This is a genomic window from Endozoicomonas numazuensis (assembly GCF_000722635.1).
GTDB lineage: Bacteria > Pseudomonadota > Gammaproteobacteria > Pseudomonadales > Endozoicomonadaceae > Endozoicomonas_A > Endozoicomonas_A numazuensis.
Window position 1 is genome coordinate 59,280 of record NZ_JOKH01000007.1, and the last position, 57,671, is coordinate 116,950.

A 57,671-nucleotide genomic window follows, 5' to 3' on the forward strand; every position below is an offset into this window, starting at 1 on the left:
GTGTAAGAAACCCTTCACCAGAAATCATACTCCCCAGAAGCAACTCGCAGAACGTTGGTGCCGCAATTGATGATAGCGCGCCTGTGAGAAATGTCGTATATAAAGAAAGCTCCCGGAGGATAACTTTCTGTTCTGAAGTGAGCATGGCAACCGTTCCGTTGTGATAATCAGAACGGTTGCTTAACTTTATTCGAGTTCGAAAAATATAAAACGTTAGTGCTTATGATTCTCTAAACCCGAGTATCTGTAAAGAATTATATTCTTCAACCCTAAATAGACACTTTGACCTGTATCAGCCTGACGTCAGGTTAAGGTATACCCAAATCTGACAATGCCATTGACTTAATCATAATTAATCACTATTTTTCATAGTTATTAATAACTGATTAAGAGAGATTATCATGGCTCAAACAGACACAAAGGTACTTACTGCCCATGTACCATTACCTTTGGCTGAAAAAGTGGAACAGCTTGCACAGAAACTTGAGCGGTCAAGAGGGTGGATTATCAAACAGGCTCTATCCGCTTGGATTGACCAGGAAGAGGAACGGGACAGACTAACCAGAGAAGCACTGGCAGATGTAGACGCAAATGCTGTGATCGATCATCAGGCCGTGCAAGAGTGGGCGGAAAGTCTTGGAACTGAAAACCCACTGCCTGTGCCCGTTAATGGAAATTAAGTGGACGAGTAAAGCCCTCTCTGATTTGTCGCGGCTGTATTATTTTTTAGCTCTTGTAAATAAGCAGGCAGCAGCCAAAACAGTACAGTCTTTGACATCCAGCCCTGCCAGCCTGTTGGTAAACCCAAGGCTTGGTGAAAGACTTGATGCTTTTGACCCCAGAGAAGTCAGAAGGGTACTGATAGGGCAATATGAAATGCGCTATGAAATCCAGAACTCAACCATTTATATTTTGAGGCTCTGGCACACACGCGAGGATCGCTAGAAGCGGCGCTCTCCCCCAATCGTCAGATGGCGATGATTTCCCTGCTGCATCAACGGGTTCTTGATGGTTGTCAGTTCATTATTGCCACCCATTCTCCTATCCTGTTGTCCTATCCCAATGCAGTAATCTACGAAGTCCGTGATAACGGGCTAGAGCCAGTAGAGTATGAAGATACCGATACTTATGCCGTGACGAGACGCTTTCTGAATAATTACTCCGCCATGCTGGAGATATTAATGGAAGAATAAAAAAGCCACCCCGAAGGTGGCTTTTTTAGTGCTCTGATCTCTTCTGGATAGTGATCAGAAGTGACACACTTTGTTATCAGTCTTCGTAGCTCTGGAGTACCAGGCAGGCGTTGGTTCCACCAAAGCCGAAACTGTTGGACATAATACGGTTCAGCTTCTGTTCGCGAGCTTCACCGACCAGAACCGGAAGGTTCTTGGCTTCATCATCCAGAGTTTCTACGTTGGCTGATGCAGTGATGAAGTTATGCTTCATCATCAGCAGGCAGTAGATGGCTTCCTGTACACCAGCAGCACCCAGAGAGTGTCCGGACAGGGACTTGGTTGAACTAATAGTAGGCATTTCATCGCCAAACACTTCTTTCAGTGCTTTCAGTTCAGCAACATCACCAACCGGTGTGGACGTGCCGTGGGTGTTGATGTAATCAACCGGCCCGTCAACGGTTTCCAGAGCCAGACGCATGCAGCGGGATGCACCTTCACCGGAAGGGGCAACCATGTCATAGCCGTCAGACGTTGCACCATAACCTACGACTTCTGCGTAAATTTTGGCACCTCGGGCTTTGGCGTGTTCCAGTTCTTCCAGAACCACCATTCCGCCACCACCGGCAATGACAAAACCGTCACGGTCAGCATCGTAAGCACGAGATGCTTTGTCTGGACTTTCGTTATACTTGGTGCTCAGAGCGCCCATGGCATCGAAAAGACCAGTTTGTGACCAGTGTTCTTCTTCACCACCACCGGCAAAGACTACGTCCTGCTTGCCCAGTTGAATCTGTTCAACAGCGTTACCAATGCAGTGTGCACTGGTTGCACAGGCAGAAGTGATGGAGTAATTCACACCCTTGATTTTGAATGGGGTAGCCAGACATGCAGATACGGTGCTGCCCATAGTACGGGTCACACGGTAAGGGCCTACACGCTTGACGCCTTTCTCACGCATGATGTCAGCAGCTTCAACGATGTTCTCAGAAGAGGCTCCACCGGAAGCGGCAATCAGGCCGGTTCTCGGGTTGGAAACCTGGTCTTCAGTCAGACCTGAATCTTCAATAGCCTGCTTCATGGCGATGTAGGCATAGGAGGCAGCCAGACCCATAAAACGCAGAGTTTTACGGTCAATGTGTTCGCTCAGATCGATGTCGACAGAGCCGGAAACCTGGCTGCGAAAACCTTTTTCAGCGTAGCTTTCGTTGAAGCTAATGCCGGATTTTCCCTGTTTGAGGCTGTCGGTTACGTCATCCTGGGTGTTACCCAGGCAGGAAGTAATGCCGATCCCTGTAACTACAACACGTTTCATTTGTCTAAACCTGAATTATCCGAATGAATCAGAATGAGTCGGTGCTCTGGAAAAGGCCAACCCGGAGCCCTTCTGCTGTATAAATCTCGCGTCCATCGACGCTGACAGTGCCATCAGCAATTCCCAGCGCCAGTTTGCGACTGATTATACGCTTGATGTTGATTTGATAAGTGACTTTCTTGTTGGTTGGCAGAATCTGGCCGGTAAATTTGACTTCACCAGAACCCAGAGCTCTACCACGACCTGGATTGCCCATCCAGCCTAGATAAAAGCCGACCAGTTGCCACATAGCATCCAGACCCAGGCAGCCTGGCATAACCGGATCACCCGGGAAGTGGCACTCGAAAAACCACAGGTCTGGCGTGATATCCAGCTCGGCAACGATCTCACCCTTGCCGTATTTACCACCTTCTTCAGAGATACGGGCGATACGGTCTATCATCAGCATGTTGGGTGCTGGCAGTTGAGCATTGCCTGGGCCGAAAAGCTCACCCTGAGAACAGCGGAGCAGGTCGTCTTTATCGAAGGATTGTTGCTTCATTCGTTCATTATTCCTGGAAAATGCCATGGCCGCCTGTAAGGCATGGGTGACATGGGTATGTCGACTCCCTGTCAGGCTGACCACTGATCACGGGAATTCATTACTATCGTTCCGGCGTGCACTATACCATCGCTCTCAGAGTCGCATCAGGGTATTCCGTTGAAATTAACAAAAAAACAACAGATGTGGCGGCTCCCGTGACATTTGATTAAGCAGTAATCAGGGTGGCCGCTTTTCATGCTCTGAAAAACGTGGCCCTCTTCATGCACTAACCGGTTCAGGTATTGTATTATCTATCTGAAAGATCTTTCATCTCCCTAAGTGTTGAAAGATGTCGCTCTGCTCAGGTGTGATAACCAGAAAGATTGATCTGCTCGTGATCAGGAAAGATTGATGCCTGGTTACTGGCTATGAGCACTGCATGTTGAATAGGGAACCGGTGTTATGGAAGCGAACAGTCTCGTAACGAGTTAGCTGGATTGCACCCTGAATACCGGATCAAGAGAAATACAGCCGGAACTATGATGATGACGCCGAACAACGGTAGCAAGCAGTATACCATAGCCATCCTGGGTGGAGGCAGCTTTGGTACGGCTCTGTCCGATATATCAGCCCAGAACGGTCATCAGGTTAAACTCTGGATGCGCAGTGAAGAGCAGGTAAAAGGGATTAATCAGGATCATATTAATCACCGCTATCTACCGGACTATACCATTCACCCTTCAGTTCAGGCTTCTACTGATATACAGGCCACTCTTTCAGAGGCTGATCTGGTTCTTATTGCTATTCCCAGTCAATCTTTTCGTTCAGTGGTTCAGCTGGCAGGAAATGCGCTGGAAGGTAAAATGGTGATCAGTACCACCAAGGGTATTGAGCCAGAAACGTTTGATCTGATGAGTGAGATTCTGTTCGAAGAACTCGCCTCAATCAGAGTGGGAGTACTCAGCGGACCTAACCTGGCCAAAGAGATTGTTGCCAAGGCAGTTACAGCAACCGTCATTGCCAGTGAGGATGCTGAGTTATGTGAGATTGTGCAGAAGGTCCTGCATTCTGATTATTTTCGGGTTTATTCGAATCATGATGTTTACGGTGTTGAACTGGCAGGTGCACTTAAAAATATCTATGCCATTGTCTCAGGTATAGGCGCTGCCATGGGGATGGGCGAAAATACCAAGAGTATGCTGATTACCCGCAGTCTGGCTGAAATGAGCCGTTTTGCCGTGAAGCTGGGTGCAGACCCCATGACTTTCCTGGGACTGGCTGGAGTAGGGGATCTGGTAGCTACCTGTACTTCCAGTCTGAGTCGTAACTTTCGGGTCGGGTATGCTCTGGGTCAGGGTAAAAGCCTGACTGAAGCTGAAGCTGAACTGGGGCAGGTGGCTGAAGGTGTAAACACTTTGCGACAGGTCAGGCAGAAAGCAGTTGAGTTGGATGTTTATATGCCGATTGTTGAAGCGCTGCATAAAGTTATTTTTGAAGACTTTGATGTGAGCCAGCTGGTTAAAGGCATGATGCTTCGTGAGCAAAAAACCGACGTCGAATTCATGGTCAGGTAAAACAGGGGGCTAACAGTTTTTAGTCATCCGGTGGGTTGTGCTTCCACGAAACTGAAAGCTGTCAGTAAAAACGGTTAACTATCAACAAAAACGGAGTTGATTATTTATGGATGAGAAAGTGATCGATAATCTAAAGTCAGAGTCTCGCTGGCTGAGACTGCTGTTTATGGTGTTGTTCTACATGGTGGCTAATATTGCCGGGGTATTGATTCTGATTGTCTCGGTTGTTCAGGTGGTTCATGGTTTTTTTAAGTCAGAACCCAACTCACGCCTGTTGGAGTTCAGTGCCAGCCTCAATCAATATTTTTATCAAATCATCCAGTTTATGACCTATAACCTGGACACCAAACCCTATCCATTCAGTGATTGGCCTGGTGACAAAGAATCGAACAACGATCAGGATCAGGAAGATTCCAATTAGAGTTTGAAAGATCTATTAGACGTTGTAAGCAGTCTTAAAAAGTAGTGGCTTTTGGGTTTTCTGTGTGAATAGTTATCTGTTTAAGAAAATCGAAGTCAGGTCACTTCTTTTTGCGCTTTTCTTAAAGCATAAGCAAGCAGGAACTGAATGATGAAACTGATCATAATGCGTCATGGACAAGCCAGTTGGTCAGCTCCTTCTGATCAGGAAAGGCCGCTGACCGAAGTGGGTCAGCAGGAAGTGCTCAGTACCGCTTCGAAAATGACAACGTTAGGGATTAACAGAGTGTTTGCCAGCCCTTTTCTCAGGGCACAGCAATCAGGCAGAATTCTCGCTGAAACACTCGATTGTACGCTTGAAACGCTGGATTGTATTACTCCCGACGACGATCCCATGGCTGTCATTGCCGAGCTACCAGCACAGGGTGTGATAGCGCTGGCCAGTCATATGCCTCTGGTGGGTGCATTGACAGGATTGCTGTGTGAGGGCTCGGTCAGTCAGGGGCCTGGTTTTATGACAGCTCATGCCGCTGTACTGGACATGGAGTTGCCAGGACCCGGGCTCGCCCGGTTAGTAGAAATGATTCAGCCCTGAAAATGGCTGCCGCTCTTTGCCGTTTCGTTGAAAAACGGCAAAGCATTCCCCCCCCTTCAGGAAATAAATGTGACCTTGCCGTGAACTTTCCTGACCTTGATCTAACCTAAGCCTGCCTGAAAAAGAACCGTTTGTTGTTAAACCGTTGGGTTGACTGAGCGTCCTGCTCAATCATTTTTTTGATCGATCAAATCAGGAATTTTGCTGTGTCCGGATTCAGTTGGTTCAGAGGGATGGTGGTATGTGCCATCGCAACCCTTTTCTGTACCTATCAGTTCATGCTGCAGGGAGCACTGTCTTTCATGGTGCCTGAACTGATGCACAGTTTGTCACTGAACCTGACGGAGGTAGGGTTTCTATCCAGTGGCTTTCTCTATGTTTATATCCTCTTTCAGGTGCCGGGAGGAATGGCAGCCGATTGTTTCTGCCTGCGGAAACTACTGGTTTTCAGTTGCTTGCTGATGGCGCTTGCCGTCTACTGGTTTTCTATTGCAGAAACCTTCACTGAAGCTTTGCTGGCCAGAGGTTTGATGGGTATAGCCACTTCTCCGGCCATTGTTATCTGTATGACGCTTGTCGCACGCTGGTTTCCAGAACGCTGGTTTTCTGTCATGAGTGGGCTGGTGGAGTCTTCTGCATTGATTGGTGGTGCGATGGGCCCGATCCTCATCCCTATACTGATGCATCATTCTGACTGGCGCGGCAGTATGGAAGACCTGGCTTACTTTGGTATCTGGTTAAGTGTACTGGTGCTGTTACTGGTTCGTGATGCCCCAAAAGAACCCGCTAATCCTGAAACATTACAATCTGCCAGGGAGTATGACTGGCCATCACTGATTTTTAATTCAGGCTTCTGGTTATGCTGTCTCTACGGATTTGGTGTTTTTGTTGTAATCAATAGCTTCGCTGGGCTCTGGTGTGTTCCCTTTCTACATGAACGTTTTCCTGGTGAGTCCCTTCGAGTCAGGGAGGCTGTGTCCCTGATTTATATTGGGGCAGCTATTGGAGCACCCTTGCTGGGGCTGCTGTCTTCACTGACAGGTATGACCCGTGGGGTTATGCTGTGCAGTTGTATGATGCTTATTCTTGTGACGATCTATGCTTTTTTCTCTGGCTGTACTCTGGATGGCATGTGTTATTGCTGCTTTGGGATTGGTTTCTTCGCGGGCGGTTACATGCTGGTTTTCGGTCAGGTTAGAAAGCAGGTGCCGGAATCGATGCAGGGAGTGGCAATGGCTACAGCTAATGGTTTTATGTTACTGGGTGGGCCTCTGGTTCAGCCTCTGATTGGCTTTATTCTGGGGAATCAGTCTGAGCAAGGGTTGGAAACGTTATCGCTTGAGCATTACCAGATGGCCTTTATGGTCATTGTGGGTTGTCAGCTACTGGCGTTGTTCTGCATTTTAAGAGTCAGGTGTACTGCTTCTTACTCGTCATAATGGTTTTGATAGGATATTTCATATTGTGGATCACTGAAATTTTTGGCTCATGACTCTTTAGAAGGTATGCTGGGCGGCATTTTTAATCCCGTGCTAGGGAGTCAGCCCGTTCTTGGTCTGTTTCCCTTCCTGTGGCAGCTAGTGGAAAAGGATAGGTTAACCCGATAATGCCGTTACTGAGATTTGACAATATCAACCTTGCCTATGGTGATCAGCCTCTGATGGATGGGGCTGAGTTCCAGATACGCAAAGGTGAGCGGGTCTGTTTGTTGGGACGAAATGGTGCCGGTAAATCCACCATGATGAAGCTGGTCTCCGGGAGTATCGATGCCGATGATGGCAGTATCTGGCGTAAACCGGGTATGCGTATTGGTATTCTGAATCAGGACCTCCCAGAGCAGGATGAGAAAAAAGTTTATGATGTCGTTGCCTCCGGACTTGAAGAAGTCGGGGAGTGGATCAGTCAGTTTCATGAGCTTGTCCAGAATATTCAGACTGATGAAGATATGAAAGCTCTGGAAAAAGTTCAGCAAAGACTGGAAGCGGCAGACGGCTGGAGTCTTCAGCAGAAGGTCGACACGGTTATCAAGAAACTGGGTCTGCCTGAAGAGAAGAAAATGAAGGAGCTGTCGGGTGGTTGGCGCAGAAGGGTAGAGCTGGCAAGAGCGCTGGTTTGTGAGCCCGATCTGTTGTTGCTGGATGAGCCTACTAACCACCTTGATATCGTCGCTATCGACTGGCTTGAAAAACAGCTTCTTGATTTCCAGGGCGCTCTGCTATTCATCACTCACGATCGCTCTTTCCTGCAGTCTCTGGCTACCCGAATTGTAGAGCTTGATCGAGGTGTTCTGACCAGCTGGGATTGTGATTACAAAACGTATCTGGAGAGAAAAGCCCACGCGCTTGAAGTTGAAGCGGAGCAGAATGCTCTGTTTGATAAGAAGCTGGCGCAGGAAGAAACCTGGATTCGTCAAGGTATCAAGGCACGCAGAACCAGAAACGAAGGGCGTGTCCGAGCTCTTAAAGCCCTCCGTAATGAAAGAATGGAGCGCCGGAATGTTCAGGGCAAAGCGAGCTTTTCTCTGGAGCAAGGCAGCAGTTCTGGCAAGCTGGTGATGGAAGTTAAAGGCGTTTCTCAATCCTGGGATGCCCATCCCATTATTAAAGATTTTAACCTCCGGGTGATCCGGGGAGATAAAATTGGTCTGATTGGTGCCAATGGTGCAGGTAAATCAACGCTACTGAGTATTATTCTGGGTAAGCTGACACCTGACACCGGTACAGTGAAAGAAGGCACCAAGCTGGAGGTGGCTTACTTTGATCAGTTGAGAAATCAGCTGGATCTTGAAAAAAGCGTGATCGACAACGTGTCTGAAGGCCGTGAAAGCATAGTGATCAATGGTGCTAGCAGGCATGTAATCAGTTATCTGGGTGATTTCCTGTTCCCTGCTAATCGTTGTCGTGTTCCTGTTAAAGCGCTGTCCGGTGGTGAGCGTAATCGTTTGTTGTTGGCAAGGCTGTTCAGTAAGCCAGCCAATCTGCTGGTGATGGATGAACCGACCAACGATCTGGATGTAGAGACTCTGGAGCTTCTTGAATCGCTGCTCGTGGACTTCAATGGTACCGTGCTACTGGTGAGTCACGATCGTGAATTCCTTGATAATGTCGTGTCCAGTACTCTGGTTTTTCAGCCCGGAGGGAAAATTAAAGAGTATGTAGGTGGCTTTGATGACTGGTTGAGGCAGGGCGGTGAAGTGAATGATCTGGTAGCTGAACCCCAGACCCACAAGCCAGAAAAGAAAGCAGAGCCTGAAATAGAAGCTCAGCCACAAACTGACTCGAAAAAGAAGAAGCTTAGCTACAAGCTACAGAGGGAACTTGATGCTCTGCCTGGTGAGTTGGAGAAACTTGAGGAAGAGTTGGTAAAACTTGAAGCAAATATTGCTGACCCTGCTTTCTATCAGGGAGAGCAGGAAGTTGTTCAGGCCACTCTAGCCCGGTTGGATGCAGTTAATCAGGACATCGAAGTGAAGATGGAGCGTTGGGAAGAGCTCGAAAATATGTAAGTCAGTAAAACGTTACAAAAGCTGGGTAAACTGAAAGCCAGTGAAGAGTAGGGAGTTAACAGTCGTCAATACTGTTTTCTCCCCTTTCTTCACTGGCTTTTGATTTTTTTATTTCTAACTTTTACCGACTCTTACGGCGAGTACATCACAGCAGGCGCCATGTAGAATGCTGGTGGAGGTTGAACCCAGAATAAGAGCCAGACCATGTCTTCCATGGCTGCCTACCACAATCAGATCAACATCAGACTCTTCAGCAATACGATGAACTTCCCGCTCAGGACGACCATAAACAACGTGTTGCTCGCCTTTATCCAGATGAATACTGTCCGCGAGGCGAGAAATTCGTTCTCGGGCCTGTTGAGTAATTTCATCCTGAAGGGTGGTAAGGTCTAGCGGAATATCACTGCCATAGGCCACACTCAGTGGCTCTACGACATGCACCAGGGTCAGTCTGGCCTGATAAGTTTCTGCAAGCGACTTGGCCTTATCCAGCACATCGTCTGCTTCATCAGACAGGTCAATAGCAACGAGAATATGGTTATATTGACTCATAGACTGTCTCTCTCTTCCCGGGTGTTTTATGTGAAATTGGAGCTCTATCCAGTTAATTAGCCATTCTGTTGATCCGAACCAGCGAGCTGTATTTCCGGTTCATGGCTATGGAGCCTGTCGGACTTAAGCTTTCGAGCATGAAATTCAGTAGAGCGAGCCAGCTTTTTCGTTGGATTTGTGCGAATAGTTGACCTATTTAAGCAAATTCAACGGAAAAGATGGCCGCTCTTTCTGGATTTCAGGCCGAAAATTGTCTTAAGTCCGACAGACTCCTATGCACAACCTTTCATCAAAAAGGTGATGAGTCACTATCTTAGGCGCTCATTGTTTTTAGTGCCCAAAGTTGTTTCATCACCTATGCCCACTTTACATTGTCAGTGAGTAATTGCGACTGATTGCACGCATCATAGACTAAACGCTTATATTGTATGGTGGTCAGTTGTATTGTCCAAGAATATTTGTGGTGGGTATTTCGAGTTAATCCGTATTTTTGCGGATTTATAGGTGTCCATTTTCTTGACTTTGACAGAGAATTCAATGAAGGTAGGCACAAAAATTCAAACGGTTGTATGAAAGTCTGGCAGGCACCGTCTGAAATGCGTTGAGAAACACTATAATTTCAGACGCCAGATACCAAGCAACCCTTTTCAATCCGTCCGGAGAGAGATAAATGATATATCAGGGGAAGGCGTTCAAGGTCCTGACACTTGAAAACGGTATCGCTGAGTTAAGGTTTGACCTGGATGGTGAGTCGGTAAACAAGTTCAACCGACTGGCCATTGAGGATCTGGATAATGCAGTACAGGCGATCAAGGCTGAAGGCTCCATCAAGGGTGTCGTTCTTACCAGTGGTAAGGAAGGTGTCTTCATTGTGGGAGCAGATATCATGGAATTCACCTCAACCTTCCGTCAGGAAGAAGGTGAATTGATAGAAATGGTTATGGGCGTTAATCGGGTGTTCAGCAGTTTTGAAGATCTGGAAATGCCAACCGTTGCCGCTATCAACGGCAGTGCACTGGGTGGAGGCTTCGAGATTTGTCTCTGTGCTGATTACCGTGTGTTGTCGAGCAAGGGTGGCGTCGGTCTGCCAGAAGTTAAGCTCGGTATTTACCCGGGTTGGGGTGGTACTGTGCGTTTGCCTCGTCTGATCGGTGCAGACAATGCCGTAGAGTGGATTGCTGCAGGTCGTGAACAAAAGCCAGAAGCTGCTTTGAAAGTAGGGGCAGTCGATGCGGTAGTTGATACCGAAAAGCTGGTGGATTCCGCAGTTGCCATTATTAAGCGCTGCCTGGCAGGTGAGCTGGACTTTAATGCCCGCAAAGAAGAAAAGCGTTCACCTCTGAAGCTCCCTCTGCTTGAATCTCTGATGGTTTTTGAAACCACCATGGCGGTCGTTAAGCAACAGGCTGGTCCACATATGCCAGCGCCGGTTGCTTCAGTAAAAGCCATTAAGAAACACGCTGATCTGCCAAGAGATGAAGCTCTGAAGGTAGAAGCAGAAGGCTTTATCAAGCTGGCCAAATCCCCCGAGTCTGATGTTCTCGTAGGTCTCTTCCTGAACGATCAGATGCTCAAGAAGAAAACCAAGGCACTAACCAAAAAGGCTGGAAAAGTCGAGAAAGCTGCTGTACTGGGCGCCGGCATCATGGGTGGAGGTATTGCATACCAGTCTGCTTATAAAGGTACTCCAATCCTGATGAAAGACATCGCTCAGGATGGTTTGAACCTGGGTTTGACTGAAGCCAGCAAGCTACTGTCAAAGCGTGTTGCCCGTGGTCGTATGGATCCTCTGAAAATGGGTGAGGTTCTTAATCATATCGTGCCAACTCTGTCGTACAGTGAGTTTGGTGATATTGATGTGGTTGTTGAGGCCGTTGTTGAGAACGTCAATGTCAAGAAAGCTGTATTGGCTGAAGCCGAAGGCCAGGTCAGTGAAAACGCAGTACTGGCTTCCAATACTTCAACTATTTCTATAACAGAATTGGCTAAAGGTTTGAAAAGGCCAGAGAAATTCTGTGGCATGCACTTCTTTAATCCCGTTCATGCTATGCCTCTGGTTGAGGTCATTCGTGGTGAAAAGACCAGTGAAGAAACAGTAGCGACTGTTGTTGCCTATGCCAAGAAAATGGGCAAAGTCCCCATTGTTGTGAATGACTGCCCGGGCTTCCTGGTTAATCGCGTGCTTTTCCCATACTTCGGTGGCTTTGCCTCTCTGGTGAAAGACGGTGCTGATTTCCAGCAGGTTGATAAGGTGATGGAGAAGTTTGGCTGGCCAATGGGGCCTGCTTACCTCCTGGACGTTGTGGGTATCGACACAGGCTGTCACGCAGAGCAAGTTATGGCTGATGGTTTCCCGGATCGCATGTCTCGTGACTGGAAAAGTGCGATTGACGTCATGTTTGAAAACGGACGTTTTGGTCAGAAGACCAATGTGGGCTTCTACAAATACGAACAGGACAAGAAAGGTAAACCCAAAAAGGTGGTTGATGAAACCTCCTATACGCTTCTCTCTGAAGTGTCTGCTGAGCGTCGTGAGTTTGAAACTCAGGAAATTATCGATCGTATGATGATCCCGCTGTGTATGGAAACAGTTCGTACTTTGGAAGACGGCATTGTTGATACTGCAGCTGAAGCCGATCTGGCTCTGCTCAACGGCATTGGTTTTCCGATTTTCCGTGGTGGAGCCTTGAAGTACATCGATAGTATTGGCTTAGACAAGTTCGTTGAGTTGGCTGATCAGTACGCTCATATCAGTCCTTTGTATCAGCCAACCGAAAAACTGCGGGAAATGGCTCGCGAAGGTAAGACGTTTTACGGCGCGTAAACAGTCTTGAGCCAAACAAAATCGGCTAATAACGATCAACAGACTTAAGAGAGAATTGACTATGAGCCTTAATCCGAGAGACGCCGTAATCGTAGACTATGGCAGGACCCCTATGGGTCGCTCCAAGGGCGGTATGTATCGAAATGTCCGTGCTGACGATCTGTCTGCAGACCTGATTACTGGCGTTCTGAATCGTAACCCGGGTGTCAACCCTGAAGAAGTCGAAGATGTGATCTGGGGTTGTGTGAATCAGACCCTGGAGCAGGGCTGGAACATTGCCCGGATGGCATCTTTGATGACGCCAATCCCTCATACTTCATCGGCTCAGACGGTCAGTCGTCTTTGTGGTTCTTCCATGAGTGCGTTACATACCGCTGCCCAGGCTATTCAGACGGGCAACGGCGACGTATTTGTTGTGGGTGGTGTTGAACACATGGGTCATGTTGGCATGATGCATGGACTGGACCCAAACCCTCGTCTCTCCAAATATGCTGCCAAGGCTGCCGGTATGATGGGCCTGACCGCTGAAATGCTGGGACTGATGCACGGTATTACCCGGGAAGCACAGGACGAATTTGGTGTCAGGTCCCATCAGAGAGCTTGGGAAGCAACCAAAGCGGGTCATTTTAAGGATGAGATCATTCCAATGAAAGGGCACGATGATGATGGCAATCTGTCGGTCTTCGCAGAAGATCAGACTATCCGTCCTGATACCACAGTGGAAGGCCTGGCTCAGCTGAAACCGGCGTTTAACCCGAAAGGTACGGTGACGGCAGGTACCTCTTCTCAGATTACTGATGGCGCTTCCTGCATGATTGTTATGTCTGCACAGCGTGCACAGGATCTGGGTCTTCAGCCTATGGCCGTGATTCGTTCCATGGCGGTTGCCGGTGTTGATCCGTCCATCATGGGCTACGGTCCCGTTCCAAGCACTAAAAAAGCATTGGAGCGTGCGGGTCTGACCATTGATGATGTGGATCATGTGGAGCTGAATGAAGCCTTTGCTGCGCAAGCACTACCTGTTCTGAAAGATCTGAACCTGCTGGAGAAGATGGACGAGAAAGTGAACCTGAATGGTGGTGCGATTGCTCTGGGTCATCCGTTTGGATGTTCTGGTGCCCGAATCTCGGGTACGCTCTTGAACGTTATGAAGCAGAACAGTGGTACTATTGGTGTGGCTACTATGTGTGTAGGCTTGGGCCAGGGTATAACGACAGTCTTCGAACGTCTGTAAAGTGATTTCATGTTTAACTGGCACACACTTTGTGTCAGTTAAACATGCCTGTACCTATCTGATGAGTGGCAAAAACGGCTTCAGTCACTGACGGTTTTTCTGCCTTGCTGTATTTGCCTCGCTAAATTCTGGCGGGGTATCCCTTCCTCACGAATTTTTATTCAATTATTTCGCTGCTCGATAAATATCTTCATTGGCACTCTTTCTGGCCGTTAAGACAAGTGAAAAGAGGATATTCTGAGCTGGGATGCCTTGATCTGAAATTTGTCAGTCTTCACAGTTATTAAATAATCTTTTGATATTCAAGGAAATTATTGCTTATAACTGGGTGGATTAATAATTGTGGCTGTGAAACGATAAAAAAAGAAGGTCGTTCGAGAAAAAATCGGGGTCAATGGAGGGTTTTCCTTGACCGATGTTTTTCTTAACCTTATATATTGAAGAAATTTTCAATTCCCGACCTTTCTTGTTTTGGTCGCAGACAGCACTGAGTGTTTTATGATCTTTTTTACAGGCTGATCAGCAATACTGAAACAATGGAGCTGATTACAGGACGTGTAAGGTAGCATGGGTAAATCTTTAGTTATCGTCGAGTCGCCTGCCAAGGCGAAGACAATAAACAAATATCTGGGTAAGGACTTTGTCGTAAAGTCCAGTGTTGGTCATATTCGTGACCTGCCCACTGCAGGTGGCTCAAAGAAGCCTGTGGATCCCAAAGCTCGGGCAAAGGCCGCTGCTGAGACACGTAAGCTATCCCCTGAGCAGAAAGTCATTCACAAGAAGCGAAAAGCCAAAGAGCAGCTGATTGAACGTATGGGCATTGATCCTGAGAAAGGATGGAAGGCCCGGTATGAAGTGCTGCCCGGTAAAGAAAAGGTGGTCGATGAACTTCGTCGTCTGGCTGCCACCGCTGACACCATCTATCTCGCGACCGATTTGGACCGTGAGGGAGAAGCAATAGCCTGGCATCTTCAGGAAGCTATTGGTGGAGAACCTGATCGTTATCGACGGGTAGTCTTCAATGAGATTACCAAGAATGCCATTCAGGAAGCCTTCAAGGAGCCTGGCAATCTCAATATTGACCGTGTTAATGCTCAGCAGGCCAGACGTTTTCTGGACCGTGTAGTGGGCTACATGGTTTCACCTCTGCTCTGGGCAAAAATTGCACGTGGTTTGTCTGCTGGGCGTGTTCAGTCCGTAGCAGTCAAGCTGATTGTTGAGCGAGAACGTGAAGTCAGAAGTTTCGTTCCGGAAGAATATTGGGAAGTGTTTGCTGACCTGGCCACACAAAGTGGTGAGATTATTCGCTTTCAGGTGGCCAAAGAAGCCGGTCAGGCGTTTCGTCCAACCAGTGAGGTGTCCACAGAAGTTGTACTGGAAAAGCTAAGGCAGGCCGATTACAAGCTCGCTGAACGCGAAGATAAACCAACACGAAGTCGTCCATCGGCTCCTTTTATTACTTCAACCCTGCAACAGGCTGCCAGTACACGATTGGGTTTCAGTGTTAAGAAAACCATGATGATGGCTCAGCGACTGTATGAAGCGGGTCATATTACTTATATGCGTACTGACTCTACCAATCTGAGTCAGGAAGCTGTTGAGAATGCTCGTGAGTTTATTGACGACAAGTACGGTGTACGATATCTGCCTGAGAAGCCAAATAGCTATTCCAGCAAGGAAGGGGCTCAGGAGGCGCACGAGGCGATCAGACCTTCCAGTGTGACAGCGGAACCCGGATCGATTTCAGGCCTTGAGCGTGATGCTGAGCGTCTTTATGAGTTGATCTGGAGACAGTTTGTTGCCTGTCAAATGATGCCTGCAGAATACCTCAGTACCTCTCTGACGGTGCGCATTGGTGACTATGATCTGAAAGCCAGAGGCAGAACGCTGAAGTTTGATGGCTATACCCGTGTCATGACAGTTGTTGCCAAGAAGGGGGAGGATATTATTCTTCCTGCTTTGGAGAAGGGTGATGCACTGGATCTTAAACAACTGGATCCAAGGCAGTTATTCACTAAGCCTCCCGCCCGGTTCAGTGAAGCGGCTCTGGTTAAGGAGCTTGAAAAACGAGGTATTGGCAGACCTTCGACGTATGCGTCTATTATTTCCACCATTCAGGATCGGGGCTATGTTTCCCTGAAAAATCGTCGCTTTTATGCCGAAAAGATGGGCGATATAGTGACGGATCGTCTGGTCGAGAATTTTCACGATCTGATGGATTACAACTTTACTGCCAATATGGAATCGGATCTGGATGTTGTTGCTGAAGGCGGCAAGAACTGGAAAGATCTGCTCGACAGTTTCTACAGCAATTTCAGCAGCAAGCTGGAGCAGGCTGAAGACGACAGTCATGGCATGCGTTCGAATAACCCTTCACCCACGGATATACAATGCCCTGAATGTGGCCGGGATATGATGATTCGTACAGCCAGTACCGGTGTGTTTTTAGGGTGCTCCGGCTATGCACTTCCGCCTAAGGAGCGCTGCAAGAGTACTATCAACCTGGTGCCTGGTGAAGAAGTTGAAGATGCTGACGATGAGAACGCTGAAGTCAATGCGTTACGGGCTATGCATCGTTGTACAAAATGTGCAACGGCGATGGAAAGCTATCTCATTGATGAGCAGCGAAAGCTCCATGTGTGTGGTAATAACCCCGATTGTTCCGGCTATGAAGTGGAAGAGGGTCAGTTCAAGCTTAAAGGCTATGATGGACCGGTTCTCGAATGTGACAAGTGCGGCTCAGAAATGCAGCTCAAGTCCGGCCGTTTTGGTAAGTACTTTGGCTGTACCAACAGTGAGTGTAAGAATACGCGCAAGCTGTTGAAAAGCGGAGAAGCTGCACCGCCAAAAATGGATCCGGTACCAATGCCAGAGCTGCAGTGTCTGAAAGTGGAAGATCATTACATTCTCAGAGACGGTGCTTCTGGACTCTTCCTGGCAGCCAGTCAGTTTCCAAAAAATCGTGAGACCCGTGCGCCTCTGGTCAGTGAGTTGATTCCTCACCAGGCTGCGATAGACCCCAAGTATCACTATTTGCTGGATGCTCCCCGGCAGGACCCTGATGGCAACCCAGCTATCATCCGCTTCAGTCGCAAAACCAAGACTCAGTACGTGATGAGTGAGTCGGAAGGTAAGGCAACAGGCTGGAGTGCCACTTTCCAGGAAGGTCAGTGGGAAGAGAAAGTTACCAAGAAGCGCAAAAAAGCCTGATCGGTTGAGTCAAAACAAGACCTTCACGACTGTTCGTGAAGGTCTTTTCTATTTACGAGAATGATTATGTCTGATCAATGGCGTTCATATACCAATAAAAAACTGCACTATGCCCGATTACAGCTCGATGCCTGGGAGAGGGCAGAGCCTTTTGAGCAAGAGTCCTATCGGGAAGCATTTCTGATGCATGCCTGTCAGGCTTATTCGTCAATACTGGCGGAAGTATTATACCCCTATGGAAAACAGTTGGATCGTTTGGTTTCCCTCAAGGAAGCCTGTGATTTGATGAGTGATCGAGAAGGAGATGTTGCTGAGCTCGAGCAGTTAAAGCAGTTGGAAGCATCGGATGGCTGGCTGGTTCATTTACAGCAGGCTTATAGTCATCTTTCGGTTCTGGAGGGTGCTACACAATCGTCTCCCAGTATGACGGGCGCTGTTATGATCACTTCCGATAGTGGAGGCTTAACCAGCGGAGTTAAAACACCGGAAAGTGGCAAAAGTATACTGGCTTCTCTCAAAGAGTTGGCTGGTCATTTTAGAAACTTCAATCTTGAGTGGTAGTTTGAAGTAATTTTGTGCTGCCGCTTCGGTCTTCCGTGATCTGCTTGGGTGCTCAGGTGCAGTTGTCGATAAACGGCACGATGTATCTATTTTGTTGAAAGGGCTTGTAGCATTCAACTGTGGCAGGCCATATTCACAGCGTACTATTCTGCCTGGATACTAAAGCTGCTTTTGATTTGAATCTCTACTATCCCCAAAATACTGGATCAGAGTCTTTTATTGATTAAGGTCAACACTCGATCACTTATGAAATTCAGTATCGATGTGACCGGTTACATTATATTGTTGGCTAATATATATTGAGCTCATATGTGTTCAGACAATAAATGATTATGGAAATTCTTCAGTAATTCTGCTGATATCCGCAGTACTGAAAGGTGTCCATAAATCGATGGGTAATTGTTAGAGGTATCCTATGACTAAAATCATGCTGTGCTGCTCCGCAGGTATGTCTACCAGTATGCTGGTGAAAAAGATGCGTGAAGCCGCAGAAAGTCAAGGTAAAGAAGTCGAGATTGAAGCTTTTGGGGCGACCTATTTCGATGAACAGGTAGCCAGTTTTGATGTTGTTCTGCTGGGTCCCCAGGTTAAATATATGCTGAGCGATCTCAGGCAGCGTGCTGCTGAATATGACGTCCCAGTAGAAGCAATCAGTCCTATGGATTATGGTACTATGAATGGTGCAAAAGTACTGGACTATGCGTTGTCTCTTAAAGTCTGAACAGTAGTCAGTTGTTGTGTACCTGAATCAACGCAGGTACACACCCCTTTAAGCTGAGTGGCTTTCGTATAATTTCCCCCATACACGACTTTTCTGTCACATTGCAATGACCTATTGCATCATTGAGCACAATGCTGCATGATTTCTCCCCCCTATACGCTATTTATGGAACGAAATATGGCTGCATCGTTTTTGGAAATTGTGGAACTTCCAACAGGCGAGATTGTTCTGCGACGCAGTGATGAAGATGGCGAGCCTCTGTTGGTTATGAAGTTTTCTGAAGAGGCCAAGCTCTATCTTGAAGGTGAACACCTGCAAGTGGCAAAAGTCATGTTTGATGCTGGCATGCAGGAAGTCGCTGAACTCACGCGTCCGCAATCATCTGAAGAAGAAATTCCTGCGAACAGAGTACTGCACTGATTCTGCTGCCATGAATGCCCAATTAGCATTCATGCTGCTTGCCTGCTGCGGATAGCCAGCCCTTGGCATTGTCCATTGCGGGCTGCATTTTCCAGCTTGCTTAACCACCCTTTATCCAAGTGCCCTAGCCAACTCACCACAGTGTGGCTGGTGCCTGAAGCTAATGCTTTCTGAGTGAGTTCCAGTGTTTGATTGACGTCACTGGAGCTGAATATTTGAACTTTATCTTGATTCAGATTGCAGTTTTTCAGCCAGTGCAGTGTTCTTGTGTCGGACTTGTCAGCAAGAATCAGGGTGAGCCAGCGTTCATTGTCGCTGGAAAGTTGACTGAGCATAGGGGTTAGAAGTTGTTCTGCCTGCCAGGGTTGTCCAGACAGAATAAGCTCATTAATGCTGGCTTTAGAGGGCTCTTTACTTGCCTTTAACGAAGCCTTTTTCAAGTGAGTGCGGTTAATGCAAACTGTATTTCTTTGAAGGTTTGCGGGTGAAAAAATGTGCCTTTCAGTGCTTGTTCTGTACAGCATGACTTCTTCCTCCTGACATAGCCCTTTCGCAATTCGGTTGTTGCGATTCAGCGTGAACGGGCCTTCACTACAGCAAAAGTGTTTAAAGAATAATATGAGCCTGATCAGATCCTGATTCAGGACTGATTTCTGATGACTCCAACACTAAGACCTTCAATGGCAAAGGAGTCTTGAGCAAGATCTACGACAATGGTTTTAAATTCATCGTTTTCAGGGTGAAGTAAAACGGTATTCTTTTGCTTTTCAAATCTTTTTACCGTGACATCATCTTCAATTCTGGCAACGACAACCTGACCATTGCGAACGTCAGTTGTCTTGTGTACTGCCAGCAGGTCGCCATCAAGAATGCCTATATTCTTCATGCTCATACCCTTTACCCGCAAAAGAAAGTCTGCAGAAGGATTGAAAAATCCCGGGTTAAGCATCAAATGGTCTTCAATGTGTTCCTGGGCAAGAATGGGGTTACCCGCTGCAACCTGGCCAATGATAGGAAGTCCTTCAGGCTGGCTGTCTGGAACACGGATACCGCGAGAAGCACCTGGTGTAATTTCGATGGCACCTTTACGGGCAAGGGCTCTTAAGTGTTCTTCAGCAGCATTGGGGGAGCGGAAACCAAATGTCTTGGCGATCTCGGCTCTTGTGGGAGGAAAACCTGTCTCTTCAATATGAGATTTGATCAGGTCGAGGATCTCAGATTGTCGTTTAGTCAGCTTGATCATGGGTATTGGATCTGTGTTTTTATACAGTATCTGTAATTATATACAGTATTTTTACTGTGGCAAGTTATTCTGATAATGCAATATAAACGTATCTTTCAATGCTATACCGCTGATTCTGAACATGGGGTCGTCTTATTTTTTCACCATTATAGAAGCTTCACTGCAGGTGTAAGATCTGATCATTGCTTTTTGTTTCTTGCATTTAAATCAGGTCGGTAATTATTGGTGTTGAGAATAATTTGGGAAAGAATCTGAGACAATGGTTTGGGTGTTTATCCGAAGATTTTCGTCTGGGAGGAAGAATGGGATGAAAAACAGGTTTGTTTTGCGGTTGAAGCAGGACTTATCTTGACAGCTCAGGGTTTGAAACGTAGGTTTTAAACAGTCGTTTATTAACCTTATAAAATTCCTTGTATCATGCCACAACCATCAACTGTTGAAAGAATTCTGGATTCAGCCGAATTGCTCTTTGCTGAGCATGGCTTTGCTGAAACCTCACTAAGAACTATTACGAGCCAGGCCGGTGTCAATCTGGCGGCTGTGAACTATCATTTTGGCTCCAAAAAAGCATTGATACAAGCGGTTTTTGCCCGCTTTCTTGATCCCTTTATGGAGGATTTGAGCAAAACGCTGGATGAGCTGTCAGGACAAAGCCAACAGCCTGACCTTGAAGCTGTTCTGGAGATTCTGGTGGATCACATACTGGCGGTTAAACCAAGAAGACCGGATGATATTTCTATTTTCATGAGGCTTATGGGGCTGGCCTTTACACAGAACCAGGGGCATTTGAAGCGTTATTTGACCGAAACCTACGGGACTGCATTCAGTCGTTACTTTGAGTTGCTATTCAGAGCATGCCCTGAACTGCCTACAGCAGACAAGTTCTGGCGTACATACTTTATCCTTGGTTCAGCCGTTTTCTCTATGTCAGGTGCAGATACACTATTGGCTATGGCCAAAAGAGATTATGCCATTGATGACAATCTTGAGACCATTATGAGAAGAATGGTGCCATTTATGGCCGCAGGTCTGCGTGCTCATGCAGCGCAAGATAGTGGCCTATAACGTTGGTTCTGGCCAAAGGCTTTCAAACACCAGACTAAACGGGATTTTGTTGTGCATATTAATGTTCGAATTGCCTCACAGACTCTGGAGTTGACTCAAAAGGGGGCAGAGATGATCTGTTACTCTATTTCAACTGCCAGTAAGGGAACTGGTCAACAAGAAGGTAGCTGGCAAACGCCGCTCGGGCATCACGTCATACGTGCCAAAATTGGTAATGGTCTTCCTAAACATGCGGTGTTTGTTGGCAGGCGGTTTACCGGTGAGATTTATTCTCCTGACTTACAAAAGCAATACCCGGAGCGAACGGACTGGATTCTGAGTCGAATTCTGTGGCTGAGTGGTCTTGAAACAGGCTATAACCGTTCGGGTAATGTCGATACAATGCGACGATATATATACATTCATGGTTCACCCGATACAGCCGTGATGGGAGAGCCGGGATCACGAGGTTGTGTACGAATGCATGGCCATGACATGATCGATCTGTTTGACCGGGTTGTTCCGGGTACGACTATCGATATTCTGCCAGAGTAACCGTCTTTCATAATGCCGGGTCTGGAAAACAGGTAAATAATGACTACGCGTGATCATAAAAGTACTAAAAATAATGGCGTTCTGATTATCGACCTTGAGGGTCTCACACTAACGCCTGAAGAGAAGGATTTACTCCAGCATCCTGGTGTTGCCGGTGTCTTGTTCTTTGCCAGAAATTTCCATGATCGAAATCAGATATGTGATCTGGTCAGTGAGATCAGAAGTGTCAGACAGAATCTCATTTTGATGGTGGATCAGGAAGGCGGCAGGGTTCAGCGCTTCAGGCAGGATTTTACTCGATTACCCCCCGCTGAAAGCTACGCACGCTATTTTAATCGTGACCCTCAGAGAGCTCTGGAGCTTATTGAGGACTGTGGATGGCTGATGGCCGAGGAGTTGTTATCCTGCGGTCTTGATCTTAGTCTGGCACCGGTTTTGGATTTGAATCTGGGGCTGACCGATATAGTCGGTGACCGTGCCTTGGGCAGTGATCCTGAAAGTGTAATAAAGCTGGCAACAGCCTGGTGCAGTGGTGTTCATGAAGCTGGTATGGCTTGTGTAGCTAAACATTTTCCCGGGCATGGTAGTGTCAAGGAAGATTCTCACTTGACCCTTCCTCACGATAGTCGATCGCTTAATACGATTGAGCAGCAAGACATGGTGCCGTTTAAAGCATTAATTGAGCAGGGTGTTGAGGCGGTTATGCCGGCTCATATTGTTTTCTCTGAAGTTGATGATCAGCCTTGTGGTTTTTCATCTGTCTGGCTAAAGGATATTCTAAGAAATAATGTTGGATTTAACGGGCTCGTCATCAGTGACTGTTTAACTATGGAAGGTGCAGCTTCGGCTGGAAGCTATAGCGTTCGGGTCGAAAAAGCTCTGAATGCGGGTTGTGATCTTCTGTTATTAAGCAGTCGTAAAGGTGTCATTGAAGTATTGCCCTGGCTTGAACAGTCATCTTTTTCTCACTCTGATGTGTCTCCGCTTAAGGCTAGAGGGGGGCGCGCTCTGGAAGAGTTGATCACCCTGGATCGATATCTGAGCTGCAAGGACAGGCTGGATTATCTCTCAGAGCGTTTTAACTGAACAATCACGAGCGAAATAAAATGATGTCATCACCTTCTGGTATGACATCTTGATTACCGCATAGCAGGCTGTTTTCTATCTGGAAGTAATATGATGTCCTTTTCAATCCCTGTGCTTCAGGAACTGGATATTCCCCAATGGGTCATCCAAATCTTTATCGTCCTGTTGATTTCAGGCGTTATTAATCTGATTTCCTCCAAAATCTTTACCCATCTTGCACGGGGGGTCAGAGCAACCCGGACTCCCTGGGATGATGCTGTCATAAGAGCACTAAGAAAGCCGGTGACTCTGCTGATCTGGATCATTGGTGTCTGCTGGTCCGTCGATGTGGTATCGAAAGCCACAGATTCTGTATTAATCGACGGACTGAGTAATCTCAGAGATGTGATTATCATCACTCTGGTGGGGTGGAGTATTGTTCGATTTATTCGACAGATAGAACGTAATTTTCTTAATCCTACCCTGACAGGCAACAAGCCTAACGATCCTACGACGGTCGTTGCTATTGGTCGCTTGATTCGAATTGTTGTCATCATTACCTGTATTTTGGTTGTATTACAGTCACTGGGGTACAGTATTTCAGGCCTGCTGGCATTTGGTGGTGTGGGTGGCCTGGCTGTGGGTTTTGCTGCCAAGGATATGCTGGCCAATTTCTTTGGTGGTCTGATGATTTACCTTGATAAGCCATTTCGTGTGGGTGACTGGATCCGCTCTCCTGACCAGAATATCGAAGGTACAGTCGAATATATTGGTTGGCGACAGACTCGTATCAGAACGTTCGACAAGCGACCACTGTATGTACCCAATGCCACATTCACTAATATCTCTGTCGAGAATCCTTCCAGAATGGAGAATCGGCGCATTAAGGAGACCATTGGCATCCGGTATCAGGATGGTAATAAGCTGGAAGCAATTATTGCTGAAATAAAGCAATACCTGCATGACAATGAAGAAATTACCAAAGACAAGATTCTTATGGTGAACTTCAACAGTTTTGGGGCATCCAGCCTGGACTTCTTCATCTACTGTTTTACCCGAACGACTGACTGGGCCGAATACCATCGGGTCAAACAGAATGTTCTGGTTAAAATCATGAATATTATCCATTCACATGATGCTGATATAGCGTTCCCAACCCAGACGCTGGATCTTCCTGAAGAGATGCTCGCAGCCTGTAGGGGCAAGATAGCTCTGAACTGAATGTCATAAAAAACGGCAACAGCCATGAGTGTGCTCATGACTGTTGCCCCGTTTCTCAGTAAAAAATACGGTTCTTCCTCAAGAATTGTCTCAATGGTCTGAATATAAATAGATAGAGGGTGTCACTATGCCCTCATACCATTAAGGCTTTCTTCTTTGAGGGGCAAGGTATGTTCTGGGGAGAGTTACTGAGCGAAAATTCAGTCCATCTGTTGTCTGCACCCGCTGTGGCACTCCTTCTATCCTGGCTCAGTAATTTCTGGCTGAGCCGCTGGGAAAAGTCTGAAAACCAGTCATTAAGAGCCTGTCTGGCTAAAGCACTTCGTCCTCCTCTGTTGATTCTTCCCTGGCTATTCTGCCTGTTTCATCTTATGCACTGGTTTTTAGACCATGAAAACATAGAAGGCCATGACTGGCTGGCCATTACTGAAACAGTCGCCTCTGTTTTATTTCCTCTCTGGCTGGTCTTGCGATTGATCAGAGAGCTGCCAACTCTCGCCTTACTATCAGGGGCCCAGTCGAAAAATCTTGAGTCAGCCAGAACGTTGTCCCGCTTTTTTCATATGGTGCTAATTGTTCTGGCAGTACTGGTTCTGGCTCAAAAACTGGGTTACTCATTGTCAGCTTTACTGACTTTTGGCGGGGTAGGTGGCCTTATCATGGGCATGGCTGCCCGAGAATGGCTCGCTAATTTTTTTGGTGGGCTGATGTTAATGCTGGATAAGCCTTTCAAGGAAGGGGATTGGGTTCGTTCTCCAGACAGACAGATAGAGGGTCATGTAGAGCATATTGGTTGGCGGTTAACCCAGATAAGAAACTTTGACCGAAGACCTGTATTTGTCCCTAATTCTGTCTTCACCAGCATTGTGCTGGAAAATCCATCGCGAATGCGTAACCGACGAATTATTGAAAATTTTGGAATCCGTTATGAAGATCTCGACAAGATCTCTGTCATCATGAATCACATTATTGCAGGTTTTCTTCAGCATCCTGAGCTGGATTGCTCTGAGCCTCACTATGCAAGGTTTCTAAAATACGGCGATTCATCCCTGGAGTGTCAGGTCAGAGTGCACGTGATTCCCAAGGGAAGAGTTGATTTTGTCAGGGTTCAGGAAAGCGTCATGCTGTTAATTGCGTCAGCCGTTGAAAAAGCAGGGGCTGATTTTGCCTATCCCGTAGTAAAAGTTATTCAAGAATCAGGTGCTGAAAAGGGTATTGCAAGCGGTGACGATAGCAACCCATGACAGTTCATGACAGCCAGTTAGCATTCAACCCAAAAGTCTCTTAAGTCATGCAGGCTCTTGAATGGATGCTTGATAATGCCTATTTAAGAACCGATGGGAGCAGGCCGATAAAGCCTACATGAATATTCTTATTGTTGAAGATGCCCGAGATCAGCGTTTAATGCTTTCTGTCGTACTCAAAAAGCAGGGCCATAAAGTGCTGGAAGCGGAAAATGGAAAAGAAGCGCTGGCCATTCTGCAGGAGCATCAGGAAGTCAGGATCATCATCAGTGACTGGATGATGCCGGAGATGGATGGCCTCGAACTGCTCAAAGAAACCAGAAAAAGCGATCTTGGACGGTATATTTATTTCATTCTTCTTACAGGTAATACGGATCATGAAGCTGTTGTAGAGGGCATGAATCATGGTGCAGATGATTTTCTGGCCAAGCCGGTCAATTTTGATGAACTGGCAGCCCGTCTTAAGGCGGGTATTCGTATCATCGAACTCGAAAAGCAGCTGGAGCAACAAAAGCAGCAGCTGGTACAGGCTATTGAGACGGTTGAGAAGGATCTAGAATCGGCAGCAAAAGCACAGGAAGTTCTGCTGGCTCAACCTGCAACTATTCAGCATGTGTCGTTCGACTGGTTTTTTAAACCCAGTAAGATTCTGGGTGGCGATATGTTCGGTTATCAGGCGATTGACGGTGAGACTCTCAGTTTTTATCAGTTGGATGTAGCCGGACATGGCATTCCTTCAGCGCTCTTCTCTTTTACCCTGAATAATATTCTTTCAGAATCTTCGGGCAGGGGATCAATTGTCAAAGAGAAGAGTGATCAGGAGCCTTTCTACAAAGTAAGGGCTCCGGAAAAGGTACTGGCCTCACTCAACAAGCGGTTTCAGGTAACACCTGAGTCAATGCTTTATTTCACTATTGCTTACGGTCATATCAATAGTCGATCAGGTGAGGTGACAGTCTCTCAGGCAGGTCATCCACCACCACTGTGGATTCGTCGTGAAAAAGCTTCTGTAGAGCCTGTAGCGGGTGGTGGTGTGCCTATTGGTATGATGCCGGATATGGATTACACCTCCTGTACTCTTCAGTTTCAGCCAGGTGATCGTCTGTTCCTCTATTCCGACGGGGTGACTGAGTGTGAAAACACAGAAGGTGAGCAGTTCGGTGAATCACGATTACTGCAATGTTTGATGGATACTTTGAATGATGATTTAAAATCAGTTATTGACCAGGTAGAGAAAAATGTCAGAGACTGGAGTGAGCTTGACCGTTTCGATGACGATGTGACCTACCTGTTACTGGAATGGAAACCCTAAGAGCCAGGAGGAAGGCATGGCGTTTGAACACCACGATGAAGGCCACTATACGGTGGTTAAGATTGATGAGTCCCGTTTTGATGCATCCATTGCTGAAGCATTTAAAACTTATGTGTTTGATCTGATTGAAGAGGGTAAATCTGAAATCGTTGTTGATCTGGCTGCAGTCCGCTTTATGGATAGCAGCGGGTTGGGTGCACTGGTTGCAGGACTCAAGAAACTGTCGGGTAATGGTTCTTTCAGTCTTGCTTCGGCGCAGCCTGCGGTGAAAGATCTGTTTGATCTTACGTCCATGGATAAATTGTTCAAGCTCCATGATTCCGTCGATGAGGCCGTGAAAGGGGACTGACATGTCGCAGCTATTGAAACTGGAAATAGATAGCCAGTTATCCAACACAACCCTGGTTGCGATGGCCGTCCGGGGTGTCTGTGCCATGACTACCTTGTCTCCTGTGGAGATTAACCGGTTAGAGCTGTGTCTGGTAGAGATCGTTAATAATGCCATTGAGCACGCTTATGAAAATAAGGCAGGTTATCCGGTGGAGATTTGCGTCGATCTCGACAAAACCATGATGAATATTGCCGTCAGTGACTGGGGGCAGAGTATTCCTGATGAGGTTATTCAGGATAAAGCCGAAGTGGCTGTTGATCCGGAATATCCGGAAACCTGGCTATGCAGCGGGCGTGGTCTACACATTGTGAACAAACTGATGGATCAGGTTTCCTATGAGTCAGACCAGGGCAAGAACAGTTTTACTATGAAAAAAGAGCTTCGGCACTGAGAGCTCTTTTTTCATATCTTGTTTTTGACTAAGAAGATCAGCTATCGGAGTATCGGTAGCTCATTGATCTCGAATCAGCTGCCTTTCTGATCAACAATTCCCGGAAGAATACCCAGCTCAGGGCTTTTATCCTGCTCTGTTCCCATTTCTGGCAGAAGTTGTTTATCGGGTCTCTCATAGGGTGTCAGCTTAAACAAAACGCCAATCACCGGGCTGTCCAGATACTGGACTTCTTTACTGTTTCTGATTCTACGACTTTCCTGCAGCTGGAAGTTGCGAGAGATTCTCATAGGCTGTCCACCCGGTGTTGACACCAGTTGCACTTCCTTATCAAGGGTTGGCTCCATTTGAGATGCTGAATTCTGGAAGCTTCCCATGTTTTTGGCCAGACCTTCCCAGGACAGCTCGCTGTACCAGAAATCCACATTCACGTGTAAAAAACGGCTGGAACTCACAGTAACAGTACCTTCCAGCATGCTGGGCATTTTGCTCTGGGTGTTATAGCTGCGAATTCTTATTGGCAGGGTACTCTCACCCTCTTTAATGGGCATCAGCCATGCTTTTTGCTCCAGTATCCGGTAGCTTCCATTTCTTGATAAAGTGCTACCTTCTTTCTGCAATAGCTGAGATGGGTAGGGCAGTGAAACAAAAGCATCCCTTTCCAGATCAATCGCTGACTTCTTTTCAGGTTGATCAAGAAAGTTTGTCAGGTCTGAATACTTTGCACTGTTGCCAGTCGAAGCATCATAGGGTTTGAGTTTGATGGTGTTAGCAGGCAATGGGTGGGCACCAATGTCAGGCCATTTCTCACTGCCATTCATACTTTGTTCATTCAGAAAGACAATCATGTCTGCCTGGTACCATCGTGTATCATTCTTTTGAGTGCCAGCCTTGCCATCGGTATTGGCCAAAACGACCATGGGGGCTGTACTCAGGAGCAGGGTAGCCAGGACTCTCTGAAGTCTGGTAAAGGATGCTTTTTGCTCAACGCTCGTTTTGATTGGCTCAAGGCTGTTCATAAAATCCCTGCTCAATTCAGCTCCTCGCTGGTCATCAGTATGATCCACCGTTACCTGTGGTTTTTGAGGTCTCTGAGTGGTGGTCTTTGAAAGTACGATCATGCAGTTTTTTCAACAGTTTCATGAGTCCAGGGCTCCAGAGCCCTGAACTTGAAAGACTGTTTCTTCGCTCACAGTTGATTATGCGGCCAGTCGATCCATTAATTGCTCCAGGAGCTTGAATCGTGCTTCGGCTTTTTCCATGGAGCCACTGTACTTCAACACGCTGCTGCCTTCCAGTCTGTATAGGTGTGGCTCAGACTGAATCAGCTGAATAATAGCTATGGGATCAATATCAGGCTGACTGTTGAACTCTATTCGGGCGCTGCCTGCACCTGCGTCGATCTTGATAATACCCATTTTTTCGGCTTTTAACCTGAGACGAGTTTGGCGGAACAGGTTTTTGGTCTGTTCCGGTAGCAGCCCAAAGCGATCAATCAGTTCAACCTGAAGATTCTTAAGATCCTCATCGTTTTTAGCGGCGGCAATGCGCTTGTAGAGAATCAGTCGGTTATGGACGTCATGGATATAGTCTTCTGGCAGCAATGCCGGTAGTCGAAGGTTAACATCGCTGCCTTGTTGTAGAGGCTTATCCAGATCAGGTGTTTCACCCTTACGAATGGCCTCTACAGCTTTCTCAAGCATCTCGGTATAGAGTGTGAAGCCTACATTTTGAATCTGGCCACTCTGGTCTTCACCGAGCAGTTCACCCGCACCTCGAATCTCAAGATCGTTGGACGCCAGCATAAATCCGGCGCCCAGATCCTGAGCTTCGGCAATGGCTTCCAGTCTTTTCAGGGCGTCTTTGGTCATCGATTTGGGTGGCGGAGTCAATAAGTAGGCATAAGCCTGATGATGGGAGCGACCCACCCGGCCTCTCAACTGGTGTAACTGAGCCAGACCGAATTTGTCTGAACGATTGATAATAATGGTATTAGCGTTCGGTATATCAATGCCGGTTTCAATGATGGTGGTGCAGATAAGAATATTATGTCGTTTATGATAGAAGTCTGACATAACCTGTTCCAACTCTCGTTCCCGCATCTGTCCGTGACCTACTGCGATTCGTGCTTCAGGAATGAGCTCTTGCAGATCTGCTGCCGCCTTGTCGATACTGGACACTTCATTGTGAAGGTAATAAACCTGCCCCCCTCGTAATAACTCTCGGAGAATGGCTTCTTTCACCAGCAGTTTGTCACTTTGTCGAACAAAGGTTTTAACCGATAAGCGACGTGCGGGTGGTGTAGCAATAATGGAAAGATCGCGAATGCCTGACATCGCCATGTTCAATGTCCGGGGGATAGGGGTGGCCGTCAAAGTCAGGATGTCGACCTCGGAACGCATTGATTTCAACATTTCTTTATGCCTGACTCCAAAGCGGTGCTCTTCATCAATAATCAGCAGGCCGAGGTTTTTGAACTTAAAATCTCCCTGAATCAATTTATGGGTACCAATGATGATATCCAGTCTGCCCTTTGCTGTTTTTTCCTTGAGCGACTGAACCTGTTTCGTTGATTTAAAGCGCGACGCTACGTCAATTTCGATGGGCCAGTCTGCAAAGCGATCACGAAAGCTTTCATAATGCTGCTGAGCCAGAAGGGTAGTGGGTACAAGAATACCTACCTGCTTACCGCTTTGCACAGCAAGGAAGGCAGCTCGCATAGCGACTTCTGTTTTACCAAAACCGACATCTCCGCAAACCAGTCGATCCATCGGCTTGCCTTCAGACATATCTTTTATGACATTGATAATGGCCTGTTGCTGGTCAGGTGTTTCTTCAAAAGGAAAGCCTGCGCTGAAAGCATGATATTGTTGATCGGGTGCTGAAAAGGCAAAGCCTTCTCGTGCTTCCCTTCGAGCATAGATATCCAGCAGCTCTGCTGCTGCATCCCGCGCTTTTTCGGCAGCTTTACGGCGGGCTTTGGTCCATTGCTCACTGCCCAGGCGGTGCAGGGGAGCCAATTCATCATCTGTACCGGTGTATCGGGCAATCAGATGGAGAGAAGCTACCGGAATATAGAGTTTGGCTTCGTTGGCGTATTCAAGCGTCAGAAACTCGGTTTCCTGATCATCAACAGATAAGGTTTGCAGGCCGCGATAACGTCCCACCCCATGGTCAATATGGACCACAGGTGCCCCTTCTCTCAGTTCGGTCAGGTTGCGAATGGTTTGATCGGTTTCTGCTTCTGTAGTCCCCTTACGTCGGCGCCGCTGCATGACCCTCTGGCCTAGCAGCAATGACTCAGGAATCAGGGCTATATTCTGTTCTTTGAGAATGAACCCTGATGCCAAAGTCCCAACGGTAATCCCCATCGACTCTTTTCTGCTCAGGAAAATGTCCCAGCTGTTAAAGATATCCGGGCGAATATTGGACTGAGCCAGCATTTCCAGCAGAACTTCTCTGCGACCGGCGCTTTCGGCAACCAGAAGGATTCTTGAACCGGACTCAATCAGGTTTTCCAGAGGTTGCAAAGGATGGTCGGCACGAGCATTAAGGGTCAGTTCGGGTAATGGCTGATGATCAAGGTTAAAGCTACCAGCTGTTTCTGCTCTTTCAGCACAGAGTAAAATGCGAGGATACTGCTTGAGGGCGCGATTGATTTCTTCTGAAGGCATCAGTACCTGAGCAGGTGGCAGTAACGGACGGTTAGGGTCCACCTTTCGGTTCTCATAACGGTCGTTTATGTCCTGCCAGAACTGTTCAATAGCGTCTTGCACCCCCTCACACTGAATGATGGTTGTTTCAGTAGACAGATGATCAAACAGAGTGGCGGTCTGTTCAAAAAACAGAGGCAGGTAATACTCAATTCCCGGGCTTGCCAGTCCCTGACCAATGTCCTGGTATACAGGGCACTCTCGGTGATCAACGTCGAAAGCTTCTCTGAACAGGCTGCGAAAACGATCCCTGGATGCCTTATCCATAGGGAATTCATGACCTGGAAGCAGCTCAATGTGATCAACCTGATCGATGGATCGCTGACTTTCAGGGTCAAAGACTCGCAGAGTATCTATTTCATTATCAAACAGATCGATACGAAAAGGTGTGTCAGAGCCCATGGGGAAAATATCCATGAGCGATCCCCGAATAGCAAACTCGCCGTGTTCTAACACAGTGTCAACACAGCGGTAACCAGCCTGTTCCAGTTGCTGCCTTTTATGTTCCAGAACGAAGGTTTCTCCCCGCTTCAGGACCAGGCAGTTAGATTCCAGGTATTCTCTGGGACACAGTCGATGCAGCAAGGTAGAGACAGAAATAATCAGAATGGTTTTTTCACTGCGGGGCAGGCGATACAGTGTTTCCAGTCGCTGGGAAATAATATCCTGATGGGGAGAAAAAGCATCATAGGGCAGGATCTCCCAGTCGGGGAAGTGCAGAATCCGGGTTGAATGGTCACCCTCCAGAAAGAAACCCAGCTCTTCTTCAAGCGCATTGGCCTGGGCTGAATCAGGAGTAATGACCAGTAGAGGACGACGTGTAGATCGGGCTGCACTGGCGATGGCATAAGAGCTGGTTGATTGACTCAACTGCCCCCAGAAGGTTTTATGCCCCGAAGTTTCTGGAAGCTTGAAAGATGGTGAGTTCAAGTTGGCCTGCGACATGAAAGGTGACTTGTCCTGGATACGCTAGACCGGCCATTGTAGCTGTTCAGGAGGTTATATACCATGAAATAGCCTTATTGCGGCTCTCTCATCTTGATTGTCATATAGTGATATTAGGAATCGCTATTTTAAATCAATAAATGCCCATTCAGTCCCCAGCCAAACCGGATCTTCCGCTCCAGCAACACAGACTGTTATTACTCAACGGGAAGGTTCTCACCACTATAGAAAAGGTAACTGCTCATATTTGACTGGCAAAACAACCCTTTCAGGTCAATGAATTTGACCCTGCTAGTTCCCTAAGTGTACGACCTCTTTCCTATAGTTATTAAAACAGCTATACAATTATGGAAATCTATGCAGACGGAGCCTACAGGAAGCGCAGGAAGGTCGAATCTTGCATCTTCTCCAGCAAACGTTATCAAGCCAGAAGAAGGCAGCCATCATCACAGGGAAGTCTCTGAAAAGCAGGGGCTGATGAACAGTATCACCCGGACCTCTTCAGAAAGCACTTTTCAAACCTTAAAGCAACGTGGGATTAAACCTAAATCATTGTCTTGCGGTGCAGTGAGCACCATCGCAAGCGTACTGACGCCAATGGCTTTAGCTGGAATGGATGTATCAGCCAGAAAAGCGCGGGGTTCTTTAAAGAAAGATATTGATGCCTTAAAAGCAAAGCATTCACAGGGAATAAAAAGAAAACCGGTTGCCGTTAAAGAGTTGAGTCGAGTCAATAAAAAGCTGGGAGTACTTAGGTCATCTCTAAGTGGCAGTATGAGTTCAAAGCAGTTAAAGGAGTACATGGAACTGTACGAATCAGCCGACTCTTTGCATCGAGAGCTGATAGAGCTTGAAGCAACAGAGTCCTGGTATGGGGCTCAGCAAGATCTCCGTCGTAGCCAGCTGGATCAGTTTGATCACCAAACGAAACAGATGAGAACTCTGATAAAAGAGGGAGTGCATGCGGGTGCTAAAGTCATAGGCGGTCTGAGAAATGTCTATCAGCCAGATCCGGATTCAGCTTCTAAGAGTGAAGTGAGAGTGATGAATCTGGGTGACCTGAAAATAGAAGATCAGGGGCATTACTCGGTTTCACTGCAGGATATGAGTGTCGCTATTGAGCGATTCCAGAGAAATGAGGATGGCTCTGTCACGTTGAATGTTGCTGAATGCAGTGCAAAGTGTACAGCTCTGGACCAATGTGGAAATGTCACAGGACCTGTCCGATTTCAGGGTGGGCTGAAGGTCACGGTAAAGGAGCCACTGGCTGAGTTGATCGATCAGCTGATGCAATGTTCACTGGTTAGGCTTCCCTTCTGCTTGAAGGGTATGACCGCAGACTTTGAGAAAAAAGCGCAAAAAGCTTTGGGTCATCTTAATGGTAAAAAGCCGGATATTCGTGACTACATTGATTTTGAAGTGTCTGCACTCAACATTGATGATGAAGAATCTGGAAGGATTCAAAGCATCCTTAGCAGACAGGGAGTCGAGATTATTCTGAATCTGCTCAATCCTGTTGTCAGCAGTTATAAGGATATGGCTGATGATAAATTGCAGGCAGGTATAAAGGCTGGCAGTGCCACTTTGAGTCTTGAAACTCAAAGAAGAGAAATGAAAATGGATAGACTCGGTGGCTTAATCAAGTCGATGGAAGCTGACATCAATCTTTTAAGCGGTGACAAGGTGGTCTTGAGAGAATCACTGAATGAAAGTGTGATTCAGCTGAAAGGTGAGTTGGCCAGGGCTCAAGAATCACTTGGGCAATATGCAAATGCCAGAGATGGGCTTGAAAAGCGAATGCGGGTGAATGAAAAGTGGCGAAAGAGTGAGCGTAATGAGTGGGTGGAAGGTTATACGAACCTGAGTAATGTACTTCTGGCCCTGCGCGAGGCAGTAAATAGCACCTCTGATGCCAATCCGGTGACTTTAAAATGTCCTTTACAGAGAATTCCCCTGGGTGCGATGGCTCATCTTGATATAGAAGGGTTGGAGGTGAGTATTTCCAGTGTTGATTTGGATGAAGCAGGCATTTTGACAATATCAATTCCTGAAATGAAAGCCCGACTGTCTTTTGAGAATGATCTGACTTCAGAAACACGTGATACGCCTGTGACATTGAAAGGGCTCAGAATCAAGATCGAGCCTCCTTTGGGTCTTTTCGTCAGAGATACGCTGAAGCTTGATTTTCCACTGGATGTTCGACGGTTACAGAAATTAAATGAGTTGATGACTGAAATCTGGCCATCGATGGAAAACTCTGCCGTTAACAACGGGACTGATGCCCATGCTAAAGACCCAAAGCTGAATGAATTGCTGCACTTGAATATTGAAGACGTTTCCATCTCACGTGACGGCACAGAAGAGTGTTGCAGTGATGAGTATGAGGTGGATAGGCAGGCACTGAGTCAATCATCCAGCCAGTTGTTGGGGACAGAAGTTAAAGCCGATAGCTATGAGCAAATAATGGGTCAATTGCTCAAACCCGATAGTTCTGAGTTCAAAAAACTAATGCATTTTCTGGCCATGAGCGTAATGGGAGTCAAAGGAGCACTTCCAATATCGGATGAACCGAAAGTGGTCAGTCTGCCAGATGAGGAAGCGATTTCCATTTCATCAGGAATGGATTCTGGCATAGAAGTTGATCTCGAGAACGAGACTGAAAGTATCCAATCTGTTCCAGTGATTGATTCATCATCAATTGAAGAATCACTTCCGAATATTCCAGATGCATCATTTTTGGAGGGTGGAAGCATAGTAGAGTCAACAACTATTCCTCCGACTGTGCCAGAGATGCATCAAGAGTCTCTTGATATGGCTGAGTCTTCATCTAATACGGACATGGCAATACAGGTTAATGGTGCTGTTGCTGAAGATAAGACATTTTTTGAGCAAGATATGGTTCAGATATCAGTCGAGAACATAGAAGTCATTACGACTGAAGAACTTCGATCTACTGAAGGCCTTCATCCCAGTTTTATTTTCGACCAGAATAATATGCCTAAAGCTGTCTTCGAACTGCAAACCAATCTCGACACACTGTTTGGCAAGATCTCCTGGTTCTGGAGACTCTTGATTGGCTCAATGAGTGTAGGGCTGGAAGTACAGACGACACAGTCAAGAAGAGGGGTTGAATTACAAAATCCACGAGTGCGCATAAAAAACGGGGGTATCATACGGCGCTTTGCTGTTAACAGATTATTGAAAACGGCTATGAAGAAAAGGCGAGTCTCATTGGCCGTTGATTACAGTGGAGAAAAGCGAAAAATTGGACTGGTTCTGGACACGTTAACGGCTGTAGCTATCAAGAGTTAACGAAGATCAAATCCTTAGATAACAAGCGTTTGCTTTCCACTGGTCATGTAAATTAGAACAAGGGTTGTTAAAGTTTGTTGTACTTTGTTGCCAAGTAGGGGTGAACTCTGGATAATACCCCTGAAGCCGAAGGGCATAGGAACCATAGACATATGTCGTCTTGAGCAGCCGTAGGGGTGTTTTTGAAGGCAGTCTATCAGAGAAGTAAACAGCCTTGAGCTAATTGACAGCCTTGAGCTAATTGACAGCCTTGAGCTAATTGACAGCCTTGAGCTCATAAAAATACAGGATTGGAACCGTGGGAAAAGACCATTTTCAGGACTGGAAAGAACGTGAAGCCTTAGCCGAATCCATGATTCCGTTGATCGGCCGTTTGTATCGCGAACATAACGTTGTGACCTCGATCTATGGCCGCTCAATCATTAATCGCTCTGTGATTGATATCCTCAAGTCTCACAAGTATGTGCGTCAGGTAGAAGGTTCTGCTCTGTGCGTACGTCAAACTTTCCCTGTTATAGAATTGCTCAGTAAGCTGAACCTGGCTCCAGGTCGAATTGATATTGGACAGCTGGCTTCTGGTTACGAAAAGAGTGAAGGTAGTCAGACACTCGAAGAATACGTTCGCAGTCAGGTTTCTGAATTAGTGGATGGCAAGAATGGACATGACCATGAAGATAAAGATGTAGTGCTTTATGGTTTTGGCCGAATTGGCCGTCTAATGGCGCGTATTCTCGTTGAAAGAGCAGGTGGCTCTGGTCTGAATCTGCGCGCGGTAGTTGTACGAAAGGGTGGCGCGGAAAATGATCTTCAGAAACGTGCCAGCCTGTTAAGACGTGACTCCGTACATGGATCCTTCAGTGGAACTATTACGGTGGATGAAGAGAACAATATCATCTATGCCAATGGTGTAGCTATCCAGTTCATCTATGCTGGCTCTCCAGATTCCATTGATTACACAGACTATGGCATTAAAGATGCCATCATCGTAGACAATACGGGTGTATGGCGTGATCAAGAAGGCCTGAGTTTGCACCTTCAGTCCAAAGGCGTCTCTAGAGTACTTCTGACAGCACCTGGTAAGGGTGACCTGAAGAATGTGGTGTTTGGTGTTAACCACGACATCATTAATGATGAAGATCAAATTGTCTCTGCGGCTTCCTGTACTACCAATGCGATCACTCCGGTACTGAAAGCCATTTGCGACAAGTTTGGTGTTGAGAATGGTCATGTTGAAACCGTGCATTCTTACACCAACGACCAGAATCTGATTGATAACTACCATAAAGGCTCACGTCGCGGCAGAAGTGCAGCGTTAAATATGGTTATTACCGAAACCGGAGCAGCCAAAGCGGTTTCAAAGGCTCTGCCTCAGTTGAAAGGTAAGTTAACCGGTAATGCTATTCGTGTACCTACACCGAATGTGTCCATGGCTATCCTCAATCTGAACCTGTCCAAGGACACTAGCGTTGAAGAGTTGAACAGTTATCTGCGTGATATGGCACTGTACTCTGGTTTGAAAAAGCAGATTGATTACGTCAACTCACTGGAAGTTGTATCCAGTGATTTTGTCGGAAACCGCAATGCCGGTATCGTTGATAGTCAGGCGACCATTGTTGACGGCAACCGCTGTGTTCTTTATGTCTGGTACGATAATGAGTTTGGCTATAGCTGCCAGGTCAATCGTATTCTGCAGCACATGACCGGAAATCATCACAAGACTCTGCCTGTTCAATAACAGTAAAGAGTAAAAAAGCCCTCAGTTGAGGGCTTTTTTTATGAGACTTTGTGAGTTTCTGAAGTGCAGTAACTGTGTTGTATTTCACCGCTGCTATCTACCGAGTTTAACTTCACGTCAAAGCCCCATAACAAGTGCAGATGTTTGAGAATCTCCATGGCTGTATCAGCATCGAGGTTTTGCCCTTTGTGCATGGTATGAATCAAAGTAAGAGATCGATCGCCCCTTACATCCACATCATACACCTGGATATTAGGTTCCTGGTTGCCAAGATTATACTGATTCGACAGAGAAGCTCTGAGCGCCTTATATCCTGACTCATCATGAATGGCGCTGACTTCCAGATAAGGTTCCCGGTCATCGTCATCCATGCAAAAAAGCTTCATCTCTCTCATCACCCGGGGTGAAAGAAACTGCAATATGAAGCTTTCATCCTTGAATTGAGACATGGCATGGTGAAGCGTTTTAAGCCAGTCACTGCCAGCAATATCCGGAAACCAGAGTTTGTCCTCTTCTTCCGGGTGTTCACAGATACGACGTAAATCACGGTAAATATTGAAGCCCAGAGTATACGGATTGATACCGGAATAGCGGGGGTCATCAAAGTCTGGTTGAAATACAACGCTACTGTGAGAGTGAAGAAACTCCAGAATATAACCTTCGTTGATCAGACCTTCGTTATAGAGCTCATGCATCAAGGTAAAATGCCAGAAACTGGCCCAGCCTTCGTTCATCACCTGTGTCTGACGCTGGGGATAGAAATACTGGGCTATTTTCCGGACTATCCGAATCAGTTCCCGTTGCCAGGTTTTCAGTAAAGGTGCATTTTTCTCAATAAAATACAGGACATTCTCTTCTGGCTCAGCTGGAAATCGCCGTTTTGCTTTAGTCTGGCCATCTTTTTTGGATGGGATCGTTCGCCACAAATCGTTGATGTTTCTCTGGATATATTCTTCTCTTTCCTTTGCCTGATTTATTTCCATCTCTGCCGAGATCGCTGAAGGACGCATATACCGATTGACGCCCTGGTTCATCAGCGCGTGGCATGCGTCCAGTAATTCTTCAACGGCGTCTACACCGTATTTTTCTTCACACTGATGGATGTAGTGTCTGGCAAAAAGAAGGTAATCAATAATAGAGTCAGCACTGGTCCACTGACGAAAGAGATAATTGCCTTTGAAAAAGGAATTATGACCATAGCAGGCATGTGCGATGACCAGCGCCTGCATGGCCATGGTATTTTCTTCCATAAGGTAGGCAATACAGGGATTTGAATTGATGACGATTTCATAGGCTAATCCCATGCGCCCCCTGCGATAATTCTGCATATTGTTCAAAAATTTTTTACCGAAACTCCAGTGGTGATACATCAGTGGCATGCCAACCGCAGCATAGGCATCAATCATTTGTTCAGAGTTGATCACTTCTATCTGATTCGGGTAAGTATCCAGCTCAAACTTTTCTGCCAGATTGCCTATGGCCTTGTCGTAAACGTCAAGTAATTCAAAGGTCCATTCAGAGCCGGTCGAGAGGTACTGGCGAGTCATGGCTAATCCACTTTCTTTTCAAAAAGACGTCGGAAGACTGGGTAGATATCACTCTGATCATGAATCTGTTGTTGGGCAAAATGTTCTTTGTAAGTCCGCTCTATATCTTTATAGGTGTGCCAGAGATTCTGATGCCTGTTGGCAATTTCGACATAGGCAAAATATTGCACCAATGGAATCAGCTTTTGGGTAATGGCGTCGTGACACGCCTGGTTGTCACTGTCCCAGTTGTCACCATCAGAAGCCTGAGCCATGTAGATATTCCATTTTTCCGGCGGGTAGCGATCATTAATAATCTGGTGTGCGAGTATCAGTGCTGAAGAAACAATGGTTCCTCCGGTCTCCTGAGAGTAGAAAAAGTCATGCTCATTGCATTCTCTGGCTTCAGTGTGATGGCGAATAAAGATCACCTCGGTGGCCTCATAGTTTTTTTCAAGGAACAAATAGAGCAGCAGGAAAAAACGTTTGGCGATGTCCTTGATTTCTCGAGTCATGGAACCCGATACATCCATGATGCAGACCATAACCGCCTTGCTGGAAGGTTGAGGCACTTTGACCAGGTTGTTGAATCGCAGGTCAAAGTCATCGATAAATGGTAGTCGACGGAGTTTTTTATTGAGTTCGGTAATCTGAATACGCAGCTGTTCTTGTTTCTCTCTGTTAGTCTGACCCGGTTGCACTTCAAGCTCTCTGAGCTCTCGTTTCAGTTCTCGGATAACCAGGCGTTCCTTGCCAGAAAGGGCAATCCTTCGAGCATGTGCGGCTCTCAGTGAACGAATAACATTGAGTCTGTCAGGTGAACCTGCTGTAGTGAATCCTGCTCTTTTGAGGGAGTATTCCGTAGAGTCCATGAGCTCTTTTTTGATCAGATTGGGTAACTCCAGATCTTCAAAAAGATACTGCAGAAACTCATCCCGATTGATCTGGAAGATAAAATCATCTATACCGGAACCCTGATTACTCGCATCGCCTTTACCCGGCCCCTGACCCTGACCACCCTCGGGGCGGTTGAATCGATCTCCGGAGTGAAACTCCTTGTTACCCGGATGAACCCGCTGTCGATGTCCATTATCTCCATGATGAAAAACGGGCTCTGAGACATCCTTTCTGGGAATCGAGATATCTGTACCCTGTTCCATATCAGTAATTGAGCGGTTGTTGATTTGCTCCTGAACAGATTCTTTGATGGTGCTCTTGTACCGTCTCAGGAAACGTTGACGGTTGACCGTACTCTTTTTGCCGCTGTTTAAACGTCGATCAATGATGATACTCATGGCGGTCCCTTGCAAAGACTACTGGGATTTTCTGACCCTGATGTACCATTCAGAGAGCAGTCTGACCTGCTTTTCGGTGTAACCATGCTGGACCATGCGGTCTACGAAGTCGGCATGTTTTTTCTGGTCATCGTGGGAGGCCTTGGCATTAAATGAAATAACAGGGAGAAGGTCCTCGGTATTGGAGAACATTTTCTTCTCAATGACAGCTCTCATCTTCTCATAGCTCAGCCAGCTGGGGTTTTTACCTTGTAAATCAGCTCTGGCCCTCAGTACAAAGTTGACCACTTCATTTCGAAAGTCCTTGGGGTTGGCAATGCCAGCCGGTTTTTCAATTTTTTCCAGTTCTTCATTCAGTGCATTCCGGTCCAGAATCTGCCCGGTGTCAGGATCTCTGAATTCCTGATCCTGAATCCAGAAGTCTGCATAGGTAATGTAGCGATCAAAAATATTCTGGCCATATTCTGAGTAGGATTCGAGGTAAGCCGTCTGGATTTCTTTACCCAGAAACTCCACGTATTTAGGCGTCAGGTACTCTTTGATAAAGCCTATGTAGCGCTCTTCTAGCTCTTCGGGGAACTGTTGCTGCTCAATCTGTTGCTCAAGAACATACATCATATGAACAGGGTTAGCTGCTATCTCGGTGGGATCAAAATTAAAGACTTTGGATAGAATCTTGAAAGCAAAGCGGGTCGATAATCCTTCCATGCCTTCGTCAACTCCGGCTGCATCCTTGTATTCCTGAAGGGATTTGGCATTGGGGTCGGTGTCTTTGAGGTTTTCGCCGTCATAGATCCGCATCTTGGAATAAATAGAGGAGTTCTCCGGCTCAGCAATCCTGGACAAAATAATGAACTGCGCCAGCATCTTCAATGTATCAGGCGCACAGGGAGCATTGTTAAGAGAGCTGTGCTCTAGCAGTTTTTCGTAGATTCGGACCTCTTCACTCAATCGTGTGCAGTAGGGTATCTTGATAATATTGACTCTATCGATAAAGGCTTCATTGGTTTTGTTGTTTCTGAATGTCTGCCACTCGGATTCATTGGAGTGGGCAAGAATAGTGCCTTCATAGGGAATAGCCCCAAGGCCTTCAGTGCTGTTGTAGTTGCCTTCTTGTGTTGCTGTCAACAAAGGATGTAAGACCTTGACAGGCGCCTTGAACATCTCAACAAATTCCATGATGCCCTGATTGGCTCTACATAAAGCCCCTGAAAAACTGTAGGCATCGGCATCATCTTGAGAATATTCCTCCAGCTGACGTATATCTACTTTACCCACCAGACTGGAAATATCCTGATTGTTCTCGTCGCCGGGTTCTGTTTTGGCAACGGCAATCTGCTTGAGCCGGTTTGGATATAATTTCACTACCTTGAATTGAGTAATGTCACCGTTATACTCTTCAAGCCGCTTGGTCGCCCAGGGTGACATGGTGTATTTCAGGTAACGGGCAGGTATTTCGTATTCATCTATCAGAATCTTTCCATCCGACTCAGGGTCAAACAACCCTAGAGGCGATTCGAAGACAGGGGATCCTTTTATGGCATAAAAAGGAATGTTCTCGATCAATTCCTTGAGTTTTTCTGCCAAGGATGATTTGCCGCCTCCAACTGGCCCCAATAGATAGAGAATCTGTTTCTTCTCCTCTAAGCCCTGGGCCGCAAACTGAAAGTAGGAGACAATATTTTCAATAGCTTCTTCCATGCCATAAAACTCATTGAATGCCTTGTACCGCTTGATCAGCTTGTTTGAGAAGATCCGGCTTAATCTCTGGTTGCGGGATGTATCAATGACCTCAGGCTCCCCGATAGCCATAAGCATCCTCTCTGGTGCGCTGGCGTAAGTCTTGGGTTCTGACTTACAAAGGTCCAGATATTCTTGAATACTGAACTCTTCTCCCTGTGTTGAAGCGTATCTTTGCTGATAATGTTCAAACAGTGGCATAACGCTATTGCTCCGATCGAATAGCTGGGTTGGACTTGAGTTATGATGATTCTGTCTGCTCTGACAGGACGGGTTATGGTTAGGTGTTGGAAAACCGTGACCCGCCCCTTGATGCATAAGTACCAGTTATTGACTATGAAAAAGAGCTTGCTTTGCCATTTTTACCACTGACACCGGCGATGCAAACTTTTTTCCTTCGTTCATAGCTGCTCTTTGCTCATGGCTGCTCTTTGCTCATGGCTGCTCTTCGCTCACGGCTGTTCTTCGCTCATGGCTGTTCTTCGCTCATGGCTGTTTATTGAAAGCGTTTCAATTGAGTAGCCAATTGTTCTGCTGGGCGTAATTGATCAGTCAGTGCCTGGACACTGGCTTCATCTTTGGCTTGTCGTGCAGTTTCTATGGCTTCACGGGTCGTGCGAGTGAACTGTTCACAGGCAGCTGACAGTTGGGTGGTATTTTCGTGAACGGTTGTTCCTTTCATGGCCGCATTAATTTTGCTGTGCTCTTTAAGGTCAACATAATCAGCAGGTACGGAGTATCCGTTAATGCTTATTCTTTCGGCAATCTGGTTGGAAGGTGCAAATGACTGTATGTTCGGGTTGCTGGTAGATGTTGTGGGCCTCTGAGACTGGTACTGTGACTCTGGGTTGAACGCTGCAAGCAGCTGATTGAACTCAGCTGATCGGGCATCTTGTGTATTCCATTGCGTCGCCCTTATGCAATTCATCAGGGCTTCACGTTCACAGTATACAGCGAGCAATTTTTTTGAAACATGCTCTTGCTGAGTCTGGTCAATGCCAATTTCTGCAGTTTTAAGCTTGTTCATTACACAATTCCATAAAAAAAAGAATATGAAAGATTTTGTCTGTAGTGGTACGAGTGAGAAGATTTTCTCGGAAAGTTATAGTGGCTGGATTAACAGATTACAGTACATATATTAACAATAATAAAACCGCTACCTCCTGTTTGGTTAACGTGTGAAGTTAATACTATAAAAACTAAATCATACTGACTTTTTACCTCGCGTATCTTAAAAAAAGACATATTGAAGATGGCGTGTAATAACGTGAAATTCAAGTTAAATTTTTACAGTTTTTTTATTCGAAGCATTTTACTCAAAGGCTGCTTCAAGTAGCTCACGGGTATACCCGGTTTGGGGATGGTGGAAAATCTGATCGGTAGAACCCTGTTCAACAATTTCACCGTCTTTCATGACCAGTATACGATGACTCATGGCTTTAACCACGGCGAGGTCATGACTGATAAAGATGTAACTGAGATTGTATTTTTTTTGCAGGCTTCGCAACAGTTCTATCACCTGAGACTGGACAGTCCTGTCCAGAGCTGAGGTGGGTTCATCAAGAATAATCAGTTTTGGTTTAAGGACCAGCGCCCTGGCAATAGCAATGCGCTGTCGTTGACCACCGGAAAATTCATGGGGGTATCGATGGCGCCATTGTGGATCAAGGCCGACTTCATCCATTGCTTTGATAATCAGGACATCGCGTTCATTGTTGCTCGCCAGTTGATGGATATCCAGGCCTTCACCAATGATATCTGCAATAGTCATTCTTGGGCTCAGGCTGCCGTAGGGGTCCTGAAAAACAACCTGTAATTGTCGTCGGTAAGGACGACACTGTTTTTGATTCAGTGAGTGCAGGGGATTACCTTCAAAGTAGATCTTACCTTCACTGTCCTGCAGTTTCAGGAGTGCCATTCCCAGTGTTGTTTTGCCTGAGCCTGATTCTCCTACCACCCCCAGTGTTTGACCCTCTGATACCGAGATTGATACGTCTGTTACTGCTTTAATATGGTCTACGGTTTTTCGGAAGAATCCGGCTTTTACCGGAAACCAGACCCTGATATCAGACCCTTCGATGATTTTATTTTGTGCAGAGGGAACAGGCTCAGGAGCTCCGGAAGGTTCCGCGTTTAGCAGTTCAATCGTATATGGGTGTTTTGGATGATTAAAAACATCTTTTGTCGAGCCCGTTTCAACCATTTCTCCGTCTTTCATTACGCAGATTCGATGGGAAACATGTTGAATCAGGTTGAGGTCATGGCTAATGAACAAAATAGCCATACCGAATTTTTGTTGTAATTCTTTGAGTAATGACAGTATTTGCCTTTGCACCGTTACATCAAGTGCTGTTGTCGGTTCATCGGCGATCAGTATTTTGGGTTCGCAGGCCAGTGCCATAGCAATCATGGCTCTCTGCCTTTGGCCACCAGACAGTTCATGTGGATAGGCAGGTAACTTTTTAGCGGCTTCCTGAATGCCGACCAGTTCAAGTAACTCCAATGCTCGTTGACTGGCCTGTTGTGGACGCAGTCCCAGATGCAGGCTTAATACCTCACAGATCTGCTTCTCTATCGTGTGAAGTGGATTGAGTGCAGTCATTGGTTCTTGAAAGATCATTCCGATCTGATTGCCCCGAACCGCTCTTATCTCTTTTTCAGATGCAGTCAGAAGGTTTTTACCTTCAAATACTATTTCACCTTTATGACGGGCATTCTCGGGTAATAGTTGCAGGATACTCAGTGCTGAAATCGACTTTCCGGACCCGGACTCTCCGACCAGTCCCAGTGTTTCCCCGGCATGGAGTTCAAAGCTGGCACTTTTAACGGCTGGACTGATACTGCCACTCTGATGAAAGTGGACTTCCAGGTCTTTGATTTCGAGTAAAGGACTTGCCATGGTTTATTGACCTGTAACGTATTTACGTGGATCCAGAGCGTCACGGGTGGCTTCCCCGATAAACACCAGAAGGGTCAGCATCACTGACATCACCATAAAGGCCGTGATGCCCAGCCACGGGGCCTGAAGGTTATTCTTACCCTGAGCAATCAGTTCGCCCAGAGAAGGTGAACCTGCAGGCAGGCCAAAACCCAGGAAATCCAGTGAGGTCAGGGTGGTAATGGCACCGGTGAGAATGAATGGCATGAAGGTTACGGTTGCAATCATGGCGTTGGGCAATATGTGACGAAACATTAGTCGTCCATCGGTCATACCCAGAGCTCTGGCTGCGCGAACGTATTCCAGGTTTCGACCCCGAAGAAATTCAGCACGCACAACATCCACCAGAGCCATCCAGGAAAACAGAAGCATAATCCCGAGTAGCCACCAGAATCCCGGTTCAACAAAACTGGATAAAATGATCAGCAGATAAAGGCTGGGCATGCCTGACCAGACCTCAATAAAACGTTGTCCGATAAGGTCGATGCGCCCCCCGTAGAAACCCTGCAGTGCTCCCATGGCGACACCGATCAGAGAGCTGAAGAGCGTCAGAATCAATCCAAACAGTACTGAAATTCTGAACCCGTAAATCACTCTGGCCAGAACATCCCGGCCCTGGTCGTCTGTGCCCATCAAGTTTTCAAGGGTTGGAGGGGCAGGGGCAATACGGGCATAGTTAATAGTGTCATAGCTGTAATGAATGGGGGGCCAAAGCATCCAGCCATGGGGTTCAATCAGCTCTCTGGCATAGTCCTGGCGATAATCCATTTCCAGTTCAAACTCACCACCAAAGGCCGTTTCTGGATAGGTATGGAAGACCGGGGTATAGATTTCTCCCTGGTAATAAACCAGAAGCGGTTTATCGTTGGCGATAAACTCTGCCAATAATGTTGAGAAAAACAGGAAGCTGAAAATCCAGAGAGAATAATAACCTCTGCGATTACTCTTGAAACTTTTCCAGCGGCGCTGGTTGAGAGGACTTATGCGAGAAGGCTTTATTGTTTGAGACGAATCCATTTTAACCCCTCGCCTCAAAATCAATTCGTGGGTCAACCAGCATATAGGTCAGATCCCCCAGCAGTTTTACGACCATGCCGATCAGTGTGAAAATAAAGAGTGAGCCAAACACCACAGGGTAATCACGGTTGATGGCAGCTTCATACCCCAGCAGGCCAAGACCATCCAGTGAGAATATGATTTCTATCAGCAATGAGCTGGTAAACAGGATACCAATCAGGGCTGACGGGAATCCCGAGATCACCAGCAACATGGCATTCCTGAAAACATGCCCATAAAGCACCTGATTATTGTTCAGTCCTTTGGCTCTGGCGGTTTGAACATACTGGCGGTGAATTTCATCAAGAAATGAGTTTTTGGTTAGCATTGTCAGTGTGGCAAAGCCCCCAATGACGATACAGAAAACCGGTAGCACCATATGCCAGGCGTAATTCAGGAACTTGCCCAGAAAACTGAGCTGGTCAAAGTTTTCAGAGGTTAAGCCACGCAAGGGGAAGACATTCCAGTAACTGCCACCGGCGAACAGGACGATAAGAAGAATGGCCAGCAGAAAGCTTGGAATGGCATAACCTGTTGTAATTATTGCGCTGGTCCAGACATCAAACTGGCTACCATGTTTCAATGCTTTGCGAATTCCCATGGGGATGGAAATCAGGTAGATCAGCAAGGTGCTCCATAAACCCAGAGAAATAGAGACTGGCAATTTTTCTTTGATTAGATCGATGACTTTGGCGTCCCTGAAAAATGAATCACCAAACTCAAAATGGACATAGTTAACCACCATCTGAATAAAGCGCTCATACGCGGGTTTATCGAAGCCGTACAGTTTCTCTATGTCTTTGATCAGTTCCGGGTCCAGTCCTCGTCGGCCACGGTATTCACCGGACTCATCCATACTGAACTGTTGTATTTCGGCGCTGTTTGAACCCCCGATTCGACTGATAGCGTTGATCTCAAAGCCTTCAAGTTTTGCAATCATTTGTTCAACAGGCCCTCCGGGAGCAGCCTGGATAATGACAAAGTTCAGTAACAAAATTCCAAACAGTGTCGGAATCATTAACGCCATTCGGCGCAGGATATAGCTCTTCATAGTCGGATCATTTCCAACGGCTAAAGTGATGGGGTTGCCAGCCTGGCAAATAGAAAGAATTCAAAGGCTTCCCCCAGAATCAGACCTCAGATCAAACCAATGCATCTGACCATCTGTTGATGGATGGTGATGAAACACTCAGCGGATCGATCAGTAAGGTTGGTCAATCCGCTGAACAGGCATCACATCCATTGAAATTACTTCTGATTTTTTGAACGGCGAATCAGCCAGCCAAGAATAAGAATGATCAGTAGAATGCCCGCAGGCCATATAGGCATCCCTTTGTCTTGAACTTCCTTATCGGGGCTATCGGCGGTGGGGTCGTCGGCCTTGACGGTTTCTGGTTCTACCCACCAGGTATCCAGATCAAACTGGTATAGGGGTTCCTGATCCGGTTTGCTCAGAGGGTGGTTTAGAGGTTTCCAGTACGCTACGCGAGTGCTGGCCAGATACCAGTGCGGAATAATGTATTCGTTCCATAACAATACCCGGTCGAGGGCTTTGACGGCTGCCACCAGGTCGGCTCTGGAGTCTGCATTAGTCACCTCTTTGATCAATCCATCGATAACAGGGTTCTTGATGCCTATCAGGTTACGGCTTCCGGGGAGGTCTGCAGATTCGCTGCCCCAGAAATCCCTTTGCTCATTGCCGGGTGAGCTGGATTGAGGGAAACGGCTGACCAGCATGTCATAATCAAAGCTTCGGATTCGATTGATATATTGAGATATATCAACGATTCGCAGAGTGACTTTGACGCCCATTGCCTCCAGGTTTTTCTTCATGGGCAGGGCCACTTTTTCAATTGAAGAATCATGCAGCAGGATTTCAAACTCAAAGGGCTTTCCGTTTTTCCTGAGCGCGCCACCTTCAAGTTTCCATCCAGCTTGCTTCATCAGTGCCAAGGCATCGTTCAGCTGATTTCGGATTTTGCCACTGCCATCGCTCACCGGCAGTGTGTGGGGTTGAGTAAAGAGCTCTGCAGGCAACTGTTTTCGCCAGGGCTCGAGGTAAGTCAGTTCTTTACCCTCAGGAATTCCTGTGGCTTCCATATCTGAGTTGGCAAAGTAGCTTCTGGTACGGGTATAACCGTTATAAAAGAGGTTTTTGTTCAGCCACTCGAAATCCATAGCGTAATTCAAGGCCCTGCGCACCCTTACATCCTTAAAGGAATCCCTGCGAAGGTTGAAGACAAATCCCTGCATGCCCTGAGGGGATTTGGTAGGAATGGATGCCTGAATCAGGTCCCCCTTTTTAACAGCGGGGGTGTTATAGGCAGTGGCCCAGTTTCTGGCAATATTCTCAAACCGGATATCATACTCACGGGCCTTAAGAGCCTGCAGAGATACATTGGCGTCACGGTAATAATCATAGCGACGCACATCGAAGTTATAACGACCTTTATTCACCGGGAGGTCTTTGCCCCAGTAGTCGTCAACCCGGTCGTAGACAATACTTCGGCCTGGCTCAGCAGAGCGGATCGTGTAAGGACCACTGCCCAGAGGTTGAGTGAGATTGGCGAGTTCAAAGTTGTTCGATGCTTTTTCCCAGAAGTGTTTAGGCAGAATTGGGAGCTGGGCAATAATGAGCGGCAGTTCAGGGTTGCGATTGTCTTTGAATACAAAGCGGACGCTGCGTTTGGACAGTGCCTCGGCTTTGGTAATGTCACTATAGTAAGCCCGATAAAAAGGCGAGCCTTTATCCCTGAGCAACTCAAAACTATAGACTACATCTTCTGCAGTTATAGGTTGGCCGTCATGAAAGCGGGCTTGCGGGTTGATATGAAAAGTGATGCCACTATTGTCCAGCGCGGGTTCAGCATACTGGGCAACCAGTGCATACATGGAAAAAGGCTCGTCGGCACTGCTGGTCATCAAGGTATCGTAGATTAAGCCAATGCCTGCTGCTGGAGTGCCTTTCTCAATATAGGGATTAAGGCTGTCAAAAGTCCCCATACTGGCCATTTTAAGTGTCCCGCCCTTGGGTGCATCAGGATTCACATATTCAAAGTGATCGAAATTCTTTGAATATTTAGTATCGCCGTGCAGTGAAAGGGAAGAGCGTTTATTAATTGCGTCCGCTGCTGTGACTGATACAGGCGTCATAGACAGGGAAAGAAAGAGGGTCGCAATAGGGAGAACGTTGGAAATCGTTGTCTTTAACGATCGTATCATCATTGTATCGGTCATGGTTCGCCTGGATCGCATTGTTATAACTATCGCCTCTATAACTATAGTCGGCACCTTGACTACAGGTATTACTTCTTGCGGAGTTATTTCGATTCCTGACAATAGTTTAAACATTGACTAAACGTCACAGGCAAGATTTTTTAATCGATTTATTCAGTATCTGACCTGATCAAAGGAAATAAAAAAGCGAGCACTGCGAGGGGCTTGTTCTGGAGGAGCTAATCCCTTGCGATAAAATGATAGGCCAATAGGGCATATACCATTGAGAAACCATTGAGGAATAACCGCATACTGCAGAGTACAACACGATCAAGGGCTTGCACACGGTTGTCAGCGCGTCAATCACAGGCATCGCTATGCCTGATATATTCTTACCGGCATGACTTTAGCGTCTGACACTAATATCTTCAGACATCAGTAAAAGTTGATCTGAAGCAATTAAAAATGCCGATAGAACTATAGAATTGACGAATATAAAGAATAGGGAATCATAGAGTTCCCAATTTTTATACTCTTAATGTAATCGGTTACATTAAGAGGCTGAAACACAACAGATCACATAACACGCCCGAGTACACACAGGGGAACATTAATGTTCAAAAAGACCATGCTGGCCAGTGCTGTAATGGCTGCTGCTTTTGTCTCCACCGGTGCCCACGCTGAAGAGACTGGTAACCCTTTCTTCGATGATGCCACGATCTCTGGTGGCATCTACAACTTCACCCGTATCCGTGATCGTAAAGACGGTCCTGATGGGGATTACGAAGAAAACATTCACCACTCCACAGCGATGGCCAGCCTTGAGTTTAATTCAGGTCTGATCAATGGCTGGTTCGGTGTTGATATGGGGGTTTTCGGCACCTATGACCTTTGGAATTCCGGTACTTCCCAGTTCAGTGAATTCTCCCTGATCGATGACAAGGGCGAGATCCAGAATGGCTTCAGTGTTTATAAAGCCAATGCAAAGTTCGATTTTGGAGCCTTCAAGGCTCGTACTGGCTACCTGCAGCCCACTGGTCCTGGTGTTCTGGGCGTAAACTGGAGCTTTGCTCCAGGTACCTACACAGGTAGTGAGCTGACCTACAGCGAAGGTGGCCTGAACCTGGCGTACTTCTGGGCGAATGAATACAAGAGCCCATGGACTTATGATATGGAAGGTATGCTGCGCGAAGACGGTACACGCATGAGCTATGTACACAGCTTCGGTGCCAGTTACGACTTTGACAACGGTGTCAGCGTTCTGGGTGCTTTTGGACAGGGCGAAGACTATGTTGACATGTACAAGTTAAAGCTTGGCTACAACAGCGAAGGTCTGGGTCTGAGCTACCAGTTTTACGGTATAGACGATAAAGCGGACGATGGCTCAGCCAATGATCTCTATGAAGGCATGGGCTACCAGCACGCGATTACTTCCAGCCTGGCTAAAGGAAACTGGACTTACCGTGCAGAAGCTACTTACACACGGGCTAAAGGACAGAAAGGTGCTTTTGTCTTCCGTCCAACCTATGCTTCTGGCGAATCTAATGGTGCCTACGATATTTGGTGGGATCAGCGCTCTGACTTCAACCATGATGGCGAAAAAGCCGTTTTCGCCGGTGCCTGGTATGACTTCACCGAGATGGGTTATGCGGGTTGGACAGCAGGCTTCTCTGTGGGCTATGGCTGGGGTGCGGAGTCCCAGGACACCTCCATTACCACAGAAGAGCTGGAAGAAATTGGTTACAGTGTTGACGTTGGCTATACCTTCCAGACAGGTAATCTGAAAGGCGCTACCGTCGCTCTGCACGCGACCTATTTTGACCTGAAGACCGATGTTGGCAGCTACACGACAGCATTCCCCAATGCTTTCCAGGATGAGAAAGACATCAAGTTGATGTTTATGATGCCTTTCACTCTGTAATAGAGTTAATAGCAAGCTCAAAATGATGTGTGGGGTCACCAGTAGCATGTTCTGCTGGTGGCTTTTTTATATAAGGCTAGTGAAGGTGCGAATAGCCTTCCCGGAGTTTAAATTTCTGCAATCATTTTTAAGTACTAGAAACCTTTAATTGCTGTCAAACCACTCAAGAAAAATCAAGCCGTATTGGAACTGGATGGTCTTTTTGCATATAAAACAGGAAGGTTCCTGGAGCGATTCAAGAACCCTCGGCCGACAGAGGGTGTCGCAAAACCTACTACAAGCCGGTAATCTGTATATTAAAGTAGCTTTACCGGCTTCAGCATGACGACAAGAACTCAACTCCAGCTTCATTTCCCTTGCTTTCTGGGGCAGGCAACGTAGTAAAAACTCTTGCAAGCAATACCACAGGCAGACGCTGAAAAATATTCATGATTCCGAGATCATTTACTTATAACTCTAAAAATTTAGGAAATAACTCTCCTTAGCACCAAATTTCGCTATATTTTTTGCTTACAGTTTGAAATAAGGTAAACACTCAGCCAATAACACCTACCCTGCATGCCTTAAGCAGGGTATTTTAAAGGCTCTGATTTGATGTTCATTGGTAATAGCCCGGTTACATCCGACCCTCTTGGGGAAGGAGGGCAGGATTGTCAGCACATGCTTCAGCCAGGTATAAGGCTCATGGCCATTGATTTTGGCCGCTTCCACCAGGCTGTACAGAGGATGGACAGATCATGCTGTGGGGTATATTCGGCATAAAAGAGTTATCGTCAAATCTGGTGTTTGAGTCAGAATCAGGTGGCCTCCTGATCAGTGTCATTCACTGCGCGAATTCCATCTTTGAAACGAATGTCTTGAACGACATCGGCAGCGTTTTTCAGTACTTTGACTCAGCTTGAGCACCATTGACAGAATGCTGTCACGACTCACACAGTCCCCAGATAAGGCAGAATCAGCATTGAATTGAATGTGTTGCCATTGCCATTGCCATTGCCATTGCCATTGCCATTGCCATTGCCATTGCCATTGCCATTGCCATTGCCATTGCCATTGCCAGAGCGGCCTCGCACCTTTGGAACTTTAACGGGAACAGAGCCTATGCCCGTTTGTATTTCCCGCATATACCCGTGACAGGGTACGCCACCTTTTTATGTCTTCAAGCACCAGAAAGGAAGAGAACTCCAAAAAAAAGACCAATGTACGCTGTCATAGCGATTACAAGAAATCCTACTTCTCCTAAATCGCCGGTATAAAATCGCAACCACGCACTGATCAGAGGTGAGGGGGAAGTGTCAGAATAAGAGAAAGGCGCTTTAGAGGGCGTTGCTCTGTCTTGTGTTGTTTTGATAGGCAGCGCTTCTTCCGAAGTTTTGTAACTGACCTTTGAAGTGGAGGGTATTATCGTTGTTTCGCTTTTGACTTCTAAGGGGATGCAGGAAGATGCTTTAGGGGGACGAGGCTCATAATGCAAAATATTATTTTTTTCAGCGGGTATGATTTTACACATCGACACACCAGAGCAATAAGAAGTAAATCCATAAAGTACATTTTTTATAAAAACAGGCTGTCTTGAAAGCTCATTTTTCATGCAACCCTCTACAGAGCATTCATGCTTTTTGTAGTTGGTATGTTTAATGGTGACTAAATTATTAGTTAGATTTTTAGTGTCATAGGTCTCCACGTAAACCAATTCTTTAGCGGCAACATCTTCGTCCAGAGTAGTATAACGGAGGGGGCTGTAACCGAATCCATCTTCAAGCCGAATAGATACAATGTCATCTTTTTTCCATTTAGGCGCATTATCCATATTTCTGATATAACCAACACCAAAGGGATACTTTGGCGTAAACACTTTAATGACCCACTGACCTTCCTCCTCAGACTCTACAGGTTCTCCCCTGGTATTCAGCCCTCTGAGGTGAAGCTTAATTTTATTAGCATGTTGCCCACTAATAAGAAGGTTACCAGCATCGTAGAAACCAGAGAATAGAAAAACAGAACTCGATTCATTAGTACTTTCAGAACAGTCCACTCCGTATGTTTTGTGCTCTTTGATCTGGAAAACAGAGGCACTAAAAGAGCTTAGATAACCTAAATCATCATTCTCAAAATTTTTTTCCTCGGGTAAAACCGGATAAAGCACCGAAAAACAGTGACTGCTTATCAATAATAAACAAGATAAAACCGCGCGCATTGTATAGATAACCGCTGACAGGAATAACGCAATAATGTTAGTAGATGTTTATATTTAAAGGACTGATTTGATTAAAAAAATGATCGTGGTGTGAAAATTGAAAGACAAGAATTTGTCTCTGCTTGGTAGGTAGGAAGCAGGCTAAGTTCCAGTGAGTAGTTGGAAGCACCAGTGTTCAGTAACTATGCTGACGAATCGGTCAGTATTCTCTATCGACATACGGGATAATGCTGTCAAACTGACCGGTGACGGCTTGTCTGAACTCTCCACCTTTTGGGGTATCCGGGTTGGTGTAATCAAAGTGTTGAAAGTTATGACGGTCTTTGGCTCACCATAGAGACTAATGGCATGCGTCAAGGGAATCTTTTCTGATCCCCATACAAAGCTGGCAAGCATTATGAGATGAATAACCCGGAAACGATTGGCTTCAATGTTTTGCTTTTTCCCACCAGATACTGAGATCTATTGCACCGTACAGACCGCCATTATCCGGGTAGCTGAATTGACTTCGATGAGCCACCCGCCAGTAAGGGTGATAGATCTGGGGAATGGTGTAATTTTCCCAGAGTAATATCCGGTCCAGTGCCCTTGTTGCTGTTTTCAGTTGTTCTATTGATTCAGCTTTAATGATGTGATCAATCATGGCGTCGACAGCAGGGTGGCTGACTCCTGCCATATTCTGGGTGCCTTGCTCATCGGCAGTGGTACTGCTCCAGTATTCTCTTTGTTCGTTACCAGGAACGTCCGGCTGAGGGAAGGTTCTGAGTATCATGTCGTAATCATGGTTGCGTATTCTTCGAATGTACTGAGAGACATCAACCGATATGATTTGCATGTCTATACCGAGCATTTCCAGATTGGTTTTGAAGGGAATAGCAATGCGTTCCTGCTCCGGTACCGCAAGCATCAGTTCAAACTTGAGAGGCTCTCCCGTCTTCTTATTGACCGTTTTGCCTTTTTTGAGTTCCCAACCGGCTTTCTTAAGCAGTTGATTGGCGTAACTGAGTTGTTTTCTGATCTTGCCACTGCCGTCGGTTTGAACTCCAGTCCATGGTTGTTTGAACAGTTTCTCTGGAAGTAATGTTCGATAAGGAGACAGCAATTTGATCTCGGCTTCACTTGGAATTCCCTTCTGGGCAAACTGAGAGGTGGCAAACAGACTTTTGGGCGCTGAGTAAATGCCATAAAGAAGGTTTGAGTTGGTCCAGGCTGAATCATAGCCTTGGCTGATGGCTTCCCTGACCCGTTGATCTTTGAAAGGTCCTTTGCGACTGTTAAAGATAAATGACTGCACCTGAAAACTTTTGCGAGGGTAGTTTTTCTTGAGAATATTCCCCGAATCGATCTCTTTTCCTTTGTAGGCATAAGTCCAGTTCTTGGCCAGGTTCTCTATGCGAATGTCATAATTTCCAGCAAGAAACGCCTCAAGTGAAATGGTTGAGTTCCTGAAATACTCCAGCTTGATTTGTTTAAAGTTATTCCGACCCATATTGACCGGCAGTTTTTCAGCCCAGTAATCGTTATTTCTTTCAAGAAAAACTTTTTGTCCAAGTTCATACTGTTTGATGGTATAGGGCCCTGAGCTGACCGGGATCTGGATTTTACTGTCACTCGCAGGTTTCTGATCCCAATAACTGCTGTGTATGATCGGTAGCTGAGCTAAACGAAAAGGGAGTTTTTTATCTTCGGGTACATTAAGGGTTACTTTGACCCGATTACCGGGTTCAACGTCTATTTTCTCAACATCCTTCATGAGAAGTTTATAGCTGGTAAAGTCTCCATTTTTGTACTGAAGAAAAGTGTCTCTGACGACTTTAGCGGTGATGGGAGTTCCATCAGCAAATCGAGCTTTAGAATCAATGACAAAGCGCACCCAGCTACTGTCTTCAGGGTATTCAATACGCTCTGCAATCAATGGATAAAGGCTGTTAGGTTCATCTCGGCTGGAGAACATCAAACTGTCATAAATATAGGAACCGACAGCAGCAGGTACGCCTTTGGATGTAAAAAGGTCAAAGGTGTCATAAGTGCCAAGCACGGCCAGCCTGACGTTGCCCTGACGAGGAGCGTCGGGATTAACATAGGAGAAATGCTTAAAATCAGACGGGTATTTGGGCGTGCCATGCAGGCTGACGGCATGACTGGATTGATAGGGTTGTTGATCATCCGCCAGAGAGGAATATGAAGCCCAGGCAAGGTTCAAAACTATAAAGCGGCATGCCCATCGTTTGATAGTCATTATTGTCCTTATTGTTTGATAGCGGTAGGGGTCATCCACCAGGAAGTCAGACGTATGCCATAGGGTGGAAAGCGATCTGGAGGTTGAATGTGCATCCAGTGTGCGACTCTTATAAAACGACCCTGCCAGTTCGGAATAAAGTAATGTTCCCAGAGTAAAACGCGATTTAATGCCCACATTGCCGTATAAAGATCAGTTTCATTAGCTGCCGACAAAGCGTGTTCTACCAGAGAGTCAATTGCCGGGTTATGTATTCCGCTTATATTCTGGCTTCCTTCGATCTCTGCAGACTCGGAATGAAACAAGCTTCTCAGGTGTTCTCCGGGTAGAAAAGGAATGGCCACAGTTGTTTGAACCATATCAAAATCTCTTTGTCGTATTCTTTGTTGATATTGGCTCAAGTCAATGGCTCTAAAATCCATTTTGATACCCACGCTTGCCAGGTTAGCTGCAAATGGCAGTATGATACGATCCGCCAGTTTACAGTAGTGAAGAAATGTAAATCGAAGAGGCTCATTGTCTCTATTTAACAATTGCCCCTGATGGTAGCGCCAGCCTGCATCTTTAAGTAGTTTGAGGGCTTCTCGGCGCTGAGTCGTTATGTTCCCGTCACCACGTGTTTTCGAAAGCTCGAAAGGTAAGGTATAAAATTGTTCTGGTAATATTGTTTGAAAAGGTCTTAATAACGCCCGTTCTCTTTCATCCGGTATGATTGGGGTATTGGCTTCATGAGCCGTAATAAAACTGGTGGTTCGGGTATAGGCGTTATGAAACAGAACTTTTGATGTCCATTCCCAGTCCAATAACATACTGATCGCCTTTCTGACTCTGCGGTCCTGAAACAATGGGGATCTCAAGTTAAAGGCAAAGAACCTTCTGCCATAGTGCATGTTATCAGGGATGTTTACCTTAGCGATTCTGCCTTGCTGCATGGCGGGAAAAGAGTAACCGGTCTGCCAGTTCTTGGCTTCAGCTTCATAGTGAATATCAATCTCTCCGTTTTTGAACGCCTGAAAGCTCACGTGCCTGTCCCGGTAAAAATTCAGGGTTACGCGGTCGAAATTATAGAGTCCTTTATTAACGGGTAAGTCTTTTCCCCAGTAGTCTCTGACTCGTTCATAGACAATGGATGAACCAGGTTTAACTTTGGCAATTCTATAAGGGCCACTGAGCAGCGGAGGAGTCAATGTAGTTAGGCTGAAATCACGAGTTTTCCAGTAATGTTGGGGGAGAACGGGTAGTTCACTGAGTTTGATAGGGAGAGCCTTTGAAGCAGACGGTTTGAGCTGGAAGTGAATGATGTGTTTATCTTCAATGGTTACGCGCTCAACCTGTTGGAGAATGGGTTTGAAGTTCGGGTGGCCCTGTTTTAACAGTATGTGGAATGAAAACTCCACATCTTCTGTAGTGATAGGGTGCTGGTCATGAAACCGGGCATTTTTTCTAAGTTTGAAGGACAGCTTATGTTGGCCTGGGGTGTAGGCAACAGCTTCAGCAATCAACCCGTAGGCGGTATTTTTATGGTCCATTGAGGGAGCGTATGCGCCGGTTCCAACCATCAGAGGCTCATTCAACTCGAGAAAGCCAAATCGAAACGTGTTATTTGCCGATGTTGGTGCGATGCCTCTGGCAGTATAGGGGTTCAGTGTATTAAATGTACCTAAAGCAGCCAGACGTAAATGTCCTCCTTTTGGGGCGTCCGGGTTGACGTAATTGAAGTGTTTGAAATCGTTTTTATAAAGGGGGGCGTCCATGATGGAAAGGTGGGGTTGCCACTGTTCATCAGCAGCGAGAAGTATCGTGCCTTGCATGAAAAGAAGTAAAAATAGCGTCAGTGGCTTCAATGATGCTTCCCGGTAATATTAAACCGATTCAATATAGCATCGACAGGGTAGTGTTTTACAGAGAGGGGTCAGACCCTTGAAATTAAAGGGTCTGACCGATCAGTGAATTAGTCGTATGCGCGCGTCACATCAACATAGAGAGTGAGCTGCTGTCCAGGCTGCAGGTATTTACTGTCAAAGGTATTCCAGTTTTTAATCTGAGCAATGGCAACATTAAATTTATCAGCAATACGTGACAGAGAGTCTCCGTTGCGGACTTTGTAGTTTACTTTACGTACAACACCGTCCTGAGCTGCGGGCGTTTTAGTCCAGACAACCAGTTTTTGACCTATACGAAGTGTGTCTCTGGGGGACATGTTGTTCCAGCGCGCCAGTTCCTTGATGCCTGTATTGTACTGATTGGCAATACTCCAGAAGCTGTCTCCGGATTTAACGGCATAATTCAGTCTGTGACGTCCTGTGCGCTGGGTGTTTTGTTTGGTGATTCTGCGCTGACTGGCTGTCAGAGCGTACTCTTCCCTGTCTTTTGCTGGGACAGGTATCAGAAGACTTTGACCCACCCGAATCAAATTGCCTTTCATTTTGTTAACTTCTTTGATGAGCTTGGGCTCAGTACGGAAGGTTTTGGCAATTTTAATCAGACTGTCTCCAGACTTAACCGAGTAGCGGCGCCACTGCATGCGTTTTTCAGCAGGCAGCTGAGCCAGTTGAGTGCGGAAAGATTCTGCTTTAGCAATGGGAACCAGAAGGTAATGTGGGCCTGAAGGAGGCGTTGACCAGCGATTAATCCCCGGGTTCAAGCGATACAGCTCATTAAGCGGTACACCAGAGAGTTTGGAGGCTCTGGCCATATCGAGCTGGCCACCGGTCTTCACCTTGGCAAAATAGGGTTTGTTCGGTAT

Annotated in this window: 46 protein-coding genes and 1 pseudogene (1 of these 47 only partly in view); 26 read left to right on the plus strand and 21 right to left on the minus strand. The window is 46.5% G+C overall.

All coding sequences use genetic code 11. The features are described from left to right. Positions 1-401 precede the first annotated feature (401 nt). Genes GZ78_RS22465 through GZ78_RS22475 form a run of 3 tightly spaced genes read left to right on the plus strand, consistent with a single transcriptional unit; the run spans position 402 to position 1,193 of the window. Positions 402-680, plus strand: a complete 279-nt coding sequence (locus tag GZ78_RS22465; RefSeq protein WP_034841293.1) for a CopG family ribbon-helix-helix protein — start codon at positions 402-404, stop codon at positions 678-680. Then, on the plus strand, positions 670-945 hold the full coding sequence (locus GZ78_RS22470) for a type II toxin-antitoxin system RelE/ParE family toxin (RefSeq protein WP_034841296.1): 276 nt from the start codon (positions 670-672) through the stop codon (positions 943-945). The genes GZ78_RS22465 and GZ78_RS22470 overlap by 11 nt, the downstream gene beginning before the upstream one ends. 32 nt (positions 946-977) lie before the next feature. Further along, complete coding sequence (locus tag GZ78_RS22475; protein WP_051786465.1) at positions 978-1,193, plus strand: hypothetical protein; 216 nt, start codon at positions 978-980, stop codon at positions 1,191-1,193. Positions 1,194-1,269: 76 nt separating this feature from the next. Here GZ78_RS22475 and fabB read toward each other — a convergent pair whose 3' ends face one another. Both fabB and fabA read right to left on the minus strand, forming a co-directional pair. Continuing rightward, a complete protein-coding gene (gene fabB / locus GZ78_RS22480) occupies positions 1,270-2,487 on the minus strand; it encodes a beta-ketoacyl-ACP synthase I (RefSeq protein ID WP_034841298.1) in 1,218 nt (405 codons plus the stop codon). 28 nt (positions 2,488-2,515) lie between these two features. Next, entirely contained in the window at positions 2,516-3,028 is a 513-nt protein-coding gene (fabA, locus tag GZ78_RS22485; RefSeq protein WP_034841563.1) for a 3-hydroxyacyl-[acyl-carrier-protein] dehydratase FabA, read from the minus strand. A gap of 521 nt (positions 3,029-3,549) precedes the next feature. On the opposite strand from fabA, the gene GZ78_RS22490 reads away from it, so the two are divergent. The 5 genes from GZ78_RS22490 (at position 3,550) to uup (ending at position 9,104) form a co-directional block, all read left to right on the plus strand. Beyond that, positions 3,550-4,584 carry an NAD(P)H-dependent glycerol-3-phosphate dehydrogenase gene (locus GZ78_RS22490; protein WP_034841300.1) on the plus strand — a complete coding sequence of 345 codons (1,035 nt, stop codon included), beginning with the start codon at positions 3,550-3,552 and terminating at the stop codon, positions 4,582-4,584. A 106-nt stretch (positions 4,585-4,690) separates the two neighbouring features. After that, positions 4,691-5,005, plus strand: a complete 315-nt coding sequence (locus tag GZ78_RS22495; RefSeq protein ID WP_051786466.1) for a DUF4389 domain-containing protein — start codon at positions 4,691-4,693, stop codon at positions 5,003-5,005. A gap of 147 nt (positions 5,006-5,152) precedes the next feature. Continuing rightward, positions 5,153-5,599: a phosphohistidine phosphatase SixA gene (gene sixA / locus GZ78_RS22500; protein ID WP_051786467.1), complete on the plus strand. Its 447-nt coding sequence runs from the start codon at positions 5,153-5,155 to the stop codon at positions 5,597-5,599. A gap of 206 nt (positions 5,600-5,805) precedes the next feature. Then, on the plus strand, positions 5,806-7,038 hold the full coding sequence (locus GZ78_RS22505; RefSeq protein ID WP_034841305.1) for an MFS transporter: 1,233 nt from the start codon (positions 5,806-5,808) through the stop codon (positions 7,036-7,038). 167 nt (positions 7,039-7,205) lie between these two features. Then, positions 7,206-9,104 carry an ATP-binding cassette ATPase Uup gene (gene uup, locus GZ78_RS22510; protein WP_034841308.1) on the plus strand — a complete coding sequence of 633 codons (1,899 nt, stop codon included), beginning with the start codon at positions 7,206-7,208 and terminating at the stop codon, positions 9,102-9,104. A 114-nt stretch (positions 9,105-9,218) separates the two neighbouring features. On the opposite strand, the gene GZ78_RS22515 is transcribed toward uup, so the two are convergent. Continuing rightward, positions 9,219-9,656 carry a universal stress protein gene (locus tag GZ78_RS22515; protein WP_034841310.1) on the minus strand — a complete coding sequence of 146 codons (438 nt, stop codon included), beginning with the start codon at positions 9,654-9,656 and terminating at the stop codon, positions 9,219-9,221. Positions 9,657-10,326: 670 nt separating this feature from the next. Between GZ78_RS22515 and fadB the strand changes: the two genes are divergently transcribed. The 6 genes from fadB (at position 10,327) to GZ78_RS22545 (ending at position 18,626) form a co-directional block, all read left to right on the plus strand. Continuing rightward, the gene (gene fadB / locus GZ78_RS22520; RefSeq protein ID WP_034841312.1) at positions 10,327-12,480 is read left to right on the plus strand and encodes a fatty acid oxidation complex subunit alpha FadB; all 2,154 of its coding nucleotides are present in this window, start codon (positions 10,327-10,329) and stop codon (positions 12,478-12,480) included. Between the two features lie 61 nt (positions 12,481-12,541). Further along, positions 12,542-13,714: an acetyl-CoA C-acyltransferase FadA gene (gene fadA, locus GZ78_RS22525; protein ID WP_034841314.1), complete on the plus strand. Its 1,173-nt coding sequence runs from the start codon at positions 12,542-12,544 to the stop codon at positions 13,712-13,714. A 567-nt stretch (positions 13,715-14,281) separates the two neighbouring features. Further along, the gene (gene topA / locus GZ78_RS22530; protein ID WP_034841315.1) at positions 14,282-16,924 is read left to right on the plus strand and encodes a type I DNA topoisomerase; all 2,643 of its coding nucleotides are present in this window, start codon (positions 14,282-14,284) and stop codon (positions 16,922-16,924) included. Positions 16,925-16,990: 66 nt separating this feature from the next. Then, complete coding sequence (locus GZ78_RS22535; RefSeq protein ID WP_152558896.1) at positions 16,991-17,485, plus strand: DUF6586 family protein; 495 nt, start codon at positions 16,991-16,993, stop codon at positions 17,483-17,485. Between the two features lie 415 nt (positions 17,486-17,900). Beyond that, complete coding sequence (locus GZ78_RS22540) at positions 17,901-18,206, plus strand: PTS sugar transporter subunit IIB (protein WP_034841320.1); 306 nt, start codon at positions 17,901-17,903, stop codon at positions 18,204-18,206. 177 nt (positions 18,207-18,383) lie between these two features. Continuing rightward, positions 18,384-18,626 carry a hypothetical protein gene (locus tag GZ78_RS22545; protein ID WP_034841322.1) on the plus strand — a complete coding sequence of 81 codons (243 nt, stop codon included), beginning with the start codon at positions 18,384-18,386 and terminating at the stop codon, positions 18,624-18,626. Positions 18,627-18,655: 29 nt separating this feature from the next. Here GZ78_RS22545 and GZ78_RS22550 read toward each other — a convergent pair whose 3' ends face one another. Then, positions 18,656-19,150, minus strand: coding sequence for a SulA-like leucine-rich domain-containing protein (locus tag GZ78_RS22550; protein WP_051786468.1), 495 nt, complete (start codon positions 19,148-19,150; stop codon positions 18,656-18,658). A 116-nt stretch (positions 19,151-19,266) separates the two neighbouring features. Beyond that, on the minus strand, positions 19,267-19,869 hold the full coding sequence (lexA, locus tag GZ78_RS22555) for a transcriptional repressor LexA (RefSeq protein WP_034841325.1): 603 nt from the start codon (positions 19,867-19,869) through the stop codon (positions 19,267-19,269). 417 nt (positions 19,870-20,286) lie between these two features. Here lexA and GZ78_RS22560 point away from each other — a divergent pair, with 417 nt between their 5' ends. The 8 genes from GZ78_RS22560 to GZ78_RS22595 all read left to right on the plus strand — a co-directional run bounded on the left by GZ78_RS22560 (position 20,287) and on the right by GZ78_RS22595 (position 27,092). Beyond that, positions 20,287-20,934 (plus strand): TetR/AcrR family transcriptional regulator, encoded by a 648-nt coding sequence (locus GZ78_RS22560; RefSeq protein ID WP_034841328.1) that lies wholly within the window; start codon positions 20,287-20,289, stop codon positions 20,932-20,934. 51 nt (positions 20,935-20,985) lie between these two features. Then, complete coding sequence (locus GZ78_RS22565; RefSeq protein WP_034841330.1) at positions 20,986-21,468, plus strand: L,D-transpeptidase; 483 nt, start codon at positions 20,986-20,988, stop codon at positions 21,466-21,468. 39 nt (positions 21,469-21,507) lie between these two features. Then, positions 21,508-22,554 (plus strand): beta-N-acetylhexosaminidase, encoded by a 1,047-nt coding sequence (gene nagZ, locus GZ78_RS22570; protein ID WP_051786469.1) that lies wholly within the window; start codon positions 21,508-21,510, stop codon positions 22,552-22,554. Positions 22,555-22,644: 90 nt separating this feature from the next. Beyond that, the gene (locus GZ78_RS22575) at positions 22,645-23,754 is read left to right on the plus strand and encodes a mechanosensitive ion channel family protein (protein WP_236631660.1); all 1,110 of its coding nucleotides are present in this window, start codon (positions 22,645-22,647) and stop codon (positions 23,752-23,754) included. A 170-nt stretch (positions 23,755-23,924) separates the two neighbouring features. Then, positions 23,925-24,998, plus strand: coding sequence for a mechanosensitive ion channel family protein (locus tag GZ78_RS22580; RefSeq protein ID WP_051786470.1), 1,074 nt, complete (start codon positions 23,925-23,927; stop codon positions 24,996-24,998). Positions 24,999-25,116: 118 nt separating this feature from the next. Continuing rightward, entirely contained in the window at positions 25,117-26,310 is a 1,194-nt protein-coding gene (locus GZ78_RS22585) for a PP2C family protein-serine/threonine phosphatase (RefSeq protein ID WP_034841332.1), read from the plus strand. Between the two features lie 16 nt (positions 26,311-26,326). Continuing rightward, positions 26,327-26,659: an STAS domain-containing protein gene (locus GZ78_RS22590; RefSeq protein WP_034841335.1), complete on the plus strand. Its 333-nt coding sequence runs from the start codon at positions 26,327-26,329 to the stop codon at positions 26,657-26,659. Position 26,660: 1 nt separating this feature from the next. Next, positions 26,661-27,092, plus strand: a complete 432-nt coding sequence (locus GZ78_RS22595; protein WP_051786471.1) for an ATP-binding protein — start codon at positions 26,661-26,663, stop codon at positions 27,090-27,092. Between the two features lie 74 nt (positions 27,093-27,166). Here the strand turns inward: GZ78_RS22595 and GZ78_RS22600 are convergent, their stop codons facing one another. After that, positions 27,167-28,213: a CsiV family protein gene (locus tag GZ78_RS22600; protein ID WP_034841337.1), complete on the minus strand. Its 1,047-nt coding sequence runs from the start codon at positions 28,211-28,213 to the stop codon at positions 27,167-27,169. 78 nt (positions 28,214-28,291) lie between these two features. Beyond that, the gene (gene mfd, locus GZ78_RS22605; protein WP_034841339.1) at positions 28,292-31,750 is read right to left on the minus strand and encodes a transcription-repair coupling factor; all 3,459 of its coding nucleotides are present in this window, start codon (positions 31,748-31,750) and stop codon (positions 28,292-28,294) included. Between the two features lie 357 nt (positions 31,751-32,107). Between mfd and GZ78_RS22610 the strand changes: the two genes are divergently transcribed. After that, a complete protein-coding gene (locus GZ78_RS22610) occupies positions 32,108-35,062 on the plus strand; it encodes a hypothetical protein (RefSeq protein ID WP_034841341.1) in 2,955 nt (984 codons plus the stop codon). A gap of 298 nt (positions 35,063-35,360) precedes the next feature. Further along, positions 35,361-36,797 carry a glyceraldehyde-3-phosphate dehydrogenase gene (locus GZ78_RS22615; RefSeq protein ID WP_081870002.1) on the plus strand — a complete coding sequence of 479 codons (1,437 nt, stop codon included), beginning with the start codon at positions 35,361-35,363 and terminating at the stop codon, positions 36,795-36,797. A gap of 38 nt (positions 36,798-36,835) precedes the next feature. On the opposite strand, the gene GZ78_RS22620 is transcribed toward GZ78_RS22615, so the two are convergent. From GZ78_RS22620 to GZ78_RS22655, 8 genes are all read right to left on the minus strand, one after another. Further along, positions 36,836-38,344, minus strand: a complete 1,509-nt coding sequence (locus GZ78_RS22620; protein ID WP_034841346.1) for a SpoVR family protein — start codon at positions 38,342-38,344, stop codon at positions 36,836-36,838. A gap of 2 nt (positions 38,345-38,346) precedes the next feature. Continuing rightward, the gene (locus GZ78_RS22625) at positions 38,347-39,618 is read right to left on the minus strand and encodes a YeaH/YhbH family protein (protein WP_034841349.1); all 1,272 of its coding nucleotides are present in this window, start codon (positions 39,616-39,618) and stop codon (positions 38,347-38,349) included. 18 nt (positions 39,619-39,636) lie between these two features. Next, on the minus strand, positions 39,637-41,559 hold the full coding sequence (locus GZ78_RS22630) for a PrkA family serine protein kinase (RefSeq protein ID WP_034841351.1): 1,923 nt from the start codon (positions 41,557-41,559) through the stop codon (positions 39,637-39,639). A gap of 295 nt (positions 41,560-41,854) precedes the next feature. Beyond that, positions 41,855-42,385: a ferritin-like domain-containing protein gene (locus tag GZ78_RS22635; protein ID WP_034841354.1), complete on the minus strand. Its 531-nt coding sequence runs from the start codon at positions 42,383-42,385 to the stop codon at positions 41,855-41,857. Positions 42,386-42,670: 285 nt separating this feature from the next. Continuing rightward, positions 42,671-44,257, minus strand: coding sequence for an ABC transporter ATP-binding protein (locus tag GZ78_RS22640; protein WP_034841357.1), 1,587 nt, complete (start codon positions 44,255-44,257; stop codon positions 42,671-42,673). 3 nt (positions 44,258-44,260) lie between these two features. Beyond that, on the minus strand, positions 44,261-45,313 hold the full coding sequence (locus GZ78_RS22645) for an ABC transporter permease (RefSeq protein ID WP_034841359.1): 1,053 nt from the start codon (positions 45,311-45,313) through the stop codon (positions 44,261-44,263). Between the two features lies 1 nt (position 45,314). Then, positions 45,315-46,403: a microcin C ABC transporter permease YejB gene (locus GZ78_RS22650; RefSeq protein ID WP_034841362.1), complete on the minus strand. Its 1,089-nt coding sequence runs from the start codon at positions 46,401-46,403 to the stop codon at positions 45,315-45,317. Between the two features lie 197 nt (positions 46,404-46,600). Continuing rightward, on the minus strand, positions 46,601-48,589 hold the full coding sequence (locus tag GZ78_RS22655) for an extracellular solute-binding protein (RefSeq protein WP_236631661.1): 1,989 nt from the start codon (positions 48,587-48,589) through the stop codon (positions 46,601-46,603). A 592-nt stretch (positions 48,590-49,181) separates the two neighbouring features. Here GZ78_RS22655 and GZ78_RS22660 point away from each other — a divergent pair. Beyond that, entirely contained in the window at positions 49,182-50,489 is a 1,308-nt protein-coding gene (locus tag GZ78_RS22660) for an OprD family outer membrane porin (protein ID WP_034841364.1), read from the plus strand. A 642-nt stretch (positions 50,490-51,131) separates the two neighbouring features. Here the strand turns inward: GZ78_RS22660 and GZ78_RS29115 are convergent. The 3 genes and pseudogenes from GZ78_RS29115 to GZ78_RS22670 all read right to left on the minus strand — a co-directional run. Further along, positions 51,132-51,212, minus strand: a pseudogene (locus GZ78_RS29115) (transposase domain-containing protein); the annotation flags it as partial. A 206-nt stretch (positions 51,213-51,418) separates the two neighbouring features. Continuing rightward, positions 51,419-51,613 (minus strand): hypothetical protein, encoded by a 195-nt coding sequence (locus GZ78_RS29120; RefSeq protein ID WP_034841366.1) that lies wholly within the window; start codon positions 51,611-51,613, stop codon positions 51,419-51,421. Between the two features lie 35 nt (positions 51,614-51,648). Further along, the gene (locus tag GZ78_RS22670) at positions 51,649-52,686 is read right to left on the minus strand and encodes a hypothetical protein (protein WP_152558897.1); all 1,038 of its coding nucleotides are present in this window, start codon (positions 52,684-52,686) and stop codon (positions 51,649-51,651) included. 151 nt (positions 52,687-52,837) lie between these two features. Here GZ78_RS22670 and GZ78_RS30480 point away from each other — a divergent pair, with 151 nt between their 5' ends. Next, the gene (locus GZ78_RS30480) at positions 52,838-53,023 is read left to right on the plus strand and encodes a hypothetical protein (protein WP_236631662.1); all 186 of its coding nucleotides are present in this window, start codon (positions 52,838-52,840) and stop codon (positions 53,021-53,023) included. A 90-nt stretch (positions 53,024-53,113) separates the two neighbouring features. On the opposite strand, the gene GZ78_RS22675 is transcribed toward GZ78_RS30480, so the two are convergent. The 3 genes from GZ78_RS22675 to GZ78_RS22685 all read right to left on the minus strand — a co-directional run. Then, positions 53,114-54,925: an extracellular solute-binding protein gene (locus tag GZ78_RS22675; RefSeq protein WP_034841371.1), complete on the minus strand. Its 1,812-nt coding sequence runs from the start codon at positions 54,923-54,925 to the stop codon at positions 53,114-53,116. An 8-nt stretch (positions 54,926-54,933) separates the two neighbouring features. Beyond that, on the minus strand, positions 54,934-56,769 hold the full coding sequence (locus tag GZ78_RS22680) for an extracellular solute-binding protein (RefSeq protein WP_034841374.1): 1,836 nt from the start codon (positions 56,767-56,769) through the stop codon (positions 54,934-54,936). 107 nt (positions 56,770-56,876) lie between these two features. After that, a protein-coding gene (locus GZ78_RS22685; protein WP_051786473.1) for a lytic transglycosylase crosses the window boundary here: on the minus strand, positions 56,877-57,671 show its final stretch. Its footprint extends 822 nt past the window's final position; 795 of the gene's 1,617 nt are visible here — the last part of the coding sequence; its start codon lies off the right edge, out of view; it ends in the stop codon at positions 56,877-56,879.

Bases quoted from the DNA above. Each gene is read 5' to 3' on its own strand.
- uup (WP_034841308.1), top strand. From the start codon at position 7,206: ATGCCGTTACTGAGATTTGACAATATCAACCTTGCCTATGGTGATCAG.
- GZ78_RS29120 (WP_034841366.1), bottom strand. From the start codon at position 51,613: ATGCGGGAAATACAAACGGGCATAGGCTCTGTTCCCGTTAAAGTTCCA.
- GZ78_RS22670 (WP_152558897.1), bottom strand. From the start codon at position 52,686: ATGCGCGCGGTTTTATCTTGTTTATTATTGATAAGCAGTCACTGTTTT.
- topA (WP_034841315.1), top strand. From the start codon at position 14,282: ATGGGTAAATCTTTAGTTATCGTCGAGTCGCCTGCCAAGGCGAAGACA.
- GZ78_RS22585 (WP_034841332.1), top strand. From the start codon at position 25,117: ATGAATATTCTTATTGTTGAAGATGCCCGAGATCAGCGTTTAATGCTT.
- fabA (WP_034841563.1), bottom strand. From the start codon at position 3,028: ATGAAGCAACAATCCTTCGATAAAGACGACCTGCTCCGCTGTTCTCAG.
- GZ78_RS22610 (WP_034841341.1), top strand. From the start codon at position 32,108: ATGCAGACGGAGCCTACAGGAAGCGCAGGAAGGTCGAATCTTGCATCT.
- GZ78_RS22580 (WP_051786470.1), top strand. From the start codon at position 23,925: ATGTTCTGGGGAGAGTTACTGAGCGAAAATTCAGTCCATCTGTTGTCT.
- GZ78_RS22630 (WP_034841351.1), bottom strand. From the start codon at position 41,559: ATGCCACTGTTTGAACATTATCAGCAAAGATACGCTTCAACACAGGGA.
- lexA (WP_034841325.1), bottom strand. From the start codon at position 19,869: ATGATCAAGCTGACTAAACGACAATCTGAGATCCTCGACCTGATCAAA.
- mfd (WP_034841339.1), bottom strand. From the start codon at position 31,750: ATGTCGCAGGCCAACTTGAACTCACCATCTTTCAAGCTTCCAGAAACT.
- GZ78_RS22620 (WP_034841346.1), bottom strand. From the start codon at position 38,344: ATGACTCGCCAGTACCTCTCGACCGGCTCTGAATGGACCTTTGAATTA.
- GZ78_RS22625 (WP_034841349.1), bottom strand. From the start codon at position 39,618: ATGAGTATCATCATTGATCGACGTTTAAACAGCGGCAAAAAGAGTACG.
- GZ78_RS22475 (WP_051786465.1), top strand. From the start codon at position 978: ATGATTTCCCTGCTGCATCAACGGGTTCTTGATGGTTGTCAGTTCATT.
- GZ78_RS22640 (WP_034841357.1), bottom strand. From the start codon at position 44,257: ATGGCAAGTCCTTTACTCGAAATCAAAGACCTGGAAGTCCACTTTCAT.
- sixA (WP_051786467.1), top strand. From the start codon at position 5,153: ATGATGAAACTGATCATAATGCGTCATGGACAAGCCAGTTGGTCAGCT.
- GZ78_RS22545 (WP_034841322.1), top strand. From the start codon at position 18,384: ATGGCTGCATCGTTTTTGGAAATTGTGGAACTTCCAACAGGCGAGATT.
- GZ78_RS22550 (WP_051786468.1), bottom strand. From the start codon at position 19,150: ATGCTGTACAGAACAAGCACTGAAAGGCACATTTTTTCACCCGCAAAC.
- GZ78_RS22470 (WP_034841296.1), top strand. From the start codon at position 670: ATGGAAATTAAGTGGACGAGTAAAGCCCTCTCTGATTTGTCGCGGCTG.
- GZ78_RS22490 (WP_034841300.1), top strand. From the start codon at position 3,550: ATGATGATGACGCCGAACAACGGTAGCAAGCAGTATACCATAGCCATC.
- fadA (WP_034841314.1), top strand. From the start codon at position 12,542: ATGAGCCTTAATCCGAGAGACGCCGTAATCGTAGACTATGGCAGGACC.
- GZ78_RS22635 (WP_034841354.1), bottom strand. From the start codon at position 42,385: ATGAACAAGCTTAAAACTGCAGAAATTGGCATTGACCAGACTCAGCAA.
- GZ78_RS22560 (WP_034841328.1), top strand. From the start codon at position 20,287: ATGCCACAACCATCAACTGTTGAAAGAATTCTGGATTCAGCCGAATTG.
- GZ78_RS22590 (WP_034841335.1), top strand. From the start codon at position 26,327: ATGGCGTTTGAACACCACGATGAAGGCCACTATACGGTGGTTAAGATT.
- GZ78_RS22515 (WP_034841310.1), bottom strand. From the start codon at position 9,656: ATGAGTCAATATAACCATATTCTCGTTGCTATTGACCTGTCTGATGAA.
- GZ78_RS22660 (WP_034841364.1), top strand. From the start codon at position 49,182: ATGTTCAAAAAGACCATGCTGGCCAGTGCTGTAATGGCTGCTGCTTTT.
- GZ78_RS22600 (WP_034841337.1), bottom strand. From the start codon at position 28,213: ATGATCGTACTTTCAAAGACCACCACTCAGAGACCTCAAAAACCACAG.
- GZ78_RS22540 (WP_034841320.1), top strand. From the start codon at position 17,901: ATGACTAAAATCATGCTGTGCTGCTCCGCAGGTATGTCTACCAGTATG.
- GZ78_RS22655 (WP_236631661.1), bottom strand. From the start codon at position 48,589: ATGACCGATACAATGATGATACGATCGTTAAAGACAACGATTTCCAAC.
- GZ78_RS22495 (WP_051786466.1), top strand. From the start codon at position 4,691: ATGGATGAGAAAGTGATCGATAATCTAAAGTCAGAGTCTCGCTGGCTG.
- GZ78_RS22645 (WP_034841359.1), bottom strand. From the start codon at position 45,313: ATGGATTCGTCTCAAACAATAAAGCCTTCTCGCATAAGTCCTCTCAAC.
- GZ78_RS22575 (WP_236631660.1), top strand. From the start codon at position 22,645: ATGATGTCCTTTTCAATCCCTGTGCTTCAGGAACTGGATATTCCCCAA.
- fabB (WP_034841298.1), bottom strand. From the start codon at position 2,487: ATGAAACGTGTTGTAGTTACAGGGATCGGCATTACTTCCTGCCTGGGT.
- GZ78_RS22650 (WP_034841362.1), bottom strand. From the start codon at position 46,403: ATGAAGAGCTATATCCTGCGCCGAATGGCGTTAATGATTCCGACACTG.
- fadB (WP_034841312.1), top strand. From the start codon at position 10,327: ATGATATATCAGGGGAAGGCGTTCAAGGTCCTGACACTTGAAAACGGT.
- GZ78_RS22465 (WP_034841293.1), top strand. From the start codon at position 402: ATGGCTCAAACAGACACAAAGGTACTTACTGCCCATGTACCATTACCT.
- GZ78_RS22675 (WP_034841371.1), bottom strand. From the start codon at position 54,925: ATGACTATCAAACGATGGGCATGCCGCTTTATAGTTTTGAACCTTGCC.
- GZ78_RS22595 (WP_051786471.1), top strand. From the start codon at position 26,661: ATGTCGCAGCTATTGAAACTGGAAATAGATAGCCAGTTATCCAACACA.
- GZ78_RS22535 (WP_152558896.1), top strand. From the start codon at position 16,991: ATGTCTGATCAATGGCGTTCATATACCAATAAAAAACTGCACTATGCC.
- nagZ (WP_051786469.1), top strand. From the start codon at position 21,508: ATGACTACGCGTGATCATAAAAGTACTAAAAATAATGGCGTTCTGATT.